This window comes from Haloferax gibbonsii, from assembly GCF_001190965.1.
Taxonomy (GTDB): Archaea; Halobacteriota; Halobacteria; order Halobacteriales; family Haloferacaceae; genus Haloferax; species Haloferax gibbonsii.
Map to the genome: position 1 here is coordinate 163415 of NZ_CP011947.1, position 54721 is coordinate 218135.

General features: G+C 68.9%; 60 protein-coding genes (2 of these 60 cut by a window edge). 35 read left to right on the forward strand and 25 right to left on the reverse strand.

The window, feature by feature from the left end; genetic code table 11:
• Together ABY42_RS00870 and tatCt are read right to left on the reverse strand one after the other, a co-directional pair.
• Positions 1 to 159, reverse strand: partial view of a ribbon-helix-helix domain-containing protein gene (locus ABY42_RS00870; RefSeq protein WP_004045298.1) — the 5' portion only. Its footprint begins 18 nt before the window's first position; 159 of the gene's 177 nt are visible here — the first part of the coding sequence; the start codon lies at positions 157 to 159; its stop codon lies off the left edge, out of view.
• Positions 160 to 271: 112 nt separating this feature from the next.
• The gene (gene tatCt, locus ABY42_RS00875) at positions 272 to 2428 is read right to left on the reverse strand and encodes a Sec-independent protein translocase protein TatCt (protein ID WP_004973855.1); all 2157 of its coding nucleotides are present in this window, start codon (positions 2426 to 2428) and stop codon (positions 272 to 274) included.
• A gap of 130 nt (positions 2429 to 2558) precedes the next feature.
• On the opposite strand from tatCt, the gene tatC reads away from it, so the two are divergent.
• Together tatC and ABY42_RS00885 are read left to right on the forward strand one after the other, a co-directional pair.
• A complete protein-coding gene (gene tatC / locus ABY42_RS00880; RefSeq protein WP_050458469.1) occupies positions 2559 to 4001 on the forward strand; it encodes a twin-arginine translocase subunit TatC in 1443 nt (480 codons plus the stop codon).
• Between the two features lie 104 nt (positions 4002 to 4105).
• Positions 4106 to 4429, forward strand: a complete 324-nt coding sequence (locus tag ABY42_RS00885) for a hypothetical protein (protein WP_050458470.1) — start codon at positions 4106 to 4108, stop codon at positions 4427 to 4429.
• 30 nt (positions 4430 to 4459) lie between these two features.
• Here ABY42_RS00885 and ABY42_RS00890 read toward each other — a convergent pair whose 3' ends face one another.
• Entirely contained in the window at positions 4460 to 4942 is a 483-nt protein-coding gene (locus tag ABY42_RS00890) for an SRPBCC domain-containing protein (RefSeq protein WP_050458471.1), read from the reverse strand.
• A gap of 74 nt (positions 4943 to 5016) precedes the next feature.
• On the opposite strand from ABY42_RS00890, the gene ABY42_RS00895 reads away from it, so the two are divergent.
• Positions 5017 to 5655, forward strand: coding sequence for a histidine phosphatase family protein (locus tag ABY42_RS00895; protein WP_050458472.1), 639 nt, complete (start codon positions 5017 to 5019; stop codon positions 5653 to 5655).
• A 45-nt stretch (positions 5656 to 5700) separates the two neighbouring features.
• On the opposite strand, the gene larE is transcribed toward ABY42_RS00895, so the two are convergent.
• A complete protein-coding gene (larE, locus tag ABY42_RS00900) occupies positions 5701 to 6588 on the reverse strand; it encodes an ATP-dependent sacrificial sulfur transferase LarE (RefSeq protein WP_004973846.1) in 888 nt (295 codons plus the stop codon).
• A gap of 177 nt (positions 6589 to 6765) precedes the next feature.
• Here larE and ABY42_RS00905 point away from each other — a divergent pair, with 177 nt between their 5' ends.
• From ABY42_RS00905 to rpiA, 4 genes are all read left to right on the forward strand, one after another.
• A complete protein-coding gene (locus tag ABY42_RS00905) occupies positions 6766 to 8760 on the forward strand; it encodes a MutS-related protein (RefSeq protein WP_050458473.1) in 1995 nt (664 codons plus the stop codon).
• Between the two features lie 54 nt (positions 8761 to 8814).
• The gene (locus tag ABY42_RS00910) at positions 8815 to 9084 is read left to right on the forward strand and encodes a hypothetical protein (protein ID WP_004973844.1); all 270 of its coding nucleotides are present in this window, start codon (positions 8815 to 8817) and stop codon (positions 9082 to 9084) included.
• A 113-nt stretch (positions 9085 to 9197) separates the two neighbouring features.
• On the forward strand, positions 9198 to 10322 hold the full coding sequence (locus tag ABY42_RS00915) for an ORC1-type DNA replication protein (RefSeq protein ID WP_004973842.1): 1125 nt from the start codon (positions 9198 to 9200) through the stop codon (positions 10320 to 10322).
• Positions 10323 to 10372: 50 nt separating this feature from the next.
• Positions 10373 to 11065 (forward strand): ribose-5-phosphate isomerase RpiA, encoded by a 693-nt coding sequence (rpiA, locus tag ABY42_RS00920; protein ID WP_050458474.1) that lies wholly within the window; start codon positions 10373 to 10375, stop codon positions 11063 to 11065.
• 166 nt (positions 11066 to 11231) lie between these two features.
• Here the strand turns inward: rpiA and ABY42_RS00925 are convergent, their stop codons facing one another.
• A complete protein-coding gene (locus tag ABY42_RS00925) occupies positions 11232 to 11399 on the reverse strand; it encodes a DUF1931 family protein (RefSeq protein WP_004045310.1) in 168 nt (55 codons plus the stop codon).
• A 186-nt stretch (positions 11400 to 11585) separates the two neighbouring features.
• Here ABY42_RS00925 and larB point away from each other — a divergent pair, with 186 nt between their 5' ends.
• The 4 genes from larB to ABY42_RS00940 all read left to right on the forward strand — a co-directional run bounded on the left by larB (position 11586) and on the right by ABY42_RS00940 (position 14442).
• Positions 11586 to 12347, forward strand: a complete 762-nt coding sequence (gene larB, locus ABY42_RS00930; RefSeq protein WP_004973839.1) for a nickel pincer cofactor biosynthesis protein LarB — start codon at positions 11586 to 11588, stop codon at positions 12345 to 12347.
• A 124-nt stretch (positions 12348 to 12471) separates the two neighbouring features.
• Complete coding sequence (locus tag ABY42_RS20155) at positions 12472 to 12621, forward strand: DUF7563 family protein (protein ID WP_187367346.1); 150 nt, start codon at positions 12472 to 12474, stop codon at positions 12619 to 12621.
• Between the two features lie 94 nt (positions 12622 to 12715).
• Positions 12716 to 12955: a GIY-YIG nuclease family protein gene (locus ABY42_RS00935; RefSeq protein WP_004973837.1), complete on the forward strand. Its 240-nt coding sequence runs from the start codon at positions 12716 to 12718 to the stop codon at positions 12953 to 12955.
• A gap of 113 nt (positions 12956 to 13068) precedes the next feature.
• Positions 13069 to 14442: a phosphoglucomutase/phosphomannomutase family protein gene (locus ABY42_RS00940; RefSeq protein WP_004973834.1), complete on the forward strand. Its 1374-nt coding sequence runs from the start codon at positions 13069 to 13071 to the stop codon at positions 14440 to 14442.
• Between the two features lie 10 nt (positions 14443 to 14452).
• On the opposite strand, the gene ABY42_RS00945 is transcribed toward ABY42_RS00940, so the two are convergent.
• The 3 genes from ABY42_RS00945 to samp2 form a co-directional block, all read right to left on the reverse strand.
• Positions 14453 to 14833, reverse strand: coding sequence for a DUF7344 domain-containing protein (locus ABY42_RS00945; protein WP_004973832.1), 381 nt, complete (start codon positions 14831 to 14833; stop codon positions 14453 to 14455).
• Positions 14834 to 14910: 77 nt separating this feature from the next.
• On the reverse strand, positions 14911 to 15390 hold the full coding sequence (locus ABY42_RS00950) for a GNAT family N-acetyltransferase (protein ID WP_050458475.1): 480 nt from the start codon (positions 15388 to 15390) through the stop codon (positions 14911 to 14913).
• Positions 15391 to 15398: 8 nt separating this feature from the next.
• The gene (gene samp2 / locus ABY42_RS00955; protein WP_004065555.1) at positions 15399 to 15599 is read right to left on the reverse strand and encodes a ubiquitin-like small modifier protein SAMP2; all 201 of its coding nucleotides are present in this window, start codon (positions 15597 to 15599) and stop codon (positions 15399 to 15401) included.
• Between the two features lie 105 nt (positions 15600 to 15704).
• Here samp2 and ABY42_RS00960 point away from each other — a divergent pair, with 105 nt between their 5' ends.
• Positions 15705 to 16688 (forward strand): replication factor C small subunit, encoded by a 984-nt coding sequence (locus tag ABY42_RS00960; protein WP_004973825.1) that lies wholly within the window; start codon positions 15705 to 15707, stop codon positions 16686 to 16688.
• Between the two features lie 78 nt (positions 16689 to 16766).
• On the opposite strand, the gene ABY42_RS00965 is transcribed toward ABY42_RS00960, so the two are convergent.
• Positions 16767 to 19016, reverse strand: coding sequence for a GAF domain-containing protein (locus ABY42_RS00965; protein WP_193492841.1), 2250 nt, complete (start codon positions 19014 to 19016; stop codon positions 16767 to 16769).
• Positions 19017 to 19163: 147 nt separating this feature from the next.
• On the reverse strand, positions 19164 to 19649 hold the full coding sequence (locus tag ABY42_RS00970) for a TspO/MBR family protein (RefSeq protein ID WP_004973820.1): 486 nt from the start codon (positions 19647 to 19649) through the stop codon (positions 19164 to 19166).
• Positions 19650 to 19771: 122 nt separating this feature from the next.
• Here ABY42_RS00970 and alaS point away from each other — a divergent pair, with 122 nt between their 5' ends.
• From alaS to ABY42_RS01025, 11 genes are all read left to right on the forward strand, one after another.
• A complete protein-coding gene (gene alaS / locus ABY42_RS00975) occupies positions 19772 to 22540 on the forward strand; it encodes an alanine--tRNA ligase (RefSeq protein WP_004973818.1) in 2769 nt (922 codons plus the stop codon).
• 102 nt (positions 22541 to 22642) lie between these two features.
• Entirely contained in the window at positions 22643 to 23419 is a 777-nt protein-coding gene (locus tag ABY42_RS00980; RefSeq protein WP_004973817.1) for an alpha/beta fold hydrolase, read from the forward strand.
• Between the two features lie 114 nt (positions 23420 to 23533).
• Positions 23534 to 24247: a type 1 glutamine amidotransferase gene (locus ABY42_RS00985; protein WP_050458477.1), complete on the forward strand. Its 714-nt coding sequence runs from the start codon at positions 23534 to 23536 to the stop codon at positions 24245 to 24247.
• 192 nt (positions 24248 to 24439) lie between these two features.
• Complete coding sequence (locus tag ABY42_RS00990) at positions 24440 to 25603, forward strand: acyl-CoA dehydrogenase family protein (protein ID WP_050458478.1); 1164 nt, start codon at positions 24440 to 24442, stop codon at positions 25601 to 25603.
• A gap of 108 nt (positions 25604 to 25711) precedes the next feature.
• Entirely contained in the window at positions 25712 to 26002 is a 291-nt protein-coding gene (locus ABY42_RS00995) for a DUF7853 family protein (protein WP_004973808.1), read from the forward strand.
• A gap of 160 nt (positions 26003 to 26162) precedes the next feature.
• Entirely contained in the window at positions 26163 to 26861 is a 699-nt protein-coding gene (locus ABY42_RS01000) for a DUF7827 domain-containing protein (RefSeq protein ID WP_050458479.1), read from the forward strand.
• Between the two features lie 143 nt (positions 26862 to 27004).
• Entirely contained in the window at positions 27005 to 28078 is a 1074-nt protein-coding gene (locus ABY42_RS01005) for a DUF7827 domain-containing protein (protein WP_050458480.1), read from the forward strand.
• A 117-nt stretch (positions 28079 to 28195) separates the two neighbouring features.
• Positions 28196 to 28519: a 4Fe-4S dicluster domain-containing protein gene (locus ABY42_RS01010; RefSeq protein ID WP_004973806.1), complete on the forward strand. Its 324-nt coding sequence runs from the start codon at positions 28196 to 28198 to the stop codon at positions 28517 to 28519.
• 44 nt (positions 28520 to 28563) lie between these two features.
• Positions 28564 to 28938: a VOC family protein gene (locus tag ABY42_RS01015; protein ID WP_004973805.1), complete on the forward strand. Its 375-nt coding sequence runs from the start codon at positions 28564 to 28566 to the stop codon at positions 28936 to 28938.
• A gap of 122 nt (positions 28939 to 29060) precedes the next feature.
• A complete protein-coding gene (locus tag ABY42_RS01020) occupies positions 29061 to 29513 on the forward strand; it encodes a ferritin-like domain-containing protein (protein ID WP_004973804.1) in 453 nt (150 codons plus the stop codon).
• Positions 29514 to 29709: 196 nt separating this feature from the next.
• The gene (locus tag ABY42_RS01025) at positions 29710 to 30672 is read left to right on the forward strand and encodes an L-lactate dehydrogenase (RefSeq protein ID WP_004973803.1); all 963 of its coding nucleotides are present in this window, start codon (positions 29710 to 29712) and stop codon (positions 30670 to 30672) included.
• Positions 30673 to 30815: 143 nt separating this feature from the next.
• Here the strand turns inward: ABY42_RS01025 and ABY42_RS01030 are convergent, their stop codons facing one another.
• The 4 genes from ABY42_RS01030 to ABY42_RS01045 all read right to left on the reverse strand — a co-directional run bounded on the left by ABY42_RS01030 (position 30816) and on the right by ABY42_RS01045 (position 34992).
• Positions 30816 to 32933, reverse strand: a complete 2118-nt coding sequence (locus ABY42_RS01030; protein WP_050458481.1) for a (Fe-S)-binding protein — start codon at positions 32931 to 32933, stop codon at positions 30816 to 30818.
• An 80-nt stretch (positions 32934 to 33013) separates the two neighbouring features.
• A complete protein-coding gene (locus ABY42_RS01035; RefSeq protein ID WP_050458482.1) occupies positions 33014 to 33718 on the reverse strand; it encodes an energy-coupling factor transporter transmembrane component T family protein in 705 nt (234 codons plus the stop codon).
• Positions 33712 to 34413, reverse strand: a complete 702-nt coding sequence (locus ABY42_RS01040) for an energy-coupling factor ABC transporter ATP-binding protein (protein WP_004973797.1) — start codon at positions 34411 to 34413, stop codon at positions 33712 to 33714. The genes ABY42_RS01035 and ABY42_RS01040 overlap by 7 nt, the downstream gene beginning before the upstream one ends.
• Positions 34414 to 34992, reverse strand: a complete 579-nt coding sequence (locus ABY42_RS01045) for a biotin transporter BioY (RefSeq protein WP_050458483.1) — start codon at positions 34990 to 34992, stop codon at positions 34414 to 34416. It lies immediately after the preceding gene.
• A 159-nt stretch (positions 34993 to 35151) separates the two neighbouring features.
• Here ABY42_RS01045 and ABY42_RS01050 point away from each other — a divergent pair, with 159 nt between their 5' ends.
• The 8 genes from ABY42_RS01050 (at position 35152) to ABY42_RS01085 (ending at position 42644) form a co-directional block, all read left to right on the forward strand.
• Positions 35152 to 35757 (forward strand): hypothetical protein, encoded by a 606-nt coding sequence (locus ABY42_RS01050; RefSeq protein WP_004973794.1) that lies wholly within the window; start codon positions 35152 to 35154, stop codon positions 35755 to 35757.
• A gap of 120 nt (positions 35758 to 35877) precedes the next feature.
• Positions 35878 to 37986 (forward strand): minichromosome maintenance protein MCM, encoded by a 2109-nt coding sequence (locus ABY42_RS01055; protein WP_004973790.1) that lies wholly within the window; start codon positions 35878 to 35880, stop codon positions 37984 to 37986.
• Positions 37987 to 38126: 140 nt separating this feature from the next.
• Complete coding sequence (locus ABY42_RS01060; protein ID WP_082220631.1) at positions 38127 to 39233, forward strand: hypothetical protein; 1107 nt, start codon at positions 38127 to 38129, stop codon at positions 39231 to 39233.
• Between the two features lie 88 nt (positions 39234 to 39321).
• Positions 39322 to 39624 (forward strand): DUF7854 family protein, encoded by a 303-nt coding sequence (locus ABY42_RS01065; RefSeq protein ID WP_004973786.1) that lies wholly within the window; start codon positions 39322 to 39324, stop codon positions 39622 to 39624.
• Positions 39625 to 39751: 127 nt separating this feature from the next.
• On the forward strand, positions 39752 to 40090 hold the full coding sequence (locus tag ABY42_RS01070; RefSeq protein WP_004973784.1) for a DUF7855 family protein: 339 nt from the start codon (positions 39752 to 39754) through the stop codon (positions 40088 to 40090).
• Positions 40087 to 41052, forward strand: a complete 966-nt coding sequence (locus tag ABY42_RS01075; protein WP_050458484.1) for a DUF7856 family protein — start codon at positions 40087 to 40089, stop codon at positions 41050 to 41052. Before ABY42_RS01070 ends, ABY42_RS01075 begins: the two co-directional genes overlap by 4 nt.
• Positions 41053 to 41103: 51 nt before the next feature.
• A complete protein-coding gene (locus ABY42_RS01080) occupies positions 41104 to 41985 on the forward strand; it encodes a DUF7857 domain-containing protein (protein WP_050458485.1) in 882 nt (293 codons plus the stop codon).
• The gene (locus ABY42_RS01085; protein ID WP_050458486.1) at positions 41982 to 42644 is read left to right on the forward strand and encodes a P-loop NTPase; all 663 of its coding nucleotides are present in this window, start codon (positions 41982 to 41984) and stop codon (positions 42642 to 42644) included. The genes ABY42_RS01080 and ABY42_RS01085 overlap by 4 nt, the downstream gene beginning before the upstream one ends.
• A gap of 104 nt (positions 42645 to 42748) precedes the next feature.
• Here ABY42_RS01085 and ABY42_RS01090 read toward each other — a convergent pair whose 3' ends face one another.
• Positions 42749 to 43615, reverse strand: coding sequence for a transcription initiation factor IIB (locus ABY42_RS01090; RefSeq protein ID WP_004973774.1), 867 nt, complete (start codon positions 43613 to 43615; stop codon positions 42749 to 42751).
• A gap of 162 nt (positions 43616 to 43777) precedes the next feature.
• Between ABY42_RS01090 and ABY42_RS01095 the strand changes: the two genes are divergently transcribed.
• Positions 43778 to 44299, forward strand: a complete 522-nt coding sequence (locus tag ABY42_RS01095; protein WP_004973771.1) for a DUF7858 family protein — start codon at positions 43778 to 43780, stop codon at positions 44297 to 44299.
• Between the two features lie 102 nt (positions 44300 to 44401).
• On the opposite strand, the gene ABY42_RS01100 is transcribed toward ABY42_RS01095, so the two are convergent.
• The 9 genes from ABY42_RS01100 to ABY42_RS01140 form a co-directional block, all read right to left on the reverse strand.
• Positions 44402 to 45148 (reverse strand): P-loop NTPase family protein, encoded by a 747-nt coding sequence (locus tag ABY42_RS01100; RefSeq protein WP_050458487.1) that lies wholly within the window; start codon positions 45146 to 45148, stop codon positions 44402 to 44404.
• 108 nt (positions 45149 to 45256) lie between these two features.
• The gene (locus tag ABY42_RS01105) at positions 45257 to 46072 is read right to left on the reverse strand and encodes a DUF7847 domain-containing protein (protein WP_050458488.1); all 816 of its coding nucleotides are present in this window, start codon (positions 46070 to 46072) and stop codon (positions 45257 to 45259) included.
• Positions 46073 to 46160: 88 nt separating this feature from the next.
• Positions 46161 to 46577: an HIT family protein gene (locus ABY42_RS01110; RefSeq protein ID WP_050458489.1), complete on the reverse strand. Its 417-nt coding sequence runs from the start codon at positions 46575 to 46577 to the stop codon at positions 46161 to 46163.
• 60 nt (positions 46578 to 46637) lie between these two features.
• Positions 46638 to 46874, reverse strand: coding sequence for a hypothetical protein (locus ABY42_RS01115; RefSeq protein WP_050458490.1), 237 nt, complete (start codon positions 46872 to 46874; stop codon positions 46638 to 46640).
• Positions 46875 to 46982: 108 nt separating this feature from the next.
• A complete protein-coding gene (locus ABY42_RS01120; RefSeq protein WP_050458491.1) occupies positions 46983 to 47612 on the reverse strand; it encodes a uracil-DNA glycosylase in 630 nt (209 codons plus the stop codon).
• Entirely contained in the window at positions 47613 to 47843 is a 231-nt protein-coding gene (locus tag ABY42_RS01125) for a DUF7860 family protein (protein ID WP_004973761.1), read from the reverse strand.
• Between the two features lie 54 nt (positions 47844 to 47897).
• A complete protein-coding gene (locus ABY42_RS01130; RefSeq protein ID WP_004973759.1) occupies positions 47898 to 48749 on the reverse strand; it encodes a ribose-phosphate diphosphokinase in 852 nt (283 codons plus the stop codon).
• Between the two features lie 60 nt (positions 48750 to 48809).
• Positions 48810 to 49637 (reverse strand): HVO_0234 family beta-propeller protein, encoded by an 828-nt coding sequence (locus ABY42_RS01135; protein WP_004973757.1) that lies wholly within the window; start codon positions 49635 to 49637, stop codon positions 48810 to 48812.
• Positions 49638 to 49733: 96 nt separating this feature from the next.
• Complete coding sequence (locus ABY42_RS01140; RefSeq protein WP_049905024.1) at positions 49734 to 50078, reverse strand: SWIM zinc finger family protein; 345 nt, start codon at positions 50076 to 50078, stop codon at positions 49734 to 49736.
• Positions 50079 to 50211: 133 nt separating this feature from the next.
• Here ABY42_RS01140 and ABY42_RS01145 point away from each other — a divergent pair, with 133 nt between their 5' ends.
• The 3 genes from ABY42_RS01145 (at position 50212) to ABY42_RS01155 (ending at position 53737) form a co-directional block, all read left to right on the forward strand.
• Positions 50212 to 51342 (forward strand): tRNA (guanine(26)-N(2))-dimethyltransferase, encoded by a 1131-nt coding sequence (locus ABY42_RS01145; protein ID WP_050458492.1) that lies wholly within the window; start codon positions 50212 to 50214, stop codon positions 51340 to 51342.
• A 90-nt stretch (positions 51343 to 51432) separates the two neighbouring features.
• Positions 51433 to 52770, forward strand: a complete 1338-nt coding sequence (locus tag ABY42_RS01150; protein WP_050458493.1) for a YihY/virulence factor BrkB family protein — start codon at positions 51433 to 51435, stop codon at positions 52768 to 52770.
• 1 nt (position 52771) lies between these two features.
• Complete coding sequence (locus ABY42_RS01155; protein ID WP_050458494.1) at positions 52772 to 53737, forward strand: phosphatase PAP2 family protein; 966 nt, start codon at positions 52772 to 52774, stop codon at positions 53735 to 53737.
• Positions 53738 to 53974: 237 nt separating this feature from the next.
• On the opposite strand, the gene glnA is transcribed toward ABY42_RS01155, so the two are convergent.
• On the reverse strand, positions 53975 to 54721 hold the 3' portion of the coding sequence (gene glnA, locus ABY42_RS01160) for a type I glutamate--ammonia ligase (RefSeq protein ID WP_004973748.1). It continues 624 nt past the right edge of the window; 747 of the gene's 1371 nt are visible here — the last part of the coding sequence; the start codon falls outside the window, past its right edge; the stop codon is at positions 53975 to 53977.

Consider the following 54721-nt stretch of genomic DNA (forward strand, 5'->3'; position numbering starts at 1 on the left):
GCGATTGTGTCGGTCGTCTATCTCGTCGAGGATGTCGAGCGTCTTCCGGATGGACGCCCGAACCGCATCGCTCCGGTTCACGAACTTCTTGTCGTCGCCGACGTGCTCGTCCAAGTCCGCGAGCAGTTCGTCGGGAATCTCGACGCTTATCTTGGCCATACTCTGCGATTCTCACGAGAATACTTAACGCCTTTTCAACGGTCTCAGCGGCGATATTTGGCGCGTTTTTCGGGTCGGAGAGTCGGCGCGGCGGTCGCTCCGAGGACCGCCCTCACTCCGCCGCGCCGCGGGCGGGCGAGAGGTCGCGTCGGCCGCCGACCGTCAGCACGAACAGGACGCCGAGACCGACGCCGTAGGCAGCCATCAGCGGGAGCGTCACCATGAACATCGTCGTGATGCTCGCGGGGGTGAACACCGCCGAGATGGCGAGGATGAACACCGTGACCTCGCGCCAGCGCTTCCGCATCATGCGGTAGCTGATGCCGGCGGTGTTGAGAAGCACCATCAGGATGGGGATGTCGGCGAGGAGGCCGATGCCCGCGGTGGTGAAGAAGATGAGCCAGAAGAAGTTGGTGATGCGGTAGGAGATTATCATGTTCGCCGCGATGGCGTCCTCGACGAGGAACGTGATGACCGTCGGCGCGACGTAGCTGTAGCCGAGCGCGAAGCCGCCGAGGAGGCCGCCGACGAGCGCGCCGGTCCACAGGAAGACGGTCCGGCGGCGCTTGCGGATGATGTTGCGCTCGCGGAGCGCGGGCCACGCGAAGTACGCGACGAGCGGGAGCGTCGCCAACACGGCCAGAATCGTCGAGAACTTCACCTCGAAGATGAGCGCCTCCATCGGGTGGAGCGCGACGACGTTGAGCACTTCTTCCGGCGTCACCGCGGCGGGTAGTCGGCCGAGGAAGTCCTCGTAGACGTCCCTGATGCCGCCCGTGTAGAGCCAGCCGAACGTCGACGCGAGGACGAGCATGAACCAGCCGACGACCCAGAACGCCCGCGAGGTGACGGAGTCGACGATGAACGCGATGTCGGTGTAGTAGCCGCCGATGTCGTCCTCGTCGGTCTCGCCCCCGGTCAGTTCGGAGAAGAACGCGCCGCCCGCGCGGGTCGTCCGGTCTTCGAGTTCGCCCGGCTCGTCTTCGGCGTCGGCCGCCTCGGCCTCGCGGTCCGCTTCGGCCTCGTCGAACCGGTCGATGAGGGCCTGCGCTTTGGCCTTGTCGCCGTCGTCGATGGCGGCGGACGCGAGGCTCATAATCTCGTCTTCGTCGCGGTCGGCGAAGACCTCGGGCGGCGCGGCGCGGACGCCCGCCACGTCGAGCGCGGAGAGGTCGAGCTTCGAGGGGTCGCCGACGCCGACCTCGGTCCGTTCGAGCCGCTCGATGTCGCGGTAGACGAGGTACGCGAGGCCGAACGCGAGGCCGACGACGCCGCCGGCGACGACGAACGCGCCCAGCACGAGCCCCGAGCCGGGGTCGAGGAACACGTAGTCGCTTCCGACCGCGGCGAGTCCGTCGTTGACGAGACCGACGCCGCCGTACTCGTAGAAGGCGTAGACGAGGAGGCCGCCGACGACGCCGACGCCCGCGAGGAGGTTCCAGTGGTGGGTCGCCGTCGCCTTGACGTCCATCTTCTCGCTGCCGCGTTTGGCCGTGACGACCACGCGGGCGAGATAGAGGCTGAAGGCGTACAGCGTGATGACGGGCACCGCCCACATGATTTGGGTGAACGGGTCCGGCGGGGTGAACAGCGCGCCGAACGCGAAGATGCCGACGACGGCGTGCCGCCACTTGTCGCGGAACAGTTCGTAGGGGACGATTTCGGCGTAGGAGAGCGCGGTCATCGCGAGCGGAAGCTGGCTCGCGAGACCGAACGAGAGCGTGAGCAGGAAGATGAACTGCGCCCACTTCACGATGGAGTAACTCGGCGTGAAGCCGGCCGACAGCGCGTTCTGCGCGAGGAACGCGAACGTGAACGGGAAGAAGACGAAGTAGCCGTAGGCGACGCCCGCGGCGAACAGCACGACCATCGTCAGCGCGATGAGCGCGAGTTTCCACGGCGCGACGGGGGATTTCGGCCACGCGCCCCGGGCTTTCAGCGCGTCCCGCGAGACGTAGATGAACGGCGGGAGCGCGAAGAGAACACCCACGACGAGACCGATTTTCGCCTGCAGGAGAATCACGTCGAACGGCGTCTGGGCGATGATGCTGACGTTGCCGGAGACGCTGGCGTCCATCTGTGCCTTGGTCACGCCCCGGAAGAACTCCCAGACGTAGAGTCGGAGCGCGTAGAACGTTCCGAGGAACCCGACGAGGAAGACGATGAAGACCTTCTGGAGGTCTTTTTGCGCCGCTCGGAGCATCGCACCGGCGGTCTCGCGGCCCGCCGCGATGGTCTGTTGGGTGTCCTCGTCGAGGGCGCTGGACATACGTACGTGGCGAAAGCAGTCTGGCGGTTATCAATCTTTTTCACCGCGGGCGTGATTTCGGCTCCCTCGACGCACCTCCTCGGCGCGATGCGAAAAGACCTATAACTGGCCGGAAGCGTAGGACACCTGAATGGCGGACGAGGAGCGCGACACAGGGCTCTCTGCGGCCGACGACGAGACGGACGCCTCGGACGACGCCGACCAGCGCTCGTCCGACGAGTCTGACGACGACGGGGCTTCGTCGTCCGACGGTCCGGTTTACGGTCGAGTCACCCCGCGAGACGAGACCGTTACCGACGGGTCTGCCGACGACGCTTCCGACGACGCCGATACCGACGAGACGGAAGACGACGCCGGCGATGCCGACACTGATGCGGCCCCCGAAGAGGACGCGGAGGATTCCGATTCCGAAGAGGACGCGGAGGATTCCGACTCGGACGACGGCGTCGAGGACTCCGACGCTGATGCCGATTCTTCCGGAAGTACCGGTGATAGCGACGACTCCGACGATAGCGACGACTCCGACGACGAGCCGCGCCTCCTCGCCGACGACGAACACACCTCACACGTGCCCGAGGGGACGTACGACGATTCGAGCGACGAGTCGGCCGACGACGCTGGACCGGACGCGGCGGCCGACGGCGCGAGCCCGGCGCTGACCGGCGAGGACGAGGTGGGCGGCGTGGCTCCGTCGTCCGTCTCAGTCGAGGACGCCGACTTCGACGACCCTGAGTTCGAGGGCGACGACTTCGACGACGAGGACGTTGGTGGCCTCGTCGGCGAGGCACCCGAGAGCGACCAGGAGATGCCGCTGACTGCGCACATCGAGGAGATGATTCGCCGGCTGGCGGTCGTCCTCGGCGTCGCCGGCGCGATTACGCTCGTGCTCTTCCCCGGCGCGGACATCCTCAACGCGCTCGTGGACACGCAGGCCGCCTTCGGCATCCACATCCCGAGCGCGACCGACGTTATCAACTTCCTCTGGAACTCCCACATCCCCGGCGCGGACACCATCGTGGACCGCCGGCCGCGGCTCTACGGTCCGCTCGAACTCATCCTCACCAAACTGAAGGTCGCCGGTCTCGCCGGCACCGTCATCGGCCTCCCCGTGTTCGTCTACGAGACGTACCTGTTCATGCGCCCCGGGCTCTACCCGAAAGAGCGCAAGTACTACCTCGCGGCCGTGCCGACGAGCCTCATCCTCGCGCTCGTCGGCGTCCTCTTCGCGCACTTCGTGGTGCTCCCGGCCATCTTCGCGTACTTCACCTCCTACACCGAGGGGACGGCGGTCGTCGCGTTCGGCCTCAAAGAGACGTTCAACCTCATCCTCATCCTGATGGGCTACATGGCGGTCGTCTTCCAGATTCCGCTGTTCGTGGAGTTAGCCATCATGATGAACCTCGTCACCCGGCAGTGGCTCGAAGACCGCCGCCTGCTGTTCTGGGGCGCGTTCCTCGGCCTCGCGTTCCTCGTCAGCCCCGACCCGACGGGGATGGCCCCCATCATCATCGGCGCGACGATGATCGTCCTGTTCGAGGGGACGCTCGCGGTCTTACGCTGGACCGGGAACTGACCGGCGTCTCGTTTCTTTCCCGTTTTCTGTCCAGCCGCTCCCGTTTTTCACCGACCGCCGACCGTTCAGAAGAGCTATTGCAGAATGGTTAGAATAATAACACGATGGCCGACCTCGTCGCCCTGTCGGTGGTCGCCCTCCCGCTCTGGTTCGTCGTGAGCGTCTGGGCCGGCATCGACGCGACCAGACACAGTTCGCACAACGCCTTCCTCTGGGGCCTCTCGGTGTTCGTCGGCGGGATTCTGGGCTTGGCGCTGTACCTCAACCTCGGGCGCGACGAACCCGGGGTGGGCCGCCGCGTGTCCGGTCATTCGGGGTCGCCGAACGGCGCCCCTTCTGTCCGCACCGAGACCGTTACCTGTCCGAACTGCCACTCGCTGGAGGAGGCCGACCGGGACACCTGCCGTTTCTGCGGCAAGTCGCTGTAACGCGTCGAACCTCCCGGAGACCGCGGGGAATCACGCCGCGTCCGACGACTCCGCCGCCTCCCGCTTCTCGGCGGCGACCGTCCCCTCGACGCGCGTCTTCAGTCCCTCGTTCATGGCGACGAACCCAGCCTTCGTCTGCTCGCCGACGAACCGCAACAGGAGTCCGGCGAGGACGCCGGAGAACGTCTCCGCGTGCTCGAAGCGCGTGCGCTCGCCGCCGTCGAGGGGTTCGAGGCGGAACCGGTGTTCGCCGTCGAACAGCCCCGGGAAGACGAGGTGGCCGAGCCAGCGCAGTTCGCGGTGTTTCTCGCAGTGGACGACGTCGGGTTCGAACTCCGACTCGCGGCCGCCCGGCGGCCGCAGGTGGACGGTGAGCGTCGCGCCCTCGTTCGGCCGCCCGGCGATTCGCATGAACGGGTTCCACTCGGGGTAGCGGTCGAAGTCGACGAGGGTCTCCCACACCCGTTCGGGCGGGGCGTCTATCTCGATGCTCGTCTCGATTTCGTGTGCCATACCCAACAGTTGGCGCGCCGAGACCGTGAATCTCGCGCGGAACACTCATTGCCGGTGGGGAGAGAGACGGACGTATGGCAACCCTCCTTCTCGCCAGACACGGCGAGACGACGTGGAACCGCGCCGGGCGCGTACAGGGGTGGGCCCCCGTGTCGCTCACCGAGCGCGGCCGCGCGCAGGCCGACGCCCTCGCGCACCACGTCGTGGACTCCTACGAGGTCGACCGCCTCGTCTCCTCCGACATCGAACGCGCCCAAGAGACCGCCCGCCCCATCGCCCGCGAACTCGGTCTCGAACCCGTCCTCGACTCCGCGTGGCGCGAGCGCGACGTGGGCTCGCTGCAGGGACTGGAGTTCGACGAACTCACCGACCGCTACCCGCAGTACGCCCTCTCGGCGGTCGGCACGCCCGCCGCCCGCGAGCGCCCGCCGAGCGGCGAGAGCCTCGTCGAGGTCCGCCGGCGCGTCCTCAACGCCCACGAGGGGCTGGCCGATTCGCTCGACTCCGACGAGACGGTACTCGTCGTCAGCCACGGCGCGCCGATTCGGCTGTCGCTCGGCGAGGTGAAGGGACTCGACATCGTCGAGGCGATGCTGTCGCAACCGCTCGACAACGGCGGGCTGTGCGAGTTCGAAGTCGAACTGAGCGACGACGGTGACGAACCGTCCATCGGCGTCGTCGCCGAGAACGAGACGCAGTTTCTGACGACGTAGGTCGGTTCGGCGGTCCGGTCCGAGTTTCTGACTGTCGTCTCTCAGCTACTTTCGCATCGGGTAGTCCTGCGCGAACACGTCGTCCACGAGGAGGTCGTCGCCCGAGTCGGCGTCCGCCTCGGCCGCGGGGCTGACGCTTCCCGTCCGATAGCCGTGGAGGTCGAGCGTGACGTGGTCGAAGCCGGCGTCCTTCAGGTGGTCGCGGGCGGCGCGAACGAAGTCGGCGTCGAGGGCGCGGTCGAGTTCCTCCGGCGCGACCTCGATGCGGGCGAGGCCGTCGTGGTCGCGGACGCGGAACTGCTCGAAGCCCCACGTGCGCAGAATCGTCTCGGCGCGTTCGACCCGCGAGAGCCGCTCTTCGGTGACTTCGAGGCCGGTCGGAATCCGCGAGGAGAGACAGGCCATGGAGGGCTTGTCGGCGACCGAGAGGTCGTACTCGTCGGCGATGGCGCGGACTTCCTCCTTGGTGATGTCGTGGGCGAGAAGCGGCGACAGCACCTCTAACTCCTCGACGGCGCGGAGGCCGGGGCGGTGGCCCTCGCCGGGGTCCGAGGCGTTCGTCCCGTCGCAGACGGCCTCGATGCCGCGGTCGCGGGCGGCCTCGTACATCCGGCCGAGGCGCATCGTCCGGCAGTGGTAACACCGGTCGTCGTCGTTGGCGACGAAGTCGGGGTTGTCCAACTCGGAGAACTCGACGGTCAGGTGTTCGATGCCGATTTCCTCGGCGACGCGCTTCGCGTCGTCCAACTCGGCGTCCGGGAGGGTCTCGCTTTTCGCGGTGCAGGCCACCGCGTTCTCGCCGAGCGCGTCGTGGGCGAGTGCGGCGACCACGCTGGAGTCCACGCCGCCCGAAAAGGCGATGAGGACGCTCTCGCGCTCCGCGAGCGCCTCGCGTACTGCGTCGGCCTTCGCCGCGGTATCTCGCTCGCTCATGGCCTCCCTTCCCGGCCGACGGTCAAAAGCCCCTCGTCCCCGGCGCGAACGACCGCGAAGGGCGCACGCGCCCCCGAATCGGACGAAACGAGCGCTCCCGCGGCGGCGCGACCCGCGCGTCGTCCCCGAGTCACCACCCCGCGACTTTTTGTCCTATGCCGCGATAGGTCCGGCCGAATGGACTTCGAGACCATCCCGGGCGTCGGCGAGAAGACCGCCGCCGCGCTCGCGGAACTCGACGACGCCGAGCGAGCGCTCACCGACGGCGACGTGGCGGCGCTCGCGCGGGCACCGGGGCTCACGGAGGGCAGGGCGGCGGCCATCGCCCGCGGGGCGATTCGCCGCGACCACGACGACCCCGGCGGCTTCCTCGCCACCGACCGCGCCTCGGAAATCTACCGCGACGCGCTCGGTCTCCTGCAGGCGCGGACGGTCACGACGTACGCCGAGAAGCGACTGGAGACGCTGTTTCCCACCGGGTCGGCCTCGCGCATCGAGGAGGTCCGGGCGTTCGCGGCCGACGCGACCGACCTCGACCCCGACCCGGACGTGCTCGCCGCGCTGTCGGGCGTCGAACCCCTCGCGGACCCGAAGCCGCGTCGCGTCCGCGAGCGCTGTATCGCCACTGCCGACGCGGAGCGCTACGCCGCCGCCAAGGAGGCGTTCCCCGAACTCTCAATCGAGGTCGTCGAGGACGGCCGCGACATCGCCGAACTCGCGCGGTCGTACTCGACGGTGGTCGTCCTCGACGAGTCGTTCGCCGGCATCGACGTCGACGGCGATGTGCGCGTCCTCCCCGACGCCGCCGAGCGGACCGACGAGGTCGTCCCCGAGCGACTGCTCGCCTTCTTCGCCGCGAACCGCGAGGCGCTTTCGGCCGCCGCCGCGGTCCACGAGGCCGCCGGACTCTCCCCGCCGTGCGACCTCGCCGCCCTCCGAGACGCCCTGTCCCGACTGGCCGACGACGGGACCGTCCTCGGCGACGACGAACTCGAACGGCTCTCGAACGCGGTCGACGACCTCGACACGGCCGTCTCGACCGCCGAATCGGTCGCCAACGACCGCCTCCGCGACGTGATTCGCGAGCGCGACGTGACCATCGAGGGGACCGATTTCCTGTCTCTCGTCGAGCAGGGCGCGCGCGTCGACTCCCTGCTGTCGCGCGAACTCGAAGACGAGTTCGACGAGGCGCTTTCGGCCGCCCGCGACCACCTCGTGGAGTCGCTGTCGCTCCGCCCCGGCGAGGCCGACCTGACGGAGCGCGTCTTCCCCGAGGACCCGTCGTTCCCGCTCGGCCACGACGAGGAGGCGGTCGGCCGGCTCCGGACCGAACTGAAGGCCGCCCGCGACCGCCGCGCCGCGAAGCTGAAAGCCGACCTCGCCGCCGACCTCGGCGACCTGCGCGACCCCGTCGAGACGCTGGTCCGCGACGCGCTCGAACTCGACGTGCGCCTCGCCGTCTCGCGGTTCGCCCGCGACTTCGACTGCGTCTTCCCCGAGTTCACCGGCGCGGCCGGAAACGACGGCGCCGGCTCGTTCGCCATCGAGGCCGGCCGCTCGCCCCTCCTCGACGTGGACTTCGCGGACGTCGACCCCGTGGACTACGAAGTGTCGGGCGTCACGCTCCTCTCGGGCGTCAACAGCGGGGGTAAGACCTCGACGCTCGACCTCGTGGGGCTCGTCGTCGTCCTCGCGCACATGGGGCTTCCCGTGCCCGCCGAGTCGGTCCGACTCTCGCGTTTTTCCGAACTCCACTACTACGCCAAGTCGCAGGGAACCCTCGACGCCGGGGCCTTCGAGAGCACGCTCCGCGACTTCGCCGCGCTCACCGACGGCGCGGCCGACCGACTCGTCCTCGTGGACGAACTGGAGAGCATCACCGAACCCGGCGCGTCCGCCAAAATCATCGCCGGCATCCTCGAAGAACTCGCGGAACAGGGCGCGGCGGCCGTGTTCGTCTCGCACCTCGCCGGCGGCATCCGCGAGGCCGCCGACGTGTCGGTCGCGGTCGACGGCATCGAGGCGGTCGGGCTGGAAGACGGCGAACTCGTCGTCAACCGCTCGCCCGTGAAGGACCACCTCGCACGGTCGACCCCGGAGCTCATCGTGGAGAAACTGGCCGGCGAGAACGAGACGAGTTTCTACGGGCGACTGCTGGAGAAGTTCGACTGAGGCGGTCACCCGCGGCGACACACGATTTATTTAGCCTCTCCGACAACTTCGCCCGTGCCCTCCGATTCGCTCTCCCCTGAAGAACGACAGCAGTACGACCTCGTCTACCACGCCACGAAGAACGCCGTCTGGGACGTGTTCGGGACCGCAGTGTACCTGTTATTTCTGGTGTTCGGTGGGTTCCTCGTGCTGTTCGGCTTCGTGCTTCCGGCGCTGGGTGCGCTCTCGCGGACCGGCGGGACGCCGGTCGTCCTCGGCGTCGGTGCGGTCGGACTGATTCTGCTCGTCGCCATCGGTTACCGAATCGTCCGGCTCCTTCAGTAAGTGACGTACCGGCTCGCGACCTCCCACCGGACCGCGGCGACGACCACCGTCGGTCCCCCGTCGGACGCCGCCGCGGTAAACGATTAAGTCCCCCGCGCGTGGTACTTCACTCGATGAGGGAGGACCCCGAAGAGGGGATGCTGTCGTGGGACGAGACCGTGTTCCGCGACGAACACGTCTTCGAAATCGACCACGTTCCGGAGACGTTCAACCACCGCGAGAGCCAACTGCGGAGCCTGAAGTACGCGCTCCGGCCCGCGGTCCGCGGCTCTCGCCCCCTGAACACGATGGTGCGCGGGCCGCCGGGGACGGGCAAGACCACCGCGGTCCAGAAACTGTTCGGCGAGTTGGGCACGCAGTCGGGCGTCCGGACTGTCCGGGTGAACTGCCAGGTCGACTCGACGCGCTACGCGGTGTTCTCGCGCGTCTTCGAGCACATCTTCGAGTACGAACCCCCGTCGTCGGGCATCTCGTTCAAGAAGCTGTTCGGCCAGATAACCGACCGCCTCGTCGAGGACGACGAGGTGCTCGTCGTCGCGCTCGACGACGTGAACTACCTGTTCTACGAGAACGAGGCGTCCGACACGCTCTACTCGCTGCTCCGCGCCCACGAGGCGCACTCCGGCGCGCGCATCGGCGTCATCATCATCTCGTCGGACCTCTCGCTCGACGTCATCGACGAACTCGACGGGCGCGTCCAGAGCGTCTTCCGGCCCGAGGAGGTGTTCTTCCCCCGCTACGACGTGGACGAAATCGTCGATATCCTCCGCGGGCGGTCGAAACGCGGCTTCCACGAGGACGTCATCGGCGCGCCCGAACTCGACCAGGTCGCGGAGTTCACCGCCGACAGCGGCGACCTCCGGGTCGGCATCGACCTGCTTCGGCGCGCCGGCCTCCACGCCGAGATGCGCGCCTCCCGCACGGTCGACATGGAGGACGTGGAGGCGGCCTACGACAAGTCGAAGTACGTCCACCTCTCGCGGTGTCTGCAGGGGCTTTCGGACCCCGAGCGCGAACTCGTCCGGGTCGTCGCCGAGTACGACGGCGAGCGCGCCGGCGCGGTGTACGACGCCTTCAACGAGGAGACCGGCCTCGGCTACACGCGCTACTCCGAACTCGTGAACAAACTGGACCAACTGGGCGTCATCGAGGCGCGATACACCGAAATCGAGGGGCGCGGCCGCACCCGCGCCATCTCGCTGGCCTACGACGCGGACGCGGTCTTGGACCGCCTCTGACGCCGCCGCTTTCGGGACCATTTTTACTCGCCGGCCGAGTCGGCTGAGCCATGAAGACTACCGGCGGAACCGACGCGCAGAAGCGCCGCGCCGCGGAGGCGGCGGTCGAAGCGGTCGAAGACGGAACCGTCGTCGGCCTCGGCACCGGCAGCACCACCGCCTTCGCCATCCGCGCCATCGGCGACCTCGTCGCCGACGGCCTCGACGTTCGGGGCGTCCCGACCTCCTTCGCGTCCCGCGAACTCGCCCGCGAGTGCGACATCCCCGTCGCCGACCTCGACGAAGTCGACGCCGTCGACCTCGCCATCGACGGGGCCGACCAGGTGGCGACGACCGACGGGGCGCTCGTCAAGGGCGGCGGCGCGGCCCACGCCCGCGAGAAGATGGTCGACGCCTTCGCCGACCGATTCCTCGTCGTCGCCGACCCGTCGAAGACCGCGGAAACGCTCTCGCGACCCGTCCCCATCGAGGTGCTCCCGTCGGCGCGGACGACCGTCGCCGCGAGCGTCTCCGACCTCGGCGGCGAGGCGACGCTCCGCCGCGCCGAGCGCAAGGACGGCCCCGTCGTCACCGACAACGGGAACCTCGTCCTCGACTGCGAGTTCGGTGCCATCGCCGACCCCGAGTCGCTCGCGGCCGACCTCGCGTCGCTCCCCGGCGCGGTCGAACACGGCATCTTCGTCGGCCTCGCGGACGCGGTCTACGTCGGCACCGACGACGGCGTCGAAGTCGACGAGTTCTGACTCGGTTGGTCCGGCGCTCGAACCGCTCTGCGGTGGACCGAGTGGTCCGGCGCTCGAACGGACGCCTTCGACCGGCGCGGCTCACGGGACGAGTCGACTCGCTTCGCGGGACACAACCGGGGCTCACCGGCCGGCGATAAAAGAACGAGAGGTCTAAAGACCGAGTTTACAGGTCGCGGGGCTGGACCGTCTTACGGTCGTTCTGCTCAGCGCGGCGAGCAGCGTCTTCGAGAAGCTCCTTGACTTCCTCGTCGAGAGCGTCGTAGAAGTCCGAGGCCACGTTCTTGTCCTTGAGCGCTTCCTTGACGGCTGCCTTGACAATGAGGTCTGCCATACAGAATGTCCTACCAATTCTCCTTTAATAAACTTTCCTATATTGGACGTTAATACCGCCGGATTTGGGGGTTATGGCGCTTCTATGAGGACGGATTTCCGAGGAACAATCTCCACTTATATATGCTTTATCCCCGCGAGGGCGGAACGACGGGTATGAGTACGCCTCGGGCCAACGTGCGGCCATATGCGCGACATCTTGGAGGCGGTCGCGGACGGTTCGCTCTCGCCCGCCGAGGCGGAGGTACGACTCTCCGGCTACGCGACGACCGACGCGGGACGGTTCGACGCCGCCCGAGAGACGCGGCGCGGCGTCCCCGAAGCGATTCTCGCGGAGGGGAAGACGCCCGACGAGACGGCGACGCTGGCCGTCGCGGCGGTCGAAACGAGCGGTCGGGCGCTCGTCACCCGGGCCGACACCGCTCACGCGGAGGCCGTCGCCGACGCCCTCCCGGACGCCGATATCGACCGCGACGCCCGGGCGAAGACCGTCGTCGCGGCCGCGCCGGACTTCGAGCGCCCCGACCTCGACGCGACCGTCGCCATCGCCACCGGCGGCACCTCCGACGCCGAGGCCGCGGGCGAGGCGGCCGCGGTCCTCCGCGAGATGGGCGTGGACGTCGAACGCATCGAGGACGTGGGGGTCGCCCACCTCGGTCGCGTGCTCGACAACCTCGACACGCTCCGCGAGGCCGACGTGGTCGTCGTCGCCGCCGGCCGCGAGGGCGCGCTGCCGACCGTCGTCGCCGGCCTCGTCGACACGCCCGTCATCGGACTGCCCGTCTCGACGGGCTACGGCCACGGCGGCGACGGCGAGGCGGCCGTCCTCGGGATGCTCCAGTCCTGTACCGTGCTCTCCGCGGTGAACGTCGACGCCGGCTACATCGCCGGCGCGCAGGCCGGACTCATCGCCCGCGCGGTCTCGGACGCCCGCGACGACGACGCCTGACTGGACGTTATTCTCCACCTCGTGGTCGTGCGCGATTTCGCGTGCGTACGCACACGCGCGAAGCCCTCATATGGGTGGGGTACTGTATGTCATACACCGGCTTGGTGGCTGCCGGACCGCAACAATGCCAGTCTGTGACCACTGCGGGTCACACGTCTCCGAGCGCTTCGCACGCGTGTTCGCCGACAAGGACGGTCAGGTTCTCGCCTGCCCCAACTGCTCGGCGAACGCGGGTATCGCGGAGGTCGCTCGGCAGCGTGCCCGCACCGCATGACCACTGAAGCGAGAAAAGACCACCACGCGAAGCCAACACCTCGTGCACGAGGTCGGGCGGTGGGTTCATACCCGCGCCCCTGAACCATTCTCTCGTGCACTTCGTCTACGTCATCGAGTGCAGCGACGGCTCGCTGTACACCGGGTACACGACCGACGTGGAGCGACGCGTCGCGGAACACGACGCTGGCGAGGGCGCGAAGTACACCCGCGGCCGGACGCCGGTCGAACTCGTCCACGTCGAGGAGTTCGACTCGAAGTCGGCGGCCATGTCCCGGGAGTACGAGATAAAACAGCTCCGCCGCCGGGAGAAACAGCGGCTCGTCGAGTCGTGAGCGAACCGGGACCGCGTCGCGGTCGGCTGTGCCCTCGTCGGACCGCCGCGGCACGCCCCCGCACCCGTCGGCTCGTAACGTAGTTTTTTGCCCCGCCGCGGAGTGGTGCGCGTATGGACGAAATCTCATTCGGGACCGACGGGTGGCGCGCCACGCTGGACACCTTCACCGACGACCGCGTCCGCGTCGTCGGACAGGCCGTCGCCGACTACCTCGCCGACGAGGGCTTCACCGCCCCGGTGCTCGTCGGCTACGACGCCCGCGAGACCTCGCCCGGCTTCGCGGAGTCGCTCGCCGAGGTCGTCGCCGGCAACGGTTTCGACGTGCTCCTGCCCGAGCGGGACTGCCCGACCCCGCTCGTCGCCTACGCCATCGCCGAGCGCGGCCTCTCGGGGGCGCTCATGGTCACGGCCTCGCACAACCCGCCGGAGTACAACGGCGTGAAGTTCATCCCCTCGGACGGCGCGCCGGCGCTCCCCGACGTGACCGACGCGGTCGCCGAGCGACTCGCCGAACCGGACCTCCTACCCGAGTCCGAACGCGGGACCATCGAGCGCGTCGACGTGGTCTCCCCGCACGCCGACCACGCGATGGACCTCGTCGGCGACGACCTCTCGGACCTCACGGTCGTCTACGACGCCATGCACGGCAGCGGCCGCGGCGTCACCGACGCGCTGCTCGAAGCCGCCGGCGCGGAGGTCGTCCGCCTGCGCTGCGAGCGCGACGCCGACTTCGGCGGCATCTCGCCGGAGCCCTCCGCGGAGAACCTCGAAGGCCTCGCCGAGGCGATGGCCGAACACGACGCGGACCTCGGGGTCGCCAACGACGGCGACGCCGACCGCATCGGCATCGCCACGCCCGACCGCGGCGTCCTCGACGAGAACCTCTTTTTCGCCGCCGTCTACGACTACCTGCTCGAATCCGACTCCGGGCCGGCCATCCGGACCGTCTCGACCACGTTCCTCATCGACCGCATCGCCGAGGCCCACGGCGAGGAGGTGTTCGAGACCGCGGTCGGCTTCAAGTGGGTCGCCGACGGCATGCGCGAGCACGACGCGCTCATGGGCGGCGAGGAGTCCGGCGGCTTCTCCGTCCGCGGGCACGTCCGCGAGAAGGACGGCGTCCTCATGGGCCTGCTCGCGGCGGCCGCGACCGCCGAGGAGGACTTCGACGCCCGCCTCGACCGCATCGAGGCCGAACACGGCGAAATCGTCGCCGACAAGATAAGCGTCGCCTGCCCCGACTCCGAGAAGGCGCGCGTCATCGACGACCTCGAGGACGTGCTCCCCGAGACGGTCGCCGGCCGCGACATCGCCAAGGTCGTCACGCTCGACGGCTTCAAACTGCTCTTAGAAGACGGCTCGTGGCTCCTCGTCCGCCCCTCGGGCACGGAGCCGAAGATGCGCGTCTACGCCGAGGCCGGGAGCGAAGACGCGGTCTCGTCGCTCCTCGAAGCCGGCCGCGAACTCGTCGAACCGCTCGTCTGAGCGGCCGTTTTCAGGGCTCTCTCGTCTCTTCTTCGTCGCCGACGGGTCTGACGACCCCGCGGTACGCCGGCGTGAAAAGCGGGAGCGTCTCCGCGTGCTCGGTCAGAGAGACGCCGTCTCCCGCGGCCTCGACGAGGTCCGCGGCCTGAAGCTTCGGCAGGTGGACGTGGACGATTCCGACCTCGGCCTGCTGGACGACCTGCACGTCCACCTCGTCGGGCGGCAGGTCGGTCGTCCGAACCGCGAGGGCGACCGCGAGGTCCCAGACCGACGTCGGCTCCGCCCGGTCGTGGAGGTACTCCAACACGTAGCGGCGCGACGGGTCGGAGAGCGCGTCGAACACGCGGTCCCAGTCGGTCAGGATACGGTCGCTCCGGTCACGCTTTGCCATGGGCTTGACTCCCTAACCCTTGACGACCGGCGGCTAAATCTGTGTCGGTTGGTAACACCTACCAATCATCGGGTCCGTTACTCGTCCCGCAGGACGCCGCGAAACCGGTCGTCGCCCACGCCGGTGTCTGCGGCCGCTTCCGCGTCCTCACCTCCATCCCCATCCCGCGCCTCGATGTCGAACCCGAGCGACTCGTAGAACGGTCGGACGCCCCCGTCGAAGTCGGCGACGAGTCGCCCCCGACGGCCGAACGCCGCCCGGACGAGCGCGGTTCCGACGCCCCGCCCGCGTCGACTCGGGGAGGTTGCCACGGCCTCGATGTAGTCGCCGTCGAGCGCCAGCGCGCCGACGACGCGGCCGGACGCCTCGGCGACGAGACAGTCGCCCGCCGCCAGTCGGTCGCGGACGTCGCCCGCGTCGGCTTCGAGCAGTCCGGCGTCGAGGACGCGCATCACGGCCACCAGTTCCTCGGGGTCGCCCTCGCGGACGCGGACTCCGTCGTCGCTCTGGGTATCGTCGCTCTCGGCGGTATCGTCGGCCTCAGCGGTGTCGTCCATGCCGCCGACTACCCGCCCTTGATGAGGCGGAGCACCTTCACGCGGTCGACTTCGACGGGCTGGTCTTCGGGGACGGGGCGGCCGTCGACGAGGACGGTCACCTCGTGGGGACTGAGGTCCACCGCCCGCACGAGGTCCGCGTAGGTCCCGTCGTCGCCGACGGCGACCTCGCTGGTCTCCTCGCCGACGACCTCGACGGTCACGTTCATGGTCGCTCGTGGGTCGGGCGCGGGTTTCAGTCCGTCGGCTCGGCGTCGCCCGGGGGCGCTCTCCGTCTCGCACGGTTTATGTGCGGGGCGGTCGGTAGAACGGATATGAGCGAGGCCGCGGAGTCGGGCGACGCCCCGGCGGGTCGTGAGATCTGGATCGAGAAGTACCGACCGCAGACCTTCGACGACGTCTACGGACAGGACGACATCGTCGAGCGCCTGCGGAGCTACATCGAGCGCGACGACCTGCCGCACCTCCTGTTCGCGGGACCGGCGGGCGTCGGCAAGACCACCTCCGCGACCGCCATCGCCCGCGCCATCTACGGCGACGACTGGCGCGGCAACTTCCTCGAACTCAACGCCTCCGACGAGCGCGGCATCGACGTGGTCCGCGACCGCATCAAGAACTTCGCGCGCTCGTCGTTCGGCGGCCACGACTACCGCGTCATCTTCCTCGACGAGGCGGACTCGCTGACGAACGACGCCCAGTCGGCGCTCCGCCGGACGATGGAGCAGTTCTCCGACAACACGCGCTTCATCCTCTCGTGTAACTACTCCTCGAAGATTATCGACCCCATCCAGTCGCGCTGTGCGGTGTTCCGCTTCTCCCCGCTCGGCGACGACGCCGTCGCGGAGCAGGTCCGCGACATCGCCGCGGCCGAGGACATCGAGGTCACCGAGGACGGCCTCGACGCGCTCGTCTACGCCGCCGGCGGCGACATGCGCCGCGCCATCAACTCCCTGCAGGCCGCCGCGACGACCGGCGAGGTCGTCGACGAAGAGGCCGTCTACATGATCACCTCGACGGCCCGCCCGGAGGACATCGAGGAGATGGTCCGGGCCGCCATCGACGGCGAGTTCACGACCGCGCGCAAGCAGTTAGAGACGCTCATCGTCGACACCGGGATGGCCGGCGGCGACATCATCGACCAGCTTCACCGCTCCGTCTGGGAGTTCGACCTCGACGAGCGCGAGGCCGTCCGCCTCATGGAGCGCATCGGCGAGGCCGACTACCGCATCTCCGAGGGCGCGAACGAGCAGGTCCAACTCGAAGCGCTCCTCGCGTCGCTCGCGCTCTCGCAGAACTGACCCGAACTGAACTGAATCGAACTGGACCGAACCGGCCGCGCCGGCCGCCGCGCTCCCCGGTCTCTCCTCGTTTTCGCCTCACGCCCGGAACTCGAAGCGCGCGCCGCCCGCCGTCCCCGAGGTCACGATAGCCGACCAGCCGTGGGCCTCGGCGATGGATTCAACGATTGCGAGCCCGTAGCCGATGCCGTCGTCGCCGGTCGTCTCGCCGGGCTCGAACACCTCGTCGCGGCGCTCGGGGTCGATGCCGGGGCCGTCGTCTTCGACGTAGAAGCCGCCGTCGACGCCGCCGACCTCGACGCGAACGTCGCTTCCGGCGTGTTCGACCGCGTTCCGAAAGAGGTTCGCGAGCAGTTCGGCGAGGCGGTCCTCGTCGGCGTCGACGACGACCGACTGGCAGGTGACTAACTCGGCGTCCGCGGTCTCGGTCGTCGCCCACGCCTGCCGGGCGACGCTCGCGAGGTCCACGCGTTCGGTCTCGTCGACCAGTTGGCCGCGGCGGGCGAGCGACAGGAGGTCGTCGATGAGCTCTTCCATCTGTTCGAGCGCCCGCTTGGCCGTATCGAACCGCGACTCCTCGCCGGTCTCGCGGGCGAGGTCGAGGTTCCCGCGGGCGACCGAAAGCGGGTTCCGCAGGTCGTGGCTCACGATGTTCGCGAACTCCTCCAATCGCTCGTTCTGTCGCTCTAGCTCGCTTTCGCGGGTCTTCCGCTCCGTGATGTCGGTGTAGATGGCGTACCCCGACCCGCGCTCTTCGCCGGGCGACAGCGGGACGACGTTCAGGATGAACTCGCGGACGCCGCCGTCGGTCCGACGGCGGACCTCGCCGCGGTAGCTTTCGCCGGCGGCGACGAGAAGTTCGGGGATGGTTTCGTCCGCGCCCGGTTCGGGCACCGGGTCTGGGTCGGGCTCCGGCGGGACGATTCGCCCGAGCAGGTCGCTTCCGACCACGTCGTCGGCGTCGTAGCCGAAAATCGACTGGAACGCCCGATTCACGTCGCGGACGGTGAGCGCGCCGCCCTCGACGTCGTAGGCGACGGCGGCGTCGGAGACGTGTTCGAACAGCGCGGTCGAGCGGTCGCGTTCCTCCCTGAGCCGCGATTCCGCGCGGATGCGCTCGGCAGTGACCGCGACGTGCGCCATGAGGAGTTCCGTCAGTTCCGCGTCTCGCTCGTCGAACGCGCCGGGCGTGAACGTCGTCGCCTGAAAGACGCCGAGGTCCCCGATGGGGACGCTCAGGACCGCGCGGTACATCCGCTTGACCGGCCGCGCCTCGGGGTGGTCGCGCACGTCGTCGGTGATGTCCGTCTCCCCCGACAGGTACACCTCGGCCGCGATGCCCCCGTCGTCGAGGGGGACGCGCTCCGCGCCGTCGGCCGGCGCGTCGGACGAGATGGCCGCCGGAACGATGTAGTCGCCCTCGACGACGCCCACGTAGCTGATGTCGAACTCGAGGATGTCGTCCGTGATTTCGACGGTCCGCTCGAACAGTTCGTCGAGGCTCGTCGCCGCGGCCAGTTCGGTGGCTCCCCGGTGGAGTCGCTCTATCTGCTCGCGGCTCTGTCGAAGCGCGGCCTCGGACTCGATTCGGCTCCGCGTCTCGGAGACGTAGGACACGAGGAGTTCGGCCAGCGTGAGGTCGGTCTCGTCGTACGCGCCGACCTCGTTGGAGATGGCCTGAAACACGCCGTCGTCGCCCAGCGGGACGCTCACCGCCGAGCGGTAGGCGGGGTCGTCGGGGTCGGCCTCGGGGTGGTCGCGCACGTCGTCCACGAGAAACGAGCGTTTGGTCCGGTGCGTCTCCCCGAGCAGGCCCGTGTCCGAGGGAATCGGCCCCGTCCCGGCCATGTCGTCGTTGTTGGCGGCGACGTAGAAGTCGTCCCCGTCGTGGACGAAAAACGAGGTGTTGTCGAACTCGAGGATGTGCTCCGTGAGGCCGATGGCGCGCTCGTAGAGTTCGTCGACCGTCTCGGCCGTGATGAGGTCCGTCGTCCCCTCGTAGAGCCGCTTGAGCCGGTCCCACTCGGCGTCGTTTCGGGCCGTCGCCACCGCTTCGGCGTCTCTGTCGGCGGTCGACGCGAGCACCCATCGAACCTGCGATTCGAGCCCGGAGCGGTCGCCGCGGCTGACGTAGGCGTCGAACCGCTCGGGCCGCTCGACAGTCGCTGGCGGGACGTCGGTGTACAGAATGGTCGGCACGTCGTCGGGGACCGGCGCGTCGGGGTCCGTGACGACGACGCAGGCGGCGTCGGACGGGTCGTTCTCGTCACTCGTTGACGCCACCGTGACCCCGTCGCCGAGGTCGATATCGTCGAAGTCGTCGTCCACGAAAACCGTTGGTTCCGTCACGTGCACGGCAGTCTCCCTATCGAACGACAACGAGAACTATAATCGTTGCGGCATGTTTCCAATCACCAAGAACGCGCCGTGCGTCGTTCGCGTCGGGGCCGTGGCCGGAACGCCGTACCGGATTACTCAGTTTAGCGACCAGAAGCCGTAGTTGAGCGCGGTGGCGAAACACGTCCACAGGAGGTAGGGGACCAAGAGCGCGGCGGCGCGTCGGTCGACGGCGTCGAACTCGCGCATCGTCGCCAGAATCGCGAGGATGAGGACCGCGATGACCGCGAGGCCGAGCGCGGGCGACTGCAGTCCGAAGAACGCCGCCGACCACGCGACGTTGACGACGAGGTGACCGACGAAGACGGCGAGCGCCCGCTCGCGGCGGGGGTGGTCGCTCCGGGAGACGAGCCACGCGGCGACGCCCATCAGGGCGAACAGCGTCACCCAGACCGGGCCGAACACCCAGTTCGGCGGGGCGAACCACGGGCGGGCGAGCGTCGCGTACCACGACCCGATGGCGGTCACGGTGAAGACGCTCCCCACGGCGCCCGCGAGTTGCGCGAGGACGACCCACGCGAGCAGTTCGACCGCCGGTCGCCGACGGAGCGAGGCGAGTTCCATACTCCTCGTTGGCTCGGGAGGGAAAAGAACGACACGGCCCGTGCGGGCGAAATTGAGGGGAATCGGGCGTCTGCGCCCATTTCCCGGAACTGTTTTACCCGACGGTAGACCAGAGTTTGGCAATGAGCGAACTCGAAGCGGAGTACCGCCTCGACTACTTCGAGGAGGAGGGCTTCTACCGGAAGCAGTGCCCCGTGACGGGCGTCCACTTCTGGACACGAGACCCCGACCGCGAGACCTGCGGTGAACCGCCCGCCGACGACTACACCTTCATCGACAACCCCGGCTTCGACGAGGAGTACACTCTCGAAGAGATGCGCGAGAAGTTCCTCTCTTTCTTCGAGGAGCACGACCACGAGCGCATCGACCCCTACCCGGTCGCCGCGAACCGCTGGCGCGACGACGTGCTCTTGACGCAGGCATCTATCTACGACTTCCAGCCGCTCGTCACGTCCGGCGAGACGCCGCCGCCGGCCAACCCGCTGACCGTCTCCCAGCCCTGCATCCGGATGCAGGACATCGACAACGTGGGCAAGACCGGCCGCCACACGATGGCGTTCGAGATGATGGCCCACCACGCGTTCAACGCCCGCGAGGAGGCCGGCGACAAGTACGCCTACGAGGGCGAGGTCTACTGGAAGGACGAGACGGTCCGCCTCTGCGACGAGTTCTTCGAGTCGCTCGGCGCGGACATCTCCGAAATCACCTACATCGAGGACCCGTGGGTCGGCGGCGGCAACGCCGGACCGGCCTTCGAAGTCCTCTACCGCGGCGCCGAACTCGCCACCCTCGTCTTCATGTCGATGAAGCAGGACCCGGACGGCGAGTACGAACTCAAGGACGGCAACACCTACTCGCCGATGGACACCTACATCGTCGACACCGGCTACGGGCTCGAACGGTGGACGTGGGTGTCCCAGGGGACGCCGACGGTGTACGAGGCCGTCTACCCCGACATGATAGAGTTCCTGAAGGACAACGTCGGCATCGAACACACCGACGAGGAGGAGGAACTCATCCACCGCGCGGCGAAGCTCTCGGGCCACCTCGACATCGACGAAATCGACGACCTCGCAACCGCGCGCGCCGGTGTCGCGGGCGAACTCGGCGTCGACGAGGCCGAACTCACGGCCCTGCTCCGCCCGCTCGAAGACATCTACGCCATCGCGGACCACTGCCGCACCCTCGCGTACATGTTCGGCGACGGCATCGTCCCCTCGAACGTCGGGACGGGCTACCTCGCCCGCATGGTCCTCCGGCGCACCAAGCGCCTCGTGGACAACCTCGGCGTGGACGCCCCGCTCGACGAGCTCGTGGACATGCAGGCCGAGCGCCTCGACTACCAGAACCGCGACACCATCCGCGACATCGTCCGCAGCGAGGAGCGCAAGTACAGAAAGACGCTCGAACGCGGCTCCCGGAAGGTCCAGCAGCTCGCCGACGAGTACGCCGACAAGGACGAGCCGATACCGCTCGACGAGCTCATCGAGCTGTACGACTCCCACGGCATCCAGCCCGACATGGTGCAGGAAATCGCCGAGGAGCGCGGCGCGACCGTCGACATCCCCGACGACTTCTACTCGCTCGTCGCCGACCGCCACGAACAGGTCGACGGCGAGGACGAGGCCGCGGAGCGCGACGACCGCCTCGGCGACCTGCCGGCGACGGACAAGCTCTACTACGACGACCAGGAGCGCACCGAGTTCGAGGCCGTCGTCCTCGACGTGTTCGAGCGCGAGGAGGGCTACGACGTGGTCCTCGACCAGACGATGTTCTACCCCGAAGGCGGCGGCCAGCCCGCCGACCACGGCTCGCTCGCCACCGACGACGCGACGGTCGAGGTGACCGACGTGCAGATAGCGGGCGACGTGGTGCTCCACCGCACTGACGACGACCCCGGCAAGGGCGAGTTCGTCCGCGGTCAGCTCGACGCCGAACGCCGCCGTCGGCTCATGCGCCACCACACGGCGACCCACGTCATCGGCCACGCCATCCGGACGGTCCTCGGCGACCACATCCGGCAGGCCGGCGCGTCGAAGGGCGTCGACCGCTCGCGGCTCGACGTGACCCACTACGAGCGCATCACCCGCGAGGAGGTCAAGCAGATAGAGCGCGTCGCCAACGAACTCGTGATGCGGAACATCCCGGTCAAACAGGAGTGGCCGGACCGCCGCGACGCCGAGAAGAAGTACGGTTTCGACCTCTATCAGGGTGGTATCCCGCCGGGCGAGCAGATTCGCCTCATCCACGTCGGTACCGACGTGCAGGCCTGCGGCGGCACCCACGTCAAGCGCACCGGCGACATCGGGGTCATCAAGGTGCTGACGACGGAGCCCGTTCAGGACGGCGTCGAGCGCGTCGTCTTCGCGGCGGGCGACGCGGCCATCGAGGCCACCCAGCGCACCGAGGACGCGCTGTACGGCGCGGCCGACGTGCTCGACGTGAACCCCGCGGACGTGCCCGAGACGGCGGAGCGCTTCTTCACCGAGTGGAAAGAGCGCGGTAAGACCATCGACCGCCTGAAGACGGAACTCGCCGAGGCGCGCGCCGCGGCGGGGGCCGACGAAATCGACATCGACGGGACGCCCGCCGTCGTCCAGCGCCTCGACGGCGACGCGGACGAACTCCGCGCGACCGCCAACGCGCTGGTCGAGGAGGGCAAAGTCGCCGTCCTCGGCTCCGCCGCGGGCGGGAGCGCCCAGTTCGTCGTCGGCGTTCCCGACGGCGTCGGCGTCAACGCCGGGCAGGTCGTCGGCCAACTCGCCGGGAAGGTCGGCGGCGGCGGCGGCGGCCCCGCGGACTTCGCGCAGGGCGGCGGCCCCGACGTGGACGCGCTCGACGACGCGCTCGACGAGGCTCCCGACGTGCTCCGCGCGGTCCTGAACGCCTGAGTCGGCCGCGCGACCGACGCGAGTTCGCTTTCGATTTCGTTTCCGCGTTCCCCGCGTCCGCGAGACGGACGCCCTAAGTCGCTCGCCCGCCGAGCCCCCGGTATGCCCACGGCAGTCGCGGACGGGGTCGAACTGTACTACGACAGCGAGGGCGACGGCGAGACGGTCGCCTTCGTCGGCGACGCGGGCTACGGCGCGTGGCAGTGGGGCTGGCAGCACGCCGCCGTCGCCGGCCCCTACGAGAGCCTCGTGACCGACCTCCGCGGGGCCGGCCGCTCCGACGCCCCCGCGGGGCCGTACTCGGTCGAGACGCTCGTCTCCGACCTCGTTGCCGTCCTCGCGGACGCGAACGTCAGGAAGGCCCACCTCGTCGGGTTCGGCCTCGGCGGGCTGGTCGCGCTGGAGGCCGCGCGGACGACGAACCGCGTTCGGAGCCTCGTCCTCGTCGGCACCGCCGCCTCGGGCGCGGAAATCGACCCCGAACCGCTCTCCGCCGCGCCCGACGACCCGGCCGCGCTCCGCGAGTCGCTCGCGCCGGCGCTCTCCGAGGAGTTTCGGGCGGAACAGCCGGACGTGGTCGAGCAACTCGTCTCGTGGCGCGAACGGGAAGACGCCGACCCCGAGGCGTGGGCGGCGCAGGCCGCCGCCGTCGCCGACTACGACGCCGGTCCGCTCTACGAGGTGACGGTTCCGACGCTCGTTCTCCACGGCGGCGACGACCCGGTCTGGCCGGTCGAGGGGGGACGCGCGCTGGCCGAGGGACTCCCGCGCGGCGAGTTCGAGTCGTTCGCGGGCGCGCGACACCTCGTCACCGTCGAGCGGTCGCGGCTCGTCAACGACGCGCTCGTCTCCTTTCTCGAATCGCTCGACGACGACTGAGCGGCGCTCCGTCGCGTTCGCTCCGGGTTCGTCGCCGACGCCCCCCGTCCCAGGTGCCGGCAGAGAGCGTTCCGGGCGCAACTTCTTTAGAGCCGCACCGACTGTCTCTCCACGATGACCCGCCCGCGACTCGCGTTCTTGGACGCCTCCCACGGCGATTCGAGCACGTTCCGAAACTTCAGGCGCGAACTCGACGCCGACCTCGTCGAGTTCGACGTGACCGACGGCCGCCTCCCCGACCACTTCGACTACGACGGCGTCGTCATCACCGGCTCGTCGTCGTCGGTCTACTGGGACGAGGCGTGGATTCGGAACCTCGTGTCGTGGGTCGCCGACGCCGACGAGCGCGGCCTCCCCCTCTTGGGCGTCTGTTTCGGCCACCAGGTCGTCGCGGCGGCCCTCGGCGGCACCGTCGAGGACATGGGCGAGTTCGAACTCGGCTACAACGAAATCGAGCGTACCCGCGCCGACGACGAGGACGACATCCTCGCCGGTATCGGCGAGCGCTTCACCGTCTTCACCTCCCACGGCGACCGGGTGAGCGAACTCCCGCCGGGCGCGGAACTCCTCGCCCAAAACGAGTTCGGCGTCCACGCGTTCCGCCGGAGCCACGCCTTCGGCGTCCAGTTCCACCCCGAGTACGACACCGACACCGCCGAGGCCATCGCGAGGCAGAAGGACTTCCTCCCCGACGAGCGGCTTCGGTCGGTCATCGACGGCATCACGCCGGAGAACTACGCCGCCGCCTGCGAGGCCAAGCGCCTGTTCGACAACTTCGTCACCTACGTCAACCGGACGAACGCGGGGTCGGTCGAATCGGCGGCCTGAACGTTCCGACAGTCGCGGTCGCGAGCTGTTTTCGAGTCGTACCCGAGCCGCATCCGAGCCGCCGCCGAGCCGCGCCCGTCCCGCCGCCGAGCCGCGCCCGACCCGCTTTCGTCACCGACTTTTCGGTCGTCCGTCTCCCCCGAATATCGACCGAGCGAATCGCTTTTCACCGCGCCGGTCGCAGGGTCTATCATGCTCGATTATCTGGGATTGGAGGGCGACCTGACCGGCGAAGAGAAACTCGTCCGCGACGAGGCCCGCCGCTTCGTCGACGAGCAGGTCAAACCCGACATCGGCGAGCACTACGAGGCCGGGACGTTCCCGACCGAACTCATCCCGCAGATGGGCGAACTCGGCTTCTACGCGCCCAACCTCGACGGATACGGCCTCCCCGGCCTCGGCGAGCGCGCCTACGGCCTCCTGATGCAGGAACTCGAAGCCGGCGACTCCGGCCTCCGGTCGATGGCGAGCGTGCAGGGGTCGCTCGTCATCTACCCCATCCACGCCTACGGCTCCGACGAGCAGAAACAGCGGTGGCTTCCGAAACTCGGGTCGGGCGAGGCGGTCGGCTGTTTCGGCCTGACCGAACCGCAACACGGCTCGGACCCGTCGGGGATGGAGACCCGCGCCGAGCGCGACGCCGACGGCTACGTCCTCAACGGCTCGAAGACGTGGATTACGAACTCGCCCATCGCGGACGTGGCGGTCGTCTGGGCGCGCGACGTGTCGGCCGAGGGGTCGCCGGTCCGCGGGTTCCTCGTCGAGACCGACCGCGACGGCGTGACGACGAACAAAATCGAGGGGAAACTCTCGATGCGCGCGTCGGTCACGGGCGAAATCGGCCTCGACGACGTGCGCGTTCCCGAGGAGGACGTACTCCCCGGCGTCGAGGGGATGAAGGGGCCGCTTTCGTGTCTCACGCAGGCGCGGTTCGGCATCGCGTGGGGCGTCGTCGGCGCGGCCCGCGACGCCTTCGAGGACGCCCGCCAGTACGCGAAGGACCGCGACCAGTTCGGCGGGCCGATCGCGCGGTTCCAACTCCAGCAGGGCAAACTCGCCGAGATGGCGACCCAGATAACGAACGCGCAGTTGATGGCCCACCGCCTCGCCGACCTCAAAGAGCGCGGCGACCTGCGACACCAGCAGGTGTCGATGGCGAAGCGCCACAACGTCCGCGTCGCCCGCGAGGTGACCCGAACCGCCCGCGAGATGCTCGGCGGCAACGGCATCACGACCGACTACTCGCCGATGCGCCACATGGAGAACATCGAGACCGTCTACACCTACGAGGGGACCGACGACATCCACACGCTCGTCCTCGGCGCGGACCTGACGGGAATCGAAGCATTCCACTAGGGCTCGGGAGCGGACGCCCCCGTGGCTTTCGCTGTTGTGCGTGACGCATGACAACAGTACACATACATTTATATCTCCCCGCCCATAGGTTACGATAGAGGCCCCACAATGACCACATCGGCCCAGGACCGTCCGACGGCGCTCGACCTCTCTCGCGAAGAGACGTGGGTCGTCCACGCCGCCTTGCTCGACGCCATCGAGCGGGCGGTCGATGCAGACGAAGAGCCGACGCCGGCCCCAGGCCTGCTCGCGCGGGTCGAGGCCGGCGACGAAGATTTCGACAGCGCCGAACTCGACTATCTCGTAGACGCCCTCCGAACCTATCGGAAACAGGCGCCCGCTCGGGACGACCACCACATCTCGCGCGTTCTCGAGCACATCGAGGCCGCGCGGGCGTAGTCGCCCGACGGACGTCCGGCCCGCTGACTTCCTTTCGATTCCACCGAGGCCCGAGCGGCCGCGCTCGCGTCTCGCCGTCCTCCCGCCCGCCCGATACCGATTATCGTTTGACATTAAGACATGGAAAGTAACTTACCTTCCCTCTGAAAAGAGGTGGTCGATGCGACCCTCCAACCGATCCGCGCTACTGACGACGACCCTCCTCGTCGCCGCCGTGCTCGCGGCGGCGGTGATGCCCGCGGCGGCCGCCTCGGGCCACTACGAGTTCACAGACGACGCGTACACGGCCGAACAGGGCGAGGTGGTCTCCATCACGCTCTCCGGCGCGGCGGACGCGAACAACACGTCCGCGGCGCTGGCCGGCGAGAACAACACCGTCCCGCTCCGCATCGGCGGCGAGGACGTGAACTTCGCCGTCAACGCGACGGTGGTCGACGAGGACCGCGACGGCAACGTCACCCTCGAACTGAACACCTCGACGGCGGGACAGGCGAACGCCTCGTCGTACCTCACCGCCGCCGGCGAGGACTCGGTGAACGCGACGCAGACGACCGAGACGCTCCCGGCGACGCTCGACGCGGGCGACTACTCGCTCGCGCTCGGCCCGGCGAACAACTCGACCGACACGGCGACGCTCTCGCTCCAAGCGGTGGAGACGACCGAGACGACGACTGAATCGACCGACACCGAGACGACCACGACGGCGGGCGAGACGACCGAGACGACGACCGCAAACGCGTCGGCGACGACCGACGCGACCACCGCGACCGGCACCAGCGACACCGGTATCCCCGGCTTCAGCGCCGTGCTCGCCGTGGTGGCGCTCCTCGCGGCCGCGTTCCTCGCGGTCCGCCGATAGCGCCCGAAGCGACTTCGCGCGACGCCGTCCTCGATTTTCTTGCTTCGACCGGATAGCCGCGGTACCGTCGTTCATCGCCATATCACCGTCCCATAAATGACAATCCAATAACTATTTTATTCGGACGCGAGAACGCCGGACCGATGGCACCCTCCAGACGATTCGAACTGCTGACGACGACGGTGCTCGTGGTGGCCCTCCTCGCGGCCGCGACGGCCCCCGCGGCGGCCGCGGAGGACCACTACGAGTTTACGGACGACGCGTACTGGACCGAGCAGGGTGAGGTGGTTTCGATCACCCTCGAAGACGGTAACGAGGCTAACGACACGTTCAGGTTCCACCTCGGCACCGCGGACCAAGGACTCGCCGCCCACGCGACGGTGGTCGACGAGAACGGCGACGGCGAGGTCACAGTTCGGGTGAACACCTCGATGGCGGGACAGACCAACGCCTCGGCGTACCTCTCCGCCGCCGGCGAGGACTCGATTTCGAACGCCTCGCAGTCCACCTCGCGGCTCTCCCACATCCCCGACGCGGGCGATTACGACCTCCGAATCGGCCCGGCGGACGACCCGAACGAGACGGCGCACCTCGTCATCGAGGAAAACGAGTCCGCGGCCGACCCGATTTCCGGCACGCCGGAGTCCGAGCCGAGCGGTGACCCCGATTTCAACGAATCCGTGGTCACCGCCAACGTCGCCGGGTCGGGCGTCGCGGAGATTCCGGTTCGGTTCGGCGGCGCGGAGACCGTGACGGTCTCCATCGAATCCGACGAGACCGGATTCTCGACGGTCCTCGAACTCACCGACGCCGACGATGACGGGTCGGCCACCGTTACCGTGGACGCCGCGGCCGACGCCGAGTCGCCCCGAGACACGGTGTCGGTGTCGAACGGCGACGACGCCGAGTTTCAGTCGATGAACGAGTCGGTCCCGTCGCTCGAAGCCGGCGTGGACTACGGACTCGGTGTCGCGCACAACGGGTCCGTCGTCAACGTCGCGACGCTCGTGGTCCGAGACGAACCCGTGGAAACGACCACGTCGATTGCGACTGAATCGACCGAAACGACGACCGCGGACACCACCGAGTCGACGACGACGGCAAACGCGTCGGCGACCACCGCGACCGGCACCAGCGACACCGTCGTCCCCGGCTTCAGCGCCGTGCTCGCCGTGGTGGCGCTCCTCGCGGCCGCGTTCCTCGCGGTCCGCCGATAGCGCCCCCGGTCGTCGGTCGGAACCGACTCCGAAACCACCCGCAATCACGACTCCGTCCCCGATTTTTCTCGTCGCCGATGCGGACGTTTTAGTACCGGGTACGGCCAACGCCCGGCAATGGCTATCGACTCGAACTTCGACCAGAACCGGGAGCGAGCGGGCGAGGAAAACGGCGTCGCCGTCTGGGGCCCCGTCGACCCGCCGGAGAAACTCGGCATCCACGGCACCCACGTCGCCGTCGACTACGACATCTGTCTCGCGGACGGCGCGTGCCTCGAAAACTGCCCCGTGGACGTGTTCACGTGGGTCGACACGCCCGACCACCCGGTGAGCGAGCAGAAGGTCGAACCGACGAACGAAGACCAGTGCATCGACTGCATGCTCTGCGTCGACATCTGTCCCGTCGACGCCATCGACGTGGACGCCTCGCGGCAGGCCTGACACGAAGACCAGACGTTATCTCTCCCCGCCGCGTCGCGTCCGCCATGGGACTCATCCACACCGCCCTCGTCGTCTCGGACATCGACGCCACGCTCGACTTCTACGCCGACCTCGGTCTCGAACAGACCAACGAGTTCGAACTCGACGGCGTCCGGAACGTCTACGTCGGCAGCGACGACACCGACATGGAACTGCAGTTCAAGTACGACCCGACCTCGTCGGCGCGCGTCGAACCCGCCGGCATCGACCACGTCGCCGTCGAGGTCGCGGACGCCGACCGCGCCTTCGAGGACATCGTCGAGGCGCAGTCGCCCGATATCGTGAAGCCGCCGGTGGACATCGACCCGGTGAACGCCCGCGCGGCGTTCGTGAAGGACCCCGACGGCTACGTCGTCGAAATCGTCTCCATCGAAGACTGAACTCACCCGCGGTACCGACTCGCCTCGGCCGCTGATTTTCGCCGACGCCGACGCTTCACCCACCCGACGGGCTCGCCGCGGCGAACAGGTATTTGTTGCCAGAGCGTCAATACGAAGTCGCTATGTCTGAGGACGTAACCGCGCTGTTGAAGCGCGCCTATCAGGACGAGATCGAGACCGTGATGAACTACATGACGAACTCCATCGTCCTCGACGGCGTCCGGGCGGAGGAGATAAAGGAGTCCCTCCAGACCGACATTCAGGAGGAACTCACCCACGCGGAGCAGCTCGGGAACCGGCTGAAGCAGCTCGACGAGCAGCCGCCGGGCTCGGCGACCTTCGAGGCGCGCCAGCACGACCTCCAGCCGCCGGAGGACAGCACGGACGTGCTCGCGGTCATCAACGGCGTCCTCACCGCCGAGGAGGACGCCATCGAGACCTACCGCGCGCTCATCGACGCCGCGGAGGAGGCCAACGACCCCGTCACCGAGGACCTCGCCGTGACCATCCTCGCCGACGAGGAGGCCCACCGGACCGAGTTCCGCGGCTTCAAGAAAGAGTACGACCGCGAGTAACCCCGCACGCGGCGGCCGGCCGCGCTCGCGACGTTCGTGTAGTGCCTGCGGAACCTACGACTCCGAAATTCTTCATTTCAAAAAACGCGCCGGAACGGAGAGATATCTAACAAACAATCGTCTGTTACAAAAGTAGTACTCCCAGTTCTTCGAAACGGGGCTTTGTTTTTATCCACCGGTCGCTCGAACGACGGGTATGAGCACTGAACGCGGCAAGGGTACGGTCGCAATCGTCGGGGGTGCCGGCGCAGTCGGGTCGAGCACGGCGTTCGCGCTGATGGAGAGCAGTCTCGTCGGCGAAATCGTCCTCGTCGACGTCGCCAAAGAGCGCGTCGAGGGCGAGGCGATGGACCTCAACCACGGCTCGTACTTCACGTCGCCGGTCCGCGTCCGGACGGGCGACTACGAGGACTGCTGGGACGCCGACGTGGTCATCGTCACCGCCGGTGCCAGCCAGAAACCGGACGAGACCCGCCTCGACCTGATGGAGCGGAACGCCGACATCTTCGCCGACATGATTCCGCAGATTACCGAGGGGCTGAACGACGACGCCGTGATGCTCATCGTCACCAACCCCGTGGACGTGCTCTCGTACGTCACGTGGAAGGTGTCGGACCTGCCGGCCGAGCGCGTCATCGGCTCGGGAACCGTCCTCGACACGTCGCGGTTCCGCCACTCGCTCAGCCGCGAGTTCGACCTCGACCCGGCGAACGTCCACGCCTACGTCGTCGGCGAGCACGGCGACAGCGAGGTTCTCGTCTGGAGTTCGGCGAACCTCGGCGGCATCCCGTTCGAGTCGTACGCCACCAGCCACGGCGTCGACGACGTCGACGCGCTCAAAGCCGGCGTCGAGACGGAGGTCCGCGAGGCCGCCTACGAGATTATCGACCGCAAGGAGCGGACGAACTACGGCGTCGCGCGCTCGGTGGCCGCGACCACCGAGCGCATCCTCGGCGGTGACAACTCCATTCTCACCGTCTCGACGCTCGTCTCGGGCGAACACGACATCGACGGCGTCTACATGAGCCTCCCGTGCACCGTCAACGAAACCGGCGTCCGCGACGTTCACGAGTTCGACCTCTCGGCGGACGAGACGGCGGCGCTCCGCGAGTCGGCCGACGTCATCCGCGAGTCCATCGACCGCTTAGACGTAGCATAGAAGAGCGGAAAACAGGACAGGACAGGACAGGACAGGACAGGACAGGACAGGACAGGACAGGACAAGACAGGACAGGACAGGACAGGACAGGACAGGACAGGACAGGACAGGACAGGACAGGACAGAACAGCCGCGCCGCCGACTCAGTCGGCCGACGCGGGGGTCGTATCCGCGCCCGCGTCCGCCGTCGCGGCGGCCTTCGCGTCGAGCGCCTCCACGACGAGTTCGGAGATGTCAACGATGTCGATATCGTCCTCGTAGCTCCCGGTCTTGCGGCCGTCTTCGTACATCGTCGCGCACATCGGGCAGGCGACGACGAAGCGTTCGACGCCGCCGGTCGTGTCGTCGAGCGCCTCGCGCAGGCGCTCTTCGGACGGCTTCGACTCCTCTTCGTGGTCCATCCAGAGGCCGCCGCCGCCGCCGCCGCAGCAGAACGACTGGTCGCGGTTGCGCGGCATCTCGGCGAGTTCGACGCCGGTCGCGCGGATGACCTCGCGGGGCGCTTCGTACTCGCCGTTGTAGCGTCCGAGGTGACACGGGTCGTGGTACGTCACCGTCTGGGCGGCGAGTTCGTCGCCCGCGAGGCCGAGGCGGTCGTCGCCGACGAGGCGCTCGACCAGTTGGGTGTAGTGGTACACCGGGTAGTCGAACGAGTCGTCCATCTCCGGGTACTCGTTTTTGAACGTGTTGTACGAGTGCGGGTCGGTGCAGACGATTTTGTCGAAGTCGCAGTCGGCCATCGCGGCGACGTTGTCCTCGACGAGCATCTCGTAGAGGCCCTCCTCGCCGACGCGGCGCACGTCGTTGCCGTCGTGCTGTTCGTCCTCGTAGAGGATGCCGTAGGAGACGCCCGCCTCCTCGAAGATGCGGGCCAGCGAGCGGGCGACGGCGCGGTTGCGCTCGTCGTAGGAGGGGTAGTCGCCGACGTACCAGAGGAACTCGACCGATTCGTCGCGGGCGTCGGGCACCTCGAAGTCGAGGTCGTCGGTCCAGTCGGGCCGCTTGCGCTGAGGGTCGCCGAAGGCGTTGCCGTTCTGGAAGATGTTCATCATCGCCTCCTGCACCGGCTCTTGCTGTTGGCCCGTCTCGGTGAGTCGGCGGTTCATCTCGGTGAAGTGCGTCAGGTGCTCGATATCGACCGGACAGGCGTCCATGCAGGCCATGCAGGCCATGCAGGACTCCATCGATTCGGCGTCGACGACGGAAGTGCCGCCGTCCGCGACGATGTCGATGGAGTCGCCGCCGGCGTCGACCGACTCGCGGTAGGTCTTCAGGTCGAGAATCACGTCCCGCGGGTCGAGGTTGCGGCCGGAGGCCTTCGCCGGGCAGGCGTCGGTACAGCGGCCGCACTTCGTGCAGGCGTCCATGTCGAGCATCGCCTTCCACGAGAAGTCGTCCTCGGAGACGTAGCCGATTTCGTCCGGCGGCGTGTCGGCCGGCACTTTCGGGAGGCGCGTGCCCGCCTTCTCGTCGGCGGTGACGATGTTGGCGAAGGAGGTGAGCATGTGCAGGGGCTTGGCGTAGGGGACGGCGGCGACGAACGCCAAGGCGAGGAGCGCGTGGGACCACCAGCCGAACCAGTAGAGCGTCTGTGCGAGGCCCTGGCTCATGCCCCCGGCGTCGAACACGAGGGCGACGAAGTAGCCGACGAAGCTCACCGTCTCGAACTCGGGGAACTCCGTGCCGACGATGCGGATGCCTTCGAGGACGTAGCCGCCGACGCCGAGGAGAAACAGCGTCCAGACGAACGCGGCGTCCTCGAAGCCGGTGTGTTTGCCCCACAGCCGCGGGTGTCGGACCCCGTAGCGCCGCCACAGCGCCATCCCGACGCCGACGACGAACAACAGGCCCATGAGGTCCATGACGAACGAGTACGAGAGGTAGAAGTCGCCGACGAAGAAGGAACTGCCCGTCACCCGCCGCCACACGTCGATGTCGATGGCGAGGATGGTCGTCCCGATGAGGAGCGTCAGGAAGCCCCACATGATGAAGGCGTGCATCACGCCGGCGAACCGGTCGCGCTTGAACTGCTTTTCGTTGGAGAACACCACTTTCGCCGCCCGGACCGTCCGTCCCGGCAGGTCGGACAGCCGGTCGAACTGGTCTTCACCACCCCGCGCGTATCGAGCGAACCGCTCGTACACCCCGTAGAGGAAGACGAGCGACGCGATGGCGGCGAGGCCGTAGAAGAGCGCCTCGCCGACCGGACTAATCGTCCAGAACGTCTCTCGCGTAACATCCGCCTGTGCCGCAAAGTCCATAATCAATCACCGGAGAACGGAGGGTTAAATCTTGCCACCCGAGGCGTGTCGGTCGGCGGATTACGAGCGCCCCGGCGACCTCAGAGCGCGAGGCTGGCGAGGAGCGCGACGGCGAGGACGAGCCCGGGCGCGTCGCGCCGGCCGAACCGAATCTCCGGGAGCGTCGGGTTCCAGGCGAAACACCGCGCGCGGAGAGCGAGCGCGAGCGCGTCGGCCCGCGCGAACGACCGCCGGAGGCCGCCGGCGGCGACGAGCGAGAGCCGCTCGTCCAGCCGTCGCTCGCTCCCGAGGCGGGCGGCCTGCGCCTCGCGGACGCGGCGCAGGTCGCGGCGGACCAAGGGAAGAAACCGGAAGACGAGGGCGACGCCGACGCCGAGCGCGACGCCGACGCGACCCGGGACGAGCCGCTGGATCGCCGCGCGGGACTCGCGCACGGGCGTCGTCCTGACGTACGCCGCCGCGACGAAGAAGACGAGCAGTACGCGGACGCTGGCGAGCGCCGGGTCCACGGCCGCCTCGGGGTCGAACCACGGCGCGCCGAGGCGGGCGGCCTCGACGACCGGACCGAGCGCGAGGAACGGAACCGCGTAGCGGAGGTCGCTGAGGGCCGAAACGGGTGACGTGTCGGCGGCGCGGAGACAGCCCGCGGCGACGACGCCGAGGGCGACGAGCCCGGTGGGTGTGGTATGCGCGAACCCGGCCGCCGCGAAGGCGACCTGCACCCCGAGCTTGGTCCGCGGGTCGAGTCGGTGGGCGAGGCTGTCGCCCGGTTCGTAGGTCAACACGGCGGGCGGACGTCGAGGTCGGGGAGGCGGTCTGCGGCCTCGTCGGGCGCGGCGTCGAGGGCGACGTCGCCGTCGGCGAGGACGACCACGCGGTCGGCCAGTTCGGCCACGTCGCGCAGGTCGTGCGTGACGACGACGAGGCTCGTCCCCTCGGCGCGGAGGTCGCGGAGGCGCGCGAGCACGGAGCGACGGGCGGGTTCGTCGAGGCCGGTGAACGGTTCGTCCAAGACGAGGTGGTCGGGTCGCATCGCCAGCGCGCCGGCGATGGCGAGGCGTTCGACCTCGCCGCCGGAGAGGGCGTCGACGCGCTCGTCTTCCCGGCCGTCGAGGTTGACCGCGGCGAGCGATTCGCGGACGCGGCGGTCGATTTCGTCGCGGTCGAGCCCGAGGTTCTCCGGGCCGAACGCCACGTCAGCGCCGATAGTCGCCGCGACGAGCTGGTCCTCGGGGTGCTGGAACACCATCGCCACCGCGGTTCGGGCGGCGACGAGGTGGTCCGAGACGGAGCGGCCGTTGACCGAGACCGAGCCCTCGTCGGGGTCGAGCAGGCCGTTGAAGTGCCGGACGAGCGTGGTCTTGCCGGAGCCGTTCGCGCCCGCGACGATGACGCACTCGCCGTCGTCGATGGCGAGGTCGACCCCGTCGACCGCGACCGTGTCGCCGTACCGGTGGACGAGGCCCTCGACGCGAATCATCTACTGGGCGGCGATGGCGTCGGAGCGGACGATGCCGACCGCGGCGGCGATTTTGAACGCCTCAGCGGGGATGAACGCGGCGGAGGCCGTCCAGAAGGCGGATTCGAGGCCGACGCTCTGGACGTACGCGAAGCCGAGCGTCCCGAAGGCGTAGACGACGACGGTGCCCGCGACCATCGCGCCGACGAGCCGGGCGGTGCTCACGCGGTAGTCGCCGATGTCGACGCCGCCGTGGACGACGAGGCCGACGATGACCGCGGCGACCGGGTACGCCCAGAGGTAGCCCGCGGTCGGGCCGACGAGCGGCGCGAGCCCGGCCGAGCCGCCGGCGAACACCGGCGCGCCGAGGCCGCCGGCCGCGAGGTAGAGCGCGATGGAGCCGCCGCCCCAGACGGGGCCGAGGAAGATGCCCGCGAGGAAGACGACGAGCACCTGCATCGTCACCGGAATCGGCGAGACGGGGTTCGGGAACGAGACGTAACTGCCCGCGCCCATGAGCGCCGCGAACAGGGCGGCGCGGGCGATGTTGCCGACGAGTTCGTCGCCGACGAGTTCGACTGACTCGTGTTCAGTTGCCATGTCCATCGCTGTCTCGTAAACCCTGTTTAACTTATCGGTTTACAGAGTGCGTGGACGGGGTCGGCCCTCGGTCTCGTCGGCCGATTCGAGTCGCCTCCCGGCGCTCGGCGGCTCCCGGGTCAGCATCATTAAAGACGCTGGGCGTGCCATTCTCCGGGTATGGACGAAAAGACCGCCGAGCTTCGCGACATCTTCATCGAGGCGACTGGGTCGGACACCGTGACCGAACAGCAGTCCGAGTCGCGCGGGTCGCTCGCCGACGTGGACGACCCCGAAGCGGTCCGCGAGCGCGTCCGCGACACCGTGGCGACGATGCGCGAGCGCTACGCGTTCGACACCGACTTCGACGACGACGCGCTCGTCGCGCTCGTCGTCGGCTACTTCGACGGCGACGCGGACGCCGACCTCGCGGTCGAACTCGACGCGTCGCCCGAGGCGATTCGCACCGCCCGGTTCGACCTCCACCTCGTCCGTGACGCCGACCGCGAGTTCCCGTTCGACGCCGACCGCTTCGACAACCTGCTCGTCGACGGCGCGGACGACGAGACCATCGCCGAGACGCTCGACGTGCCCGTCGAAGTCGTCGCCGAGTGCCGCCCCGCCGCCGAGGCCGACATCCGCTCGAGCCGGGCCAACTACCGCTTCCGCGACGACTTCGCGGAGCTGTTGACCGACGACGACCTCTCGAACCGGATGGCCGAGGACGCCCGCCGCGACGGACTCCGCGAGGCGACCGAGGACATCGAGACCGACGTGTCGCTGTAGCGGCGGCCGCTGTGACCCCTCGGGCCGCGCGAGTCCCGGCGCGCGGCCGACCCGTCGGGACGACGGAGGGTCGGCCGAACGACGAAGGTTCTTAACCGATTGGGGACATACCCTTGTGCGATGGCGCAGGCCCCCCAGAACCGAGACCTGACGGAGCGGTTCATCGAGTTCTACCGCAACTACTATCGAGAGGAGATCGGAAAACTCGCACAGCAGTATCCGAAGGAAAAGCGGTCGCTGTACATCGATTACGACGACCTCTATCGGTTCGACGCGGAGCTCGCCGACGACTACATCACGAAGCCCGGCCAGTTCCAGGAGTACGCCGAGGAGGCGCTGCGCCTGTTCGACCTCCCCGCGGACGTGAAGCTCGGTCAGGCGCACGTCCGGATGCGCAACCTCCCCGAGACGGTCGATATCCGGAACATCCGGGTCAACGACGACCACATCGGGACGCTCATCTCGGTGCAGGGAATCGTCCGCAAGGCGACCGACGTGCGCCCGAAAATCACGGAGGCCGCCTTCGAGTGCCAGCGCTGCGGGACGATGAGCTACATCCCGCAGGGCGACGGCGGCTTTCAGGAACCACACGAGTGTCAGGGATGCGAGCGTCAGGGGCCGTTCCGCATCGACTTCGACCAGTCGAACTTCATCGACTCCCAGAAGCTGCGCGTCCAGGAGTCACCCGAGGGCCTGCGCGGGGGCGAGACGCCGCAGAGCATCGACATCAACCTCTCGGACGACGTGACCGGCAAAGTCACCGCCGGCGACCACGTCACCGCGGTCGGCATCCTCCACATCGAACAGCAGACCTCGGGCAACGAGAAGACGCCCGTCTTCGACTACTACATGGAGGGCATCTCGCTCACCATCGAGGACGAGGAGTTCGAGGACATGGAGATATCCGACGAGGACGTGGCCGAAATCGTCGAACTCTCGAACGACCCGGCCATCTACGAGAAGATGGTCGAGTCCGTCGCGCCCGCCATCTACGGCTACGAGCAGGAGAAGATGGCCATGATTCTCCAACTGTTCTCGGGCGTCACGAAACACCTGCCCGACGGGTCGCGGATTCGCGGCGACCTGCACATGCTGCTGATAGGGGACCCCGGAACTGGCAAATCGCAGATGTTGTCATATATACGACATATCGCTCCCCGGTCGGTCTACACCTCCGGCAAGGGTTCGTCCTCGGCGGGTCTCACCGCCGCCGCCGTCCGCGACGACTTCGGCGATGGCCAGCAGTGGACGCTCGAAGCCGGCGCGCTCGTCCTCGCGGACAAGGGTATCGCGGCGGTCGACGAGCTGGACAAGATGCGGCCCGAGGACCGCTCCGCGATGCACGAGGGGCTCGAACAACAGCAGATTTCGGTCTCCAAGGCCGGCATCAACGCGACGCTGAAGTCGCGGTGTTCGCTCCTCGGCGCGGCGAACCCGAAGTACGGCCGCTTCGACCAGTACGAGCCAATCGGCGAGCAGATCGACCTCGAACCCGCGCTCATCTCCCGGTTCGACCTCATCTTCACGGTCACCGACGACCCCGACCCCGACGAGGACTCCAAGCTCGCGGACCACATCCTCAAGACCAACTACGCGGGCGAGCTGAACACCCAGCGGACGAACGTCGCCAACTCCGAGTTCACGGAACAGCAGGTCGACGCCGTCACCGACGAGGTCGCGCCCACCATCGACGCGGAGCTCCTCCGCAAGTACATCGCCTACTCGAAGCGCACCTGCTACCCGACGATGACCGACGAGGCGAAGCAGGTCATCCGCGACTTCTACGTGGACTTCCGCGCCCGCGGCGCCGACGAGGACGCGCCCGTCCCCGTGACCGCCCGGAAGCTCGAAGCGCTCGTCCGGCTCGGCGAGGCGTCCGCTCGCGTCCGCCTCTCGGACAAGGTGACCCGCGAGGACGCAGAGCGCGTCACGGGCATCGTCGAGTCCTGCCTGCGCGACATCGGCATGGACCCGGAAACCGGCGAGTTCGACGCCGACATCGTCGAGACCGGCCGCTCGAAGACCCAGCGCGACCGCATCAAGAACCTGCTCGAACTCATCCGCACCATGCAGGAGGAGTACGAGGAGGGCGCGCCCCACGAGGAGGTCCTCGAACGCGCCAACAGCGAGCTGAACATGGACGAGAAGACGGTCAACGACCAGCTGGACAAGCTCAAGATGAAAGGCGACATCTACGAGCCCCGCGGCGACGTCTACCGCGCGACCTGAGTGGCCGCCCTCGATTTCTCGACTGTCACGAACTCCGTACTGTCCCGACTTCCACACTATCTTAGCGAGGGGACAGTCTCGAGCGCGTGTCGTTTATTTGCACCAACACTCCTATGTAATCTGAAAGTCATGTAGTACGTATGAATCGTCGAGCGTATCTGGCGACCGCGGGTGCACTCTTCCTCGCGGGATGTTCGTCAGCGGACGGTGGGGAGACGACGACGGAGGAGCCGACGACGACGACGGAGGAGCCGACGGCGACGGAAACTCCGACTACGACCACGACTGAGGAGCCGACGACGACGACGGAGGAGCCGACGACCGAGACGACCACGGAAGAGCCGGACAGAGTGGACCGAATCCTCGGCCTCGCCGTGGAAGACCTCGACGCTGCGGTCGATGACTTCGCGTCCGTGGCGGGCGAAGACGGCGGCTTCCACGACCTGAACGCCACGACGCAGTTCTCGTTCGAGGACGACGCCGACTCGCTATACCTCGCGCGCGGCCACTTCAACACGCTCGACCAACTCGACAAGACCGACGCCCAGCGAGCGCGTCTCGGGCGTCTCCGACGCGCCTTCTGGTTCCTCTGGTGGACGGGTAAGACCCACGAGAACGCAAATCAGGCGTTCTACCGCACCAACAACGCGGTCTCCAGGCTGTACGGCGAGGAGTTCAACCGCATCGACACGCAGGTCCAACAGATAGCGGAGGCGCTCGAACCGACGCGAGACACGCTCAATAGCTTACGGAAGGAGTCGGAGGCCGACGCCCTCGACGAACTCACCGCCCTCGAACCGGCGGACTACGGGCGGAAGGTCGACTTTTTCGAGCGGGAGATCGGTCAGTTCGAGGCCTTCGCCGACGACATCGTCTCGTTCCGCGACGCGATTCGACGATTACAGGACGGGTTCGACGAGTACCTCGGCGAGAGCTACGGCGACGCCACCGGGTCGTTCTTCCGGGCGATGAGCGCGTTCGAGGACGTGAACGCGCGGGTCTCGGAACGCGACCCCGTGGCGGCAATCGCCTCCCGCTCCGAGGAGTTCGCCTGCCTCACCGACGCGATGGCGCGGGCCAGCGAGGTGCTCGACGAGGCGGCGACCGCGGGCGACAACGACATCCCCGAAAAGCAGACCGCCCTCGAAAGCGAGGCGCGAGAGGCCTTCGCGGACTGCGACCTCGTGGCGGAGCACTTCACGTTCGTCGCCGACTTCTTCGAGGAGCTACCGGACGAACGCTCCTGAGACGGCCGTTCGACTCGCGACCGTCTGCGACCGACCCGCGCGGAACCGACGAACTTAGTGGAGCGTGCGGCGACGGGACAGACGACCGATGGACCGAATCTCCGCCATCCGCAACATCGAAGACGCCATCCGCGACCTCGAATCGGGCGACGCGGACCTCGCCAGCACCGAGCGGCGCGTCGTGACCGTCCTCCGGACGTTCGCGACGGAGTTCGAAGACGACGCCGGCGACGGAACGCTCGACGCGTGGACGGCCGTCGGCGACGACCGCGCGGAGGGTCTCGTCGTCCTCGCCGCCGACGAGGCCGACGCGCGGACGCGGGTCAGAGACCTCCTTGACGAGGCGGCCGGCGACGCCGACGACGTGACGTTCTCGGTCGAGCGCGTCTGAGGCGAGACGAGTCGCGCGGAGATTCGAACTCGGGTGAGACGCCGTAGTCTTCCTGTCTGTGACAGTCGACTGACGCGAGAGCGCCGCTGTCGAACGATTTTTCTCCCGACTCCGTGACCGAGCGTGCGTGCTGTTGGTCGTGACTTACTCGCAGGCGGCGCGGACGACGCTTCGGAACATCTGTCGGACCCACGACGAGGTCGTGGTCCGTCGACTGGGTCGCGCCGCGCTCTTCGACGAGACGGAGTTGGCCGCCTTCCTCGCGCTTCGGCTTCGGGAGAAACACGACGAGGCCGTGCAGATCGAGCGAACCGAACCGTTCAACGAGTTCGCGGCGGTCCCGGACGCGGTCCGCGAGGCCGCGGCCGCCTACGAGGACCGCGAGTCCCCGGCGACGCCGTACAGCAAGTTCGCCTCGGGCACCGACCACCCGTCGGCCGCGGAGATGCAGCGCCGCGAGCTATGAGGCTTCGACTCCCCGACGGGACCGTCCGCGAAGGACCGGCTATCGACCTCGCCGACGGACCGTTCGACGTCGGTGCCGACGAGGTCGTCGCTGCCATACGGGTGGACGATGGGGGCGACGGGGACGACGGGAATGACGGGGACGACGGGACCGGCGCGCTCCGAATCGACTGTCCGCCGCCGGGTCCCGGGTACGACCGCCTCGGTCGGATTCCCGTCTCGAAGCCGACACCGTCCCGCGGCTGGCTCCTCGCGGCGGTCGGTCGGTCCCGCGGGCTTCGCTCTCCCGTCGCCGACGACCTCGACCGACTCGAAGCGAAACTCGCCGAGCGCCGCGACGACGGGGTGGATGTGGAGGCGGACGAGCGCGAACCCATCGACACGTCCGCGGCCGCGCTCCGCGAGGCCCGCCGCCGCGTCGCCGCCGCCGGCGAGGACGAGTCCCGACTCAGAGAGCGCGTCGCAACCCTTCGCGGTCGGGTGAACGCTCACCGAGACGCCGGCGACGACGAGGCGACTGAGACGGCGCAATCGGAACTCGTGGCGGTCGCGACCGAACTCTCCGAGGTCGAAACCGAACGCGTCGCGGCCGAACAGCGGCTTTCGGCGCTCGAACGGGCGGCCCGAACCGAGCGAGACAGCCGCGAGGCGCGACTCAAACTCGAAGACGCGGTCGAGAACCGCCGTCGAGAGGCGCGGGCGTACTTCGCGGCCGAACTCGGCGATGCGTTCGAGGCGGCGCTCCGGAGCCTCGCGGCGGCCCCATCGCTGATGGCGACTGCGGAGTCGCCCGCGTCGGTGGCCGACTTCGAATCGGACCCCGTCGCACGCGCGCTCGCCGCCGCCCGCCTCGCCGACCTGTCCGCCCCGGTCGTCATCTCGGGCGGCCGGGTTTCGGACGCCGACGCCGCGGCGAACTGGCTCGACGCGCCGGTCGTCAGATGCCGGCCGAACGACGGGTGAGCGAGCCACACCGGGCGTTGATTTATATACGAAGCGGCGGCCATCCCCGCCATGCACTCCGATATCGACGTGACCGTGGACGACGGCGTCGCCCTCGTCTCGGTCCGAGTCCACAACGACGCGCCGGTCGACCGGCGCGTCAGGCTTCGCAACCGACTCGATGGGTCGGTGCTCCCGCCGCGTCGCGCCGGCGTTCCCGAAGCCGGTTGGGACGACGAGGGGTTCGAAGGCGTCGTCCCCGCGGGCTCGACGGTCGCGCTCGGCTACGCCGTCTCCCCGTCGTCGACGGCCACCCGCGACACCGCGACCGCCGACCTCGACGCCCGCCCCGAACACGCGGTCGGCATCGACGTGCTCGGTCGCGCCGACGAGGCGGAGCGAGCCAGCGATTCGACGCCCGACGATGCGGTTCGAACGCTCGGTTCGGCGCGGCCGCCGGCCGATGCAGTCCCCGTCTCTTCTGACCTGCCGCCGACGACGCGGGAGTCGGAGACGCCCGAACCGACGCCCAGCACGACGAGCGACGCGTCAGATGGCGAGCGCCGCGAGCCGCTTCCGAGCCCCGAACCACAGACCCGCTCCGAACGTCCCGAACCGTCCGAACAGCCCACGGACGCCGACGTGTCGGCGGCGGTCGGGACTTCCGAGGAACGCGGCCGCGGGACTGACCAGTCGCTCGGGTCGGAGCCGCCAGAGTCGCTGGAGTCGCTCGCGGCGTTCGAGCGTCGCATCGACCTCGCCGAGCGACTGGACGGCGCGTCGGTCGCCGACGCCGCGGCGACGCTCTCGGAGGCCGATATCTGCATCGACGCGCTCGACGCGCTCGACGCGGACCGGGAGCGTCTTCGCCGACTCGCGGCGCGCGCGACGGCGCTCGCGGACCGCGCCACCGACGCCGACCCCGACGTGGACGCGCTCCGGAGGCTCGCGTGATTCTCGCGGTCGTCTCCGGGAAGGGCGGCGTCGGGAAGTCGACGCTGTCGTTCGAACTCGCGGCGGAACTGGGCGCGGTCGTCGTCGACGCCGACCTCGGGATGGCGAACCTCCCGTACGCGCCCGGCCCAGACCTCCACGACGTGCTCGCGGGGCGCGCGGACCCGCTCGAAGCCGTCCGCTCGGGCGGCCCGGTCTCGATTCTGCCGTGCGGTCGGACGCTCGCCGGCGCGCGGGCGGCCGACGTGCGTCTCCTCGCCGACGCGCTTCACGCGGTCGAAGCGGCCTACGGCGACGTGGTCGTGGACTGCCCCGCGGGGATGCGCGCCGACGCCGGCGTTCCGCTCACCGTCGCCGACGCCTGCCTCGTGGTCGCGTCCCCGAAGGGGTACGCGCTGGCCGACGTGGTGCGGACCCGCGAACTCGCGCGCGAACTCGACTGCGGGCTCGCCGCCGTCGCGGTCAACCGCGTCGTCGACGAGGTGCCGCTCGACGCCTTCGCCGACGTGCTCGGCGCGCCGGCGACGGCGGTCCCCGCGGACTCTCGACTGGCCGAGGCGGTCGAGCGGTTCGAGCCGGTCGTCGCGTCGTCGCCGAAGAGCCTTCCCAGTAGTCGCGTTCGAGAACTCGCGGACGCGGTTCGCGTAAGCGGTCGGTAGAAACGTCGTCTCGTCTTCGGTCCGTTCGTGCGGACGCAGTTCGATTCTCGCGTCTTCCTCGCCGTCGTCTCAGTTAGCGAGTCCCGTCGCCTGTCGGCGTCGGCTCACTCGCGGAGCGCCACGTACGTCTTGCGGAGCGTCACGGGCGTCACGTCGGCCACGTCGGCGGCCTCGGCCTGCGTGCAGTCCTCGCCGCGGTCGCGAGCCGCGGTGTAGAGACACGCCGCGGCGACGCCGCAGGGGTTCTTGCCGCCAACGACGCCCTCCTCGCGGGCTTCGGCGACGTACTCGCGCGCCCGGCGCTCGGTGTCGCTGTCGAGGTCGAGCTTGGTCGCGAACCGCGGAAGGTACTCGGTCGGGTCGGCGGGCGCGACGGGGAGACCGAGGTCGCGGTTGAGCGCGCCGTAGGCCGCTTGGTGTTCCGCCTCGGTGGCCTTCGACACGTCGCAGACTTCCTCGACGCTCCGGGAGACGCCGGCGACGCGGCAGGCGGCGTAGACGCAGGCCGCGGCGAACCCTTCGAGCGAGCGCCCGCGCAGGAGGTCCTCGTTCTGGGCGGACTCGAACAGCGAACACGCCTGGTCGCGGATGTGGTTCGGCAGCGACAGCGCGCTCGTCACGCGGCGAATCTCGGTGAAGGCGTACACCTGATTGCGCTCGCGCTTGGTCGAGATGCGAGCGCGGTTGTGCTGGCGGCGCATGCGGGCGAACTGCCGGCGCTTGCGACCCTTGATACGCGTCGAGCGGCCGATTTCGGTCGACAGGCCGCGGTCGTGGCGCGAGCGGGTGAGCGGCGCGCCGGTGCGGGCGGGGTTCCGGTCGTCGTCGGCGAACGAGCGCCACTCGGGGCCGTGGTCGATGCGGTACTCCGAGACGACGAGACCGCAGTCGGTACAGACCGTCTCGCCGGCTTCGAAACCGAGGTGTCCGTCGCATTCGGGGCAACCCTGGGGGGAACGTGCTTCGCTCATCACAATTGAAAATCGGTCTCGAACGGGTATTTAAACACGGGTTGAAAAGGGGGTAGAACCCCGATTACTGCCGTCAGAGCCTACCGGTAACCGGTGGGTTACAGACTCAATTTTGATACTGATTAGGAACGCTTTTAGTCGATAGGTGCGGACCACCGAGCGATGGGACTGTCGGATATCGCCGCCGCGTTAGAGACGACGACGACTGAACAGCGCTCGCGCTGCGTTCCGACTGTCGACGACACCGGTGTTTCCCTCCGCGAGCGCTTCGAGGCGCACGCAGACGCGCTCCCCTGTGCGCCTGCGGCCGCGGAGCGGGTTGTCGAAGCACACGGGTCGGGCACGTCAGTCGGCGAGAGCGCGAGCGACGCAGGCGTCGCTCCGGTCACGGCGGCGAAAGTCTTGCACCGTTGCGGCGAAGCGGGCGTGACTCCCCTCGCACCCGAGGCGCGACGCATCGTCCGCGATTGGATCGACGGACGAATCTCGCGCGCCGACGCGCTCGCGCTCACCGGCGCCGAGCCGTCGGAGTTCGCACTCGCGACGTACGTCGAGACGCACGACCCCATCGACCCCCTCGTCGAAGCCGTCGAGGGCGCGCTGACCGACCGCACCGACGCGGCCGTCGCGAAGCGCGACTCGCTGGCCGAGACCATGAGCTCGGTCACCGACATGCAGTTCTGACGCGGGACACGCCTCCCCACCTCCCGTTTTCACGCTCGCGAGCGGCGGCGCTCACCAGCCGTCCGTCTGCTCTCTCGAAACTCGCTCGGCGCGTCGCGCGATTCAGCGACGGACGTACTCGCCGACCGAGGTGAGCACGCCGCCGGCGGCCGTCACCGAATCGAGTTCCACGTCGAGGAGGACCTCCGCGACCGCGGCGACGCCCGCCGCGAGGTCGGCGTCGTCGCGGCACGCCGGCGCGTCGGCGATGTCGTTCGCCTCGGTCTCGGGAACGACCACGTCCGCGTCGCCGAGCGCGCCGAACGTGGAGACGACCGCGTCGATATCAGCCCCGATGTCGGCGGCCCGGGCGCTGAGACGACCGACGGCGTCGGCACCGCGGTCCGTGGCGGGCGCGACGAGCGCGACGCGGTCGCAGGCCGCGGCGGCGGCGACGGTCTGATTCGACGCGAGGAGCGGCGCGTCGACGAGCACGTGGTCGAAGCTGTCTGCGGCCTCGGCGATGCGACCCTCGAACGCCCGCGCGGCGTCGGGGGTCATCGCCCGCGCGAGTCGCTCGAACGGGGCCGCGGCGGGGCAGACGGCGACGCGTCCCTCGGCGTCGGTCTCGAAGTCTACCAGCCCCGACTCCAGCGGCACGTCCGCCGCGTCGGTGACGAGCGACGTCGCGTCGGGGTCGAGCGCTCCCGAGACGTAGTCCGAGAGCCCCTGCGTGGCGAACGCCGCGTCGAGGACCGCCACGTCGCGACCGTCGGTCGCGAGCGCCGCGGCGAGTTCGAGCGTCAGTCGGGTCGTCCCCGCGCCGCCGGCGACGCCGACGAGCGCGGTGGTTCTGGGGGGAATCGGCATACCGCGACTGGTCGGGTTCTCGAATTAATAGCTTCGGTCGGCCGGTATTGGTGTCGCCGGACGACACTATTCAGCTCACAGAGGTGATTTCGACGGCCGGCGGTGGGGCTAGACCGACCACTCGTCGTCGGCCGCTTCGGGGTCTGAACCCGGCGTCTCGTCCGTGCAGGCCCGGTAGAAACAGACCTTGTAAGTTCGCCCGACGAGCGTGGTGACCGTCGAGCCGACGGCCACGACGGCGATATCGACCGCCGGCATCGGCGCTTGGAACGCCGTCACCGCGCCGGTGACGGTGGTCGCCCCGTCGAGGGTGACGAGCCAGAGGACCGGCAGGTCGACGACCGAGGTCACGGCGGTCGCGACGACCGCGTAGCCGACGACGTGCCGGAGGTTGCCGAAGACGAAGTCGACGCTGCGGCTGAGTGACCCGCCCGCGGTCTTCCCGTCGAGGACGACGGCGGTGTCGAAGAAGGTGAAGACGTAGACGATGGCCATCAGGGCGACGCCGGCCACGCCGAGCGCCCCGAGCTCGACGAGCGTGAGGCTCGCGGAGCCGTTCAGCACCGCGTTGAATCGGTCGAACCCGATGTAGCCGAGGACGCCGCCGCCGACGACCATCGCGACGACGACCACGACGAGGCCGGCGAGGAGCGTCGCGCCGAGCAGGCTGACGTAGTAGCGCTGTGCCGCGGTAGTCGCGCGCAGGTCGGTGTCGGAACCGGGTCGCGCGCCGTCGGCGACAGTGTAGAACGCGCCGATGAGCGCCGGCACAGCGAGGAGTTGGAGGAGCGAGCCAACGGCACCGGTCGGACCGGAGGCGCTGTTCAACGCGCCGATGAGCCCGAACGCGAGGGCGAACGCGACGAGCACCGGCGTCTCGGTGACGATTCGGAGGGCCGTTCGAAACGATTGGAGGACTGTCACGACAGCCGGTACTCGCGGCGGCCGTATGTGTTTTTATATCGACACGATTTGCTGGTGAGCGCGGCGCCGGCAGGAGAGGTCGGCTCCGTCAGCCCGAGATGGCCGCCTCGATGTCGGCGAGTTCCTCGTCGGAGAGGTCGGGTCGCTCGCCCGCGACGGCGTGGATGGGGCTGCCGCCGTCGCCTTCGAACCGGGGGACGATGTGGACGTGGACGTGGTCGACTTCCTGGCCGGCGGCGGGGCCGTTGTTGATGCCGACGCTCGTCGCGTCGGCGTCGACCGCCGCCTCGACGCGCGGGACGAGGTCGTTCACGGCGGCGAAGAGGTCGGCGGCCGCGTCGGCCGGCACCTCGTCGAGGCGGGCGTGATGCTCCTTCGGGACGACGAGCGTGTGGCCGGGCGCGAGCGGGTTGGCGTCGAGGAACGCAAGCGTGTGCTCCGTCTCGTGGACGATTCGGCCGGGGATGTCGCCGTCGACGATGGCGCAGAAGATGCAGTCGGACATACGTGGCACGTCGATTGGCGGGAAAAAGAAAGTTCGGACCGGTTCGGGGCCGGGGACGCGTCAGTTCCGCTCGGTGGACCGTTCGCGGTCGTCGGCGTCGTATCCGCGGCCGACTCCGGCGTTCCCGCTGTCGGCGGCCGCGCCGACATCGTCACCTCCGTCACCTCCGTCACCGCCGAACCGCGCCCGAATCCGCGCCAGTCGCTTCTTGACGCCGGCGACGAACGGGTCCATCGCTTTCACGAACGGGTGGAGAACGACGTCGATAATCAGGTCCGCGATGAGGTCGCCGAGCATCGGTGTGACCGAATAATGTCAACCCTCAGCCATGAATATGCGGGGTATCGAGCGGCACGGTCGGTGCAGTCGGCGGTCGTCGCGGTCCGCGTCGGCGACGTGGTGGCCTCAGGGGAGACGCGATTCCAAGTCGGCCAGGTACTCGTCTAACTCGTAGCCGAGTCGGGAGAGCCACACGTCGCGGTACGAGGGGTGCAAAAGCGGGAGTACGGTGTAGCCGAACCGCTCGCTCTCGACGGGTTCGAGGACGGTATCGAGAAAGCCGTCCAGCGAGGTGTCGTCGAGCGCGAGGACGGTTTCGGTCGCGTGGCGGCCGGTCGGAACCACCACGTCGGGGTCGACGGCTTCGAGTTCGGAAACGAGGTGGTCGCGGCAGTGTTCCTTTTCGGCGGCCGTGGGCGCGCGGTTCGACCCCTCGCCGTCCGAGGGGAAGCACTTGACCGCGTTCGTGTAGAAGACGCCCGACTCGTAGCCGACGGCGGCCATCGTCTCGCGGATGCGGCGGCCCGAGTGCTGGGCCGTGTAGGACATCCCGGTCCAGTTGCCGCCCCGCCAGCGGTCGGCGTCGGGGTTGCCCGCACCCGGCGCTTCGCCGACGACCATCACGGTCGCGTCGTCGGGGCCGACGCCCCACGAGATGCGGTTGCGGCACTCGACGAGCGCCGGACAGCGGTTGCAGTCGGGTTCGAGGACGAGCGTCTCGTCGTCGTCGGGGAACCGCGGGTCGGCGTCGGCCATCTACTCCGTCAGGGGGAGCACGATGCCGAAGATAATCGGCGAGAACAGGACCAGCGCGATGCCGAGCCACTCGGCGTCGAAAAACAGCGTGCGCTCCCAGCCCGGAAGTGCGCCGCCGTTCATCGCGAGCGCGACTTTCGCGCCGACAGCGCCGAACAGGAACAGCGCGAGCCCCAGTCCGAGGCCGGTCTTGGTCATCCGCGGGTAGTCGATGTCTCCGTAGCGTCCCATGTTACTCCGAGATACGGGGACTGGGAAAACCGTTTCGAGAGACTGTGTGATATGTTACCGTTCGAGCTCGTCGGCGAGAACGGGGGCCACGGACACCTCGCTCACGTCGCGCTCGATGGTGTCGGTGCCGACGACGCGCTCGATACCGGCGCGCGCGAGTTTCGTGCGGGCGTTGCGGGCGAGAAGCGGGTGGACGGTCGCACAGAAGACGCGCTTCGCGCCGCCGTCTGCGAGGACGGCGACGGCCTCGCTCATGGTCGACCCGGTGGCGATGATGTCGTCGGTGATGACCACGTCGCGGCCCTCGAAGTCGGCGTCGCTCGGCGTGATTTCGACGTCGGTCCCGGAGTGGCGCACCTTCTCGAAGTAGTCGGTCTCGCCCTCGCCGTAGGCGTCGCGGACGGTCTCGGCGATGCCGATGGCCCCCGAGTCGGGCGACAGAAACAGCGGGTCGTCGAGCGCGGGGAGCGGTTCGGCGAGTCGCCCGGCGGCGTCGACGATGTCGACGGGCACGTCGAAGAACTCCGAGACGGCGTCCTCGTGGGGGTTGACGAGCACGACGCGGTCGGTCGTCGTGCTGACGGCGCGGGCGACCGCGCGGGCCGAAATCGGGTGGCCGGCCTCGAACGCCTTGTCCTGTCGGGCGTAGCCCATGTACGGGATGACCGTCGTGACCTCGGACGCGCCGGCCTCGCGGACCGCGTCCTGCAGTTGGAGGAGTTCGACGTAGGCGTCGTTGCTGGCGGTGCTGGCGACGATGGTGGCGGCGTCGGCGTCGAAGCCGGGAACGGCGGCCAGCGTCTCGCCGTCGGGGAAGCGGTCGTACTCGACGGCCGCGAGCGACTCGCCGAGTTCGGCGGCGAGCGCGGCCGCGAGTGCCTGGGAGGATGCGCCGGGTACGAGCATACCCGTTCGTCTCTCGTGGGGGGTAAAACCGCTTTTCGTTGCGTACAGCCGCGTCGCGTGTCAGCGAACCGCGACGCCGACGGTGTCCAATCCGAGCACCTGCGTCCGCCAGTCGCCCCCGGTCAGCCGAACGCAGAAGCTCCCCGCGTCGGTGACGGCGTAGGCGGCGCGGGCGTCGTGGGCGAGCGCGACGACCGTCTCGTCCAGCGGAATCGGGGCGGCGTTCCACGCGTCCGACTCGTCGTCGCGCGCGACGACGCCGTCCGGTCCGACCGCGTGGGCGCGGCCGTCCGGCATCGACGCGACCGCCGAAAACGCCCCGTCGAGCGCGTCCATCCAGCCGTTGCCGAGCGCGTACAGCCCCGAGTCGGTCGCGGCGAGCGGGGTTCCCGAATCGCCGCCGAGACGGCCCGCGGGGTCGGACACGTCGTTTACGTCGTCGAGGCCGACGTGCGAGAGACCGTCGTCGCCGATGCGGTAGACGCCGTCTTCGGCCGCGACGAGGCTCCCGTCGAGGGCGCGGACCGAATCGACCTCGCCGAGGTCGGTCCACCCGGACTCGTCGAGGCGGGCGACGCGCCCCGAGTCGGCGGCGGCGACGACGCGATTCCGGTGGAAGCCGACGGCCCTCGCGGGCCCGAAGTCGAGTTCGTGGTAGTCGTCGCCCTGGACGAGCAGTACGTCCTCGTCGGTGGCGACGGCGACTTCCCCGGGCGACCCGGCGGCGTCCCGCGCGGCGCACCGGCGGTCGACGCGGAAGCCGCCGACGAGGTCGTCGGACACGTCGACGGTCACGACCCCGACGCCCGCGGCGACGTACACCGTCTGCTTGCCGGACTTGTCCGCGTACACCCGCTTTTCGTCGATAGAGAGGTCGAAATCAGCCATCCGTTGGCCCGAGGTTCGCGGCGGGGTTCGGAAAGGATTGTGGTCGTTCCCGGGACGCGGCGACGGACCGAACGGGCGCGGGGCCGAGACGTGTGATTACAGAAATTCCCGCACGTCGGAGTACCACATGTCGTGGTGGTCGAGCTCGCCGAGCGCCTCGGCCACGTCGACCGCGAGGACGTGCCAACAGCGCTCGCCCTCGTCGGGGTCGAGGTTGTACTGGGAGTCCTTGCAGGTACAGCCGCGGTCTTCGACCACGTACTCGTCGTCGTAGCCGACGACCACGTCGAAGTCGCGGTAGCGCTTCACCCGTCGCTCGGAGACGGCCTCGATGGCCGTGACGCCCCGGTCGCCGTGGGCGTCGACGATGGCCTGCACGATCTGCGGCGAGAGCCGCCCGGCCGCTTCGAGGGCCGCTCGCCAGTCGTCGGCCGAATCCACGCCCTCGATTTCGTCGGTGGCGGTGAAAACGCATTCGATGCCGCGGGGGAGGACGCCCGCCGCAACCGCGTCGCACAATCGCATCGCACAATCGCATCGCAACCGGTTTCCGCCCGCGCGGGCGACTGCGGGTATGCACGTGAGCGAGGGAGGCGTCGAAATCGAGGTTCCCGACGCCCGCGACGGGGCGTCAGCGGGGACCGGCGACGATGTCTTCTACAACCCCACACAGGAGTTGAACCGGGACATCACCGCGGCCGTCCTCCGGGCCTTCCGCGAGCGCGAACCCCGCGCCGAGAGCTACCTCGACGCGATGGCCGCCTCGGGAATCCGGGGCGTCCGCGCCGCCGCCGAGGGCTACGACGTGACCTGCGCCGACCTCGACACCGACGCCGTCGAACTCGCCCAGTCGAACCTCGACCGCGCCGGCAACGGCGGCGAGGCGGTCCACCGCAACGCCAACGCCCTCATGTACGACTCCGTCTTCGACGTGGTCGACCTCGACCCCTTCGGCACGCCGATGCCCTTCGCCGACCCCGCCTTCGCCAACACCCGCGACCTCGTCTGCGTCACCGCCACGGACACCGCCCCGCTGTGCGGCGCACACCAGAAAAGCGGCATCCGGAAGTACGGCTGTCTCCCGCAGAACACCGACTACCACCCCGAGATGGGCCTTCGGACGCTCCTCGGCGCGATGGTCCGCACCGCCGCCCGCTACGACAAGGCCGCCGTCCCGATTCTCTCGCACGCGACGCGCCACTACGCGCGGGCGTACCTCGAACTCGACGAGCGGGCGACGAAGGCCGACGAACTCCTCGAATCGACCGGCTTCGTCTACCACTGCGAGGACTGCCTCCACCGCGAGGCCGAGCACTCGCTCATCGCCCACCCGCCCGAAGCGTGCGCCAACTGCGGTTCCACCCGCATTCTCGAAGCCGGCCCCATCTGGCTCGGCCCCGTCTCCGAACCGGCGTTCGCCGAGGCCGTCCGCGACGAGGTGACGGAGGACTTCGGCACCGCGAAACGCGCCCGCAAACTCCTCGACACGCTCGCGGTCGAACTCGACACGCCGACTCACTTCGACCAGCACCGCCTCTGTAAGCTCTGGGGGCGCTCGGCCTCGAAGATGGAGACGTTCCTCGAAACGCTCCGCGACGCCGGCTACGAGGCCACGCCCGCGCACTACCACGGCACCGCGTTCAAGACCGACGCGACGGTCGCGGAGATACGCGAGGCGACCGCTTCGCTCGACCCCGAAGCCTGACTCCGCGGCCCGAGCGGCCGTGCCCGTAACCGGCTCACGCCGCCGCGTCGGCGGGTAGCTTCTTTGTCTCCCGTGTCGTTTTGGTGATACGTGAGCGCCAAGATTCGAACCGTCGTTCCCGTCGCGCGGACCGTCGTCGACACGATTCGGGAGAAGGAAATCTCGTTTCTCGCGGCCAGCATCTCGTACTACGCGCTCGTCTCGCTGATTCCGCTTCTCGTGCTCGGCGTCGTCGTCGCCACCGCGGTCGGCGGCGCGGAGTTGCAGGCGCAGCTCCAGACGCTCGTCGAACAGTACCTCGTCCCGACCGGACAGGACCTCGTCGAGGAGGCCCTCACGGACCGGACCGGACAGGGCAGCGTCGGAGCGGTGAGCCTCGCGTTGACGGTCTGGGGCGCGCTGAAGCTCTTTCGCGGCCTCGACATCGCCTTCTCGCGCATCTACGGTTCCGAGGCAGGCGGCCTCCTCGACCAGCTTCGAGACGGCACCATCGCTCTCGCCAGCATCGGCGTCGGCACCATCGGCGTCGCGGTGGTGACCGCGCTCCTCGGTCTCCTCGACGTGCCGTTCCTCCAACTGCTCTCGCCGCTCCTGTTGCTGCTCACGCTCTGTGCGGCGTTCTTCCCGCTGTACTACGTCTTCCCCGACGCCGACCTCTCGCCGCGGCAGGTCGTCCCCGGAACCGTCTTCGCGGCCGTCGGCTGGACCGTCCTCGGAATCGGATTCGGGGTGTACGCGTCGGTGGCCGGCGCGTCGGTCGCGGGCGCGCTCGGGACGCTCCTGCTGCTCGTGACGTGGTTCTACTTCTCGGGGCTCATCCTGCTTTCGGGCGCGGTCATCAACGCGGTCCTCGCGGGGGTCGGCGGCGACGCCCTGCCCGCGGAACCGCGTGACCCGCCGGGGGGACCGCCCGGAGTGGACCGGCAGGTACAACATACGGGAGGCCGACATGACGCTCGTACGGATATGAGCGACGACCGAGGTGACACCGATGGGCCGCGGACGGCGGACGCCGGCGACGCGGAGACCGGCGCGTCCGTCTCCCCGCGCGGCGCTCCCGACATCGAGGAGCTGGAATCGCAGGTCGAGGAACTCCGCGCCGACCTCGACGCGTTCGAGGACGACGTGACGGACCGGACGGTCGAAAAGCCCAAGCTCGAAGCCGAGTTGAAGCGCTACGTCCGCCGTCGGATGCGCCGCGGCAAGGCTCGCGGTTGGGGGCCCTATCTCGTGCTCGGCTACGGCGTCGTCCTCACGCTCGGCGCGTTCTACTACCTCCAGTCGGACCTCATCGCGGTCGTCGCCATGCTCATCATCTTCCTGTCGACGCTCGGGCTCTACGTCCTGTTCGTCATGTTCGGCATCGGCCTGAACGCGCTCGGCCTCCCCGGCCGCGCCGTCGACGCGGTCCGCGAACGCCGCGGCTGAGATGTCCCGGTTCGAACTCCCGCTTCAGACCCGCGGGTTGGGTGAGTTAGCCCTCGCCGACGCGCCGGACGCGCTCGTCTTCCTGTTCGGTCTCGTCACCCAGCTCGGCGACCAGTGGTTCTTCTTCGTCGCGTTCACGTCGCTGTACTGGCTCTGTCGCCCCCGAATCACGGCCCGCCCCCGGCGGACCGCGGCCGCCTTCGTCGGCCTCGCGCTCGGGTCGCTGGCGCTCGTCACCGCGCTGAAAGTCGGCTTCGCCCTGCCGCGACCGCCGACCGCGACCGTCGCCGCCGCCCCCGCGTGGCCGTCGCCGCTCTCGGACCTGTTCGTGTCGTTTACCACCGACGACGGCTTCGGCTTCCCGAGCGGACACGCCCTCGGGACGACCGTCGTCTACGGGGCCGCGGTCTCGCTTCTCGACGTGTGGGACCGCCGCCGCCGACTCGTCGCCGCGGCGGCCGTCGTCGGCACCGTCTCGCTCTCGCGGATTTTCCTCGGCGTCCACTACGGCGTCGACATCGTCGTCGGCGTCCTCCTCGGCCTGGTCTTTCTGAAGGCGGTCTTTTCGGTCGCCGCCGCGGACGACCCCGACGCGGCCGGCCACCTCGACCCGGCGCGGCTGTTCGCCATCGCGGCCGGCCTGAGCGTCCTCGCGCTCGCGGTGGTGTTCGCCACGGGCGTCCCCGGACACACGGAAAACGCCGCGGCGGCCCTCGGCGGGTCGCTCGGCGGCCTCGTCGGCTGGACGCGACTCGCCGACCACGAGTCGCTGCCGACGCTGTCGCCGCCGGTGGCGCTCGTCGCGTTCCTCGGCGCGGGCGGCCTCTGGGTCGGCGTCGACGTGGTCGACGCCCCGGTCCCGGTGACGGTGCTCGCCACCGGGGCGGTGGTCGCGTTCATCCTCGTCGCGCCGAAGTTACAGGGCCGAATCGGACTCGGCGACGGGGCGACCCAGCGCGCCGACTGACTCGGGCGACGCCGACGGCCGACGCGAGGCTGGCGCTTCTCTTTTCGGACTGCACCACTGCACCGGTTCCGCGACCGCTCACAACCCAGCGAGCTTCGCGAGTCGGTCGCGGCTCGGCCACCGCGGCTCGGCCACCGCGGCGACGACGGCTCGCGCTCGCTCTCCGCGCGGCGCTCTGGCCGTCGCTCTCCGGCGAGCGGGCGCGAAAGAAAAATCGGTGTTAGGCGTGCGCGACGGTTAGAACGTCTCGAGGTACCGGTCGAGTTCCCACTGGGAGACGTCGACGAGGTAGTCCTTGAACTCGGAGCGCTTGGCTTCGACGAACTTCTCGTAGACGTGGTCGCCCAGGGCGTCCTGGATGACTTCGTCCTCTTCGAGGGCGTCGACGGCGCCGCCGAGGTCCTTCGGGAGCGTCTCGATACCGTACTCTTCGCGCTTCTCCTCGTCGAACTCGTAGATGTTCTCGCGGACCGGGTCGGGGCAGTCGAGGTCCTTCTCGACGCCGTCGAGACCGGCGTGGATGAGCGCGGCGAACGCGAGGTACGGGTTACAGGACGGGTCGGGGAAGCGGGCCTCGATGCGCGAGGCGGCCGGCGTGCGGGCGGCCGGCTTGCGGATGAGCGCCGAGCGGTTACGGTCGGACCACGCGATGTAGACCGGCGCTTCGTAGCCGGGGACGAGGCGCTTGTAGGAGTTGACCGTCGGGTCGGCGACAGCCGTGATGGCGGGCGCGTGGTCGAGGATGCCCGCGACGAAGCTCTTGGCCGTGTCGCTCAGGTCGAACTCGTCGTCGCCGTCGTGGAACGCGTTCTCGCCGTCCTGGAACAGCGAGATGTGGGTGTGCATGCCGGAGCCGTTGATGCGCGGGATGGGCTTGGGCATGAACGTCGCGTGGAGGTCGTGTTCGGACGCGATGGCGCGAACGACGGACCGGAACGTGGCGACGTTGTCGGCCGTCGAGAGGGCGTCGTCGTACGTGAAGTT

Coding starts and splice junctions, on each gene's coding strand:
- tatCt (WP_004973855.1), bottom strand. CDS start 2,428: ATGTCCAGCGCCCTCGACGAGGACACCCAACAGACCATCGCGGCGGGC.
- tatC (WP_050458469.1), top strand. CDS start 2,559: ATGGCGGACGAGGAGCGCGACACAGGGCTCTCTGCGGCCGACGACGAG.
- ABY42_RS00885 (WP_050458470.1), top strand. CDS start 4,106: ATGGCCGACCTCGTCGCCCTGTCGGTGGTCGCCCTCCCGCTCTGGTTC.
- ABY42_RS00890 (WP_050458471.1), bottom strand. CDS start 4,942: ATGGCACACGAAATCGAGACGAGCATCGAGATAGACGCCCCGCCCGAA.
- ABY42_RS00895 (WP_050458472.1), top strand. CDS start 5,017: ATGGCAACCCTCCTTCTCGCCAGACACGGCGAGACGACGTGGAACCGC.
- larE (WP_004973846.1), bottom strand. CDS start 6,588: ATGAGCGAGCGAGATACCGCGGCGAAGGCCGACGCAGTACGCGAGGCG.
- ABY42_RS00905 (WP_050458473.1), top strand. CDS start 6,766: ATGGACTTCGAGACCATCCCGGGCGTCGGCGAGAAGACCGCCGCCGCG.
- ABY42_RS00915 (WP_004973842.1), top strand. CDS start 9,198: ATGAGGGAGGACCCCGAAGAGGGGATGCTGTCGTGGGACGAGACCGTG.
- rpiA (WP_050458474.1), top strand. CDS start 10,373: ATGAAGACTACCGGCGGAACCGACGCGCAGAAGCGCCGCGCCGCGGAG.
- ABY42_RS00925 (WP_004045310.1), bottom strand. CDS start 11,399: ATGGCAGACCTCATTGTCAAGGCAGCCGTCAAGGAAGCGCTCAAGGAC.
- larB (WP_004973839.1), top strand. CDS start 11,586: ATGCGCGACATCTTGGAGGCGGTCGCGGACGGTTCGCTCTCGCCCGCC.
- ABY42_RS20155 (WP_187367346.1), top strand. CDS start 12,472: ATGCCAGTCTGTGACCACTGCGGGTCACACGTCTCCGAGCGCTTCGCA.
- ABY42_RS00940 (WP_004973834.1), top strand. CDS start 13,069: ATGGACGAAATCTCATTCGGGACCGACGGGTGGCGCGCCACGCTGGAC.
- ABY42_RS00945 (WP_004973832.1), bottom strand. CDS start 14,833: ATGGCAAAGCGTGACCGGAGCGACCGTATCCTGACCGACTGGGACCGC.
- ABY42_RS00950 (WP_050458475.1), bottom strand. CDS start 15,390: ATGGACGACACCGCTGAGGCCGACGATACCGCCGAGAGCGACGATACC.
- samp2 (WP_004065555.1), bottom strand. CDS start 15,599: ATGAACGTGACCGTCGAGGTCGTCGGCGAGGAGACCAGCGAGGTCGCC.
- ABY42_RS00960 (WP_004973825.1), top strand. CDS start 15,705: ATGAGCGAGGCCGCGGAGTCGGGCGACGCCCCGGCGGGTCGTGAGATC.
- ABY42_RS00970 (WP_004973820.1), bottom strand. CDS start 19,649: ATGGAACTCGCCTCGCTCCGTCGGCGACCGGCGGTCGAACTGCTCGCG.
- alaS (WP_004973818.1), top strand. CDS start 19,772: ATGAGCGAACTCGAAGCGGAGTACCGCCTCGACTACTTCGAGGAGGAG.
- ABY42_RS00980 (WP_004973817.1), top strand. CDS start 22,643: ATGCCCACGGCAGTCGCGGACGGGGTCGAACTGTACTACGACAGCGAG.
- ABY42_RS00985 (WP_050458477.1), top strand. CDS start 23,534: ATGACCCGCCCGCGACTCGCGTTCTTGGACGCCTCCCACGGCGATTCG.
- ABY42_RS00990 (WP_050458478.1), top strand. CDS start 24,440: ATGCTCGATTATCTGGGATTGGAGGGCGACCTGACCGGCGAAGAGAAA.
- ABY42_RS00995 (WP_004973808.1), top strand. CDS start 25,712: ATGACCACATCGGCCCAGGACCGTCCGACGGCGCTCGACCTCTCTCGC.
- ABY42_RS01000 (WP_050458479.1), top strand. CDS start 26,163: ATGCGACCCTCCAACCGATCCGCGCTACTGACGACGACCCTCCTCGTC.
- ABY42_RS01005 (WP_050458480.1), top strand. CDS start 27,005: ATGGCACCCTCCAGACGATTCGAACTGCTGACGACGACGGTGCTCGTG.
- ABY42_RS01010 (WP_004973806.1), top strand. CDS start 28,196: ATGGCTATCGACTCGAACTTCGACCAGAACCGGGAGCGAGCGGGCGAG.
- ABY42_RS01015 (WP_004973805.1), top strand. CDS start 28,564: ATGGGACTCATCCACACCGCCCTCGTCGTCTCGGACATCGACGCCACG.
- ABY42_RS01020 (WP_004973804.1), top strand. CDS start 29,061: ATGTCTGAGGACGTAACCGCGCTGTTGAAGCGCGCCTATCAGGACGAG.
- ABY42_RS01025 (WP_004973803.1), top strand. CDS start 29,710: ATGAGCACTGAACGCGGCAAGGGTACGGTCGCAATCGTCGGGGGTGCC.
- ABY42_RS01030 (WP_050458481.1), bottom strand. CDS start 32,933: ATGGACTTTGCGGCACAGGCGGATGTTACGCGAGAGACGTTCTGGACG.
- ABY42_RS01040 (WP_004973797.1), bottom strand. CDS start 34,413: ATGATTCGCGTCGAGGGCCTCGTCCACCGGTACGGCGACACGGTCGCG.
- ABY42_RS01045 (WP_050458483.1), bottom strand. CDS start 34,992: ATGGCAACTGAACACGAGTCAGTCGAACTCGTCGGCGACGAACTCGTC.
- ABY42_RS01050 (WP_004973794.1), top strand. CDS start 35,152: ATGGACGAAAAGACCGCCGAGCTTCGCGACATCTTCATCGAGGCGACT.
- ABY42_RS01055 (WP_004973790.1), top strand. CDS start 35,878: ATGGCGCAGGCCCCCCAGAACCGAGACCTGACGGAGCGGTTCATCGAG.
- ABY42_RS01060 (WP_082220631.1), top strand. CDS start 38,127: ATGAATCGTCGAGCGTATCTGGCGACCGCGGGTGCACTCTTCCTCGCG.
- ABY42_RS01065 (WP_004973786.1), top strand. CDS start 39,322: ATGGACCGAATCTCCGCCATCCGCAACATCGAAGACGCCATCCGCGAC.
- ABY42_RS01075 (WP_050458484.1), top strand. CDS start 40,087: ATGAGGCTTCGACTCCCCGACGGGACCGTCCGCGAAGGACCGGCTATC.
- ABY42_RS01080 (WP_050458485.1), top strand. CDS start 41,104: ATGCACTCCGATATCGACGTGACCGTGGACGACGGCGTCGCCCTCGTC.
- ABY42_RS01090 (WP_004973774.1), bottom strand. CDS start 43,615: ATGAGCGAAGCACGTTCCCCCCAGGGTTGCCCCGAATGCGACGGACAC.
- ABY42_RS01095 (WP_004973771.1), top strand. CDS start 43,778: ATGGGACTGTCGGATATCGCCGCCGCGTTAGAGACGACGACGACTGAA.
- ABY42_RS01100 (WP_050458487.1), bottom strand. CDS start 45,148: ATGCCGATTCCCCCCAGAACCACCGCGCTCGTCGGCGTCGCCGGCGGC.
- ABY42_RS01110 (WP_050458489.1), bottom strand. CDS start 46,577: ATGTCCGACTGCATCTTCTGCGCCATCGTCGACGGCGACATCCCCGGC.
- ABY42_RS01115 (WP_050458490.1), bottom strand. CDS start 46,874: ATGCTCGGCGACCTCATCGCGGACCTGATTATCGACGTCGTTCTCCAC.
- ABY42_RS01120 (WP_050458491.1), bottom strand. CDS start 47,612: ATGGCCGACGCCGACCCGCGGTTCCCCGACGACGACGAGACGCTCGTC.
- ABY42_RS01125 (WP_004973761.1), bottom strand. CDS start 47,843: ATGGGACGCTACGGAGACATCGACTACCCGCGGATGACCAAGACCGGC.
- ABY42_RS01130 (WP_004973759.1), bottom strand. CDS start 48,749: ATGCTCGTACCCGGCGCATCCTCCCAGGCACTCGCGGCCGCGCTCGCC.
- ABY42_RS01135 (WP_004973757.1), bottom strand. CDS start 49,637: ATGGCTGATTTCGACCTCTCTATCGACGAAAAGCGGGTGTACGCGGAC.
- ABY42_RS01145 (WP_050458492.1), top strand. CDS start 50,212: ATGCACGTGAGCGAGGGAGGCGTCGAAATCGAGGTTCCCGACGCCCGC.
- ABY42_RS01155 (WP_050458494.1), top strand. CDS start 52,772: ATGTCCCGGTTCGAACTCCCGCTTCAGACCCGCGGGTTGGGTGAGTTA.